The 56,911-nt window shown below is 60.1% G+C and carries 57 protein-coding genes (1 of these 57 cut by a window edge); 20 read left to right on the forward strand and 37 right to left on the reverse strand.

What is annotated here, in order from left to right:
- Nucleotides 1-183: 183 nt before the first annotated feature.
- The 3 genes from CRO06_RS17670 to mutM form a co-directional block, all read right to left on the reverse strand.
- On the reverse strand, nt 184-726 hold the full coding sequence (locus tag CRO06_RS17670) for an outer membrane beta-barrel protein (RefSeq protein WP_051414266.1): 543 nt from the start codon (nt 724-726) through the stop codon (nt 184-186).
- Between the two features lie 37 nt (nt 727-763).
- Entirely contained in the window at nt 764-1,114 is a 351-nt protein-coding gene (locus CRO06_RS17675; RefSeq protein WP_022996541.1) for a hypothetical protein, read from the reverse strand.
- Between the two features lie 308 nt (nt 1,115-1,422).
- Nucleotides 1,423-2,232, reverse strand: coding sequence for a bifunctional DNA-formamidopyrimidine glycosylase/DNA-(apurinic or apyrimidinic site) lyase (gene mutM / locus CRO06_RS17680; RefSeq protein ID WP_022996542.1), 810 nt, complete (start codon nt 2,230-2,232; stop codon nt 1,423-1,425).
- 220 nt (nt 2,233-2,452) lie between these two features.
- Here mutM and CRO06_RS17685 point away from each other — a divergent pair, with 220 nt between their 5' ends.
- Nucleotides 2,453-4,462, forward strand: coding sequence for a hydantoinase/oxoprolinase family protein (locus CRO06_RS17685; protein ID WP_179746639.1), 2,010 nt, complete (start codon nt 2,453-2,455; stop codon nt 4,460-4,462).
- Nucleotides 4,463-4,534: 72 nt separating this feature from the next.
- Nucleotides 4,535-5,737, forward strand: a complete 1,203-nt coding sequence (locus CRO06_RS17690; protein WP_097059022.1) for a DesA family fatty acid desaturase — start codon at nt 4,535-4,537, stop codon at nt 5,735-5,737.
- 137 nt (nt 5,738-5,874) lie between these two features.
- Here the strand turns inward: CRO06_RS17690 and CRO06_RS17695 are convergent, their stop codons facing one another.
- The 7 genes from CRO06_RS17695 to CRO06_RS17725 all read right to left on the reverse strand — a co-directional run bounded on the left by CRO06_RS17695 (nt 5,875) and on the right by CRO06_RS17725 (nt 11,855).
- Entirely contained in the window at nt 5,875-6,255 is a 381-nt protein-coding gene (locus CRO06_RS17695) for a type II toxin-antitoxin system VapC family toxin (RefSeq protein ID WP_022996545.1), read from the reverse strand.
- The gene (locus CRO06_RS17700) at nt 6,252-6,461 is read right to left on the reverse strand and encodes a type II toxin-antitoxin system VapB family antitoxin (RefSeq protein ID WP_022996546.1); all 210 of its coding nucleotides are present in this window, start codon (nt 6,459-6,461) and stop codon (nt 6,252-6,254) included. Before CRO06_RS17700 ends, CRO06_RS17695 begins: the two co-directional genes overlap by 4 nt.
- A gap of 74 nt (nt 6,462-6,535) precedes the next feature.
- Entirely contained in the window at nt 6,536-7,843 is a 1,308-nt protein-coding gene (locus CRO06_RS17705) for a TRAP transporter large permease (protein ID WP_097059023.1), read from the reverse strand.
- Nucleotides 7,840-8,340 carry a TRAP transporter small permease gene (locus CRO06_RS17710; RefSeq protein ID WP_051414264.1) on the reverse strand — a complete coding sequence of 167 codons (501 nt, stop codon included), beginning with the start codon at nt 8,338-8,340 and terminating at the stop codon, nt 7,840-7,842. Before CRO06_RS17710 ends, CRO06_RS17705 begins: the two co-directional genes overlap by 4 nt.
- A gap of 9 nt (nt 8,341-8,349) precedes the next feature.
- Nucleotides 8,350-9,348, reverse strand: a complete 999-nt coding sequence (locus CRO06_RS17715; RefSeq protein WP_097059024.1) for an NADPH:quinone oxidoreductase family protein — start codon at nt 9,346-9,348, stop codon at nt 8,350-8,352.
- Between the two features lie 20 nt (nt 9,349-9,368).
- Entirely contained in the window at nt 9,369-10,556 is a 1,188-nt protein-coding gene (locus CRO06_RS17720; protein ID WP_097059025.1) for a CaiB/BaiF CoA transferase family protein, read from the reverse strand.
- Nucleotides 10,557-10,733: 177 nt separating this feature from the next.
- Nucleotides 10,734-11,855: a C4-dicarboxylate TRAP transporter substrate-binding protein gene (locus tag CRO06_RS17725; protein ID WP_097059026.1), complete on the reverse strand. Its 1,122-nt coding sequence runs from the start codon at nt 11,853-11,855 to the stop codon at nt 10,734-10,736.
- A gap of 167 nt (nt 11,856-12,022) precedes the next feature.
- Here CRO06_RS17725 and CRO06_RS17730 point away from each other — a divergent pair, with 167 nt between their 5' ends.
- Nucleotides 12,023-12,805 (forward strand): IclR family transcriptional regulator domain-containing protein, encoded by a 783-nt coding sequence (locus CRO06_RS17730; RefSeq protein WP_097059027.1) that lies wholly within the window; start codon nt 12,023-12,025, stop codon nt 12,803-12,805.
- Between the two features lie 21 nt (nt 12,806-12,826).
- On the opposite strand, the gene CRO06_RS17735 is transcribed toward CRO06_RS17730, so the two are convergent.
- From CRO06_RS17735 to CRO06_RS17790, 11 genes are all read right to left on the reverse strand, one after another.
- The gene (locus CRO06_RS17735; protein WP_097059028.1) at nt 12,827-14,716 is read right to left on the reverse strand and encodes a Tad domain-containing protein; all 1,890 of its coding nucleotides are present in this window, start codon (nt 14,714-14,716) and stop codon (nt 12,827-12,829) included.
- 46 nt (nt 14,717-14,762) lie between these two features.
- The gene (locus CRO06_RS17740) at nt 14,763-16,511 is read right to left on the reverse strand and encodes a pilus assembly protein TadG-related protein (RefSeq protein WP_179746643.1); all 1,749 of its coding nucleotides are present in this window, start codon (nt 16,509-16,511) and stop codon (nt 14,763-14,765) included.
- A 290-nt stretch (nt 16,512-16,801) separates the two neighbouring features.
- Nucleotides 16,802-17,476, reverse strand: a complete 675-nt coding sequence (locus CRO06_RS17750; RefSeq protein ID WP_055099426.1) for a tetratricopeptide repeat protein — start codon at nt 17,474-17,476, stop codon at nt 16,802-16,804.
- Between the two features lie 52 nt (nt 17,477-17,528).
- The gene (locus tag CRO06_RS17755) at nt 17,529-18,401 is read right to left on the reverse strand and encodes a type II secretion system F family protein (RefSeq protein ID WP_236564071.1); all 873 of its coding nucleotides are present in this window, start codon (nt 18,399-18,401) and stop codon (nt 17,529-17,531) included.
- A complete protein-coding gene (locus tag CRO06_RS17760; RefSeq protein WP_097059031.1) occupies nt 18,394-19,314 on the reverse strand; it encodes a type II secretion system F family protein in 921 nt (306 codons plus the stop codon). The genes CRO06_RS17755 and CRO06_RS17760 overlap by 8 nt, the downstream gene beginning before the upstream one ends.
- Nucleotides 19,301-20,473, reverse strand: coding sequence for a TadA family conjugal transfer-associated ATPase (locus CRO06_RS17765; protein WP_097059032.1), 1,173 nt, complete (start codon nt 20,471-20,473; stop codon nt 19,301-19,303). The genes CRO06_RS17760 and CRO06_RS17765 overlap by 14 nt, the downstream gene beginning before the upstream one ends.
- Nucleotides 20,474-20,482: 9 nt before the next feature.
- Nucleotides 20,483-21,673, reverse strand: a complete 1,191-nt coding sequence (locus CRO06_RS17770) for a CpaE/TadZ family protein (RefSeq protein ID WP_097059033.1) — start codon at nt 21,671-21,673, stop codon at nt 20,483-20,485.
- Between the two features lie 5 nt (nt 21,674-21,678).
- Entirely contained in the window at nt 21,679-22,851 is a 1,173-nt protein-coding gene (locus CRO06_RS17775) for a type II and III secretion system protein family protein (RefSeq protein ID WP_236564070.1), read from the reverse strand.
- On the reverse strand, nt 22,841-23,752 hold the full coding sequence (gene cpaB, locus CRO06_RS17780) for a Flp pilus assembly protein CpaB (protein WP_097059034.1): 912 nt from the start codon (nt 23,750-23,752) through the stop codon (nt 22,841-22,843). Before cpaB ends, CRO06_RS17775 begins: the two co-directional genes overlap by 11 nt.
- A gap of 45 nt (nt 23,753-23,797) precedes the next feature.
- A complete protein-coding gene (locus tag CRO06_RS17785; RefSeq protein ID WP_342352133.1) occupies nt 23,798-24,241 on the reverse strand; it encodes a TadE/TadG family type IV pilus assembly protein in 444 nt (147 codons plus the stop codon).
- A 41-nt stretch (nt 24,242-24,282) separates the two neighbouring features.
- On the reverse strand, nt 24,283-24,525 hold the full coding sequence (locus tag CRO06_RS17790) for a hypothetical protein (protein WP_097059036.1): 243 nt from the start codon (nt 24,523-24,525) through the stop codon (nt 24,283-24,285).
- Nucleotides 24,526-25,157: 632 nt separating this feature from the next.
- Between CRO06_RS17790 and CRO06_RS17795 the strand changes: the two genes are divergently transcribed.
- Nucleotides 25,158-25,430 (forward strand): CopG family ribbon-helix-helix protein, encoded by a 273-nt coding sequence (locus tag CRO06_RS17795; protein WP_080530172.1) that lies wholly within the window; start codon nt 25,158-25,160, stop codon nt 25,428-25,430.
- 34 nt (nt 25,431-25,464) lie between these two features.
- Nucleotides 25,465-25,710 carry a type II toxin-antitoxin system RelE/ParE family toxin gene (locus CRO06_RS17800; RefSeq protein ID WP_218839901.1) on the forward strand — a complete coding sequence of 82 codons (246 nt, stop codon included), beginning with the start codon at nt 25,465-25,467 and terminating at the stop codon, nt 25,708-25,710.
- A gap of 297 nt (nt 25,711-26,007) precedes the next feature.
- On the opposite strand, the gene rpmG is transcribed toward CRO06_RS17800, so the two are convergent.
- The 3 genes from rpmG to radC form a co-directional block, all read right to left on the reverse strand.
- Nucleotides 26,008-26,175 (reverse strand): 50S ribosomal protein L33, encoded by a 168-nt coding sequence (gene rpmG, locus CRO06_RS17805; RefSeq protein WP_014992561.1) that lies wholly within the window; start codon nt 26,173-26,175, stop codon nt 26,008-26,010.
- A gap of 11 nt (nt 26,176-26,186) precedes the next feature.
- On the reverse strand, nt 26,187-26,423 hold the full coding sequence (gene rpmB, locus CRO06_RS17810; protein WP_014992560.1) for a 50S ribosomal protein L28: 237 nt from the start codon (nt 26,421-26,423) through the stop codon (nt 26,187-26,189).
- Nucleotides 26,424-26,647: 224 nt separating this feature from the next.
- The gene (radC, locus tag CRO06_RS17815) at nt 26,648-27,322 is read right to left on the reverse strand and encodes a RadC family protein (RefSeq protein WP_022996570.1); all 675 of its coding nucleotides are present in this window, start codon (nt 27,320-27,322) and stop codon (nt 26,648-26,650) included.
- Nucleotides 27,323-27,458: 136 nt separating this feature from the next.
- On the opposite strand from radC, the gene coaBC reads away from it, so the two are divergent.
- The 5 genes from coaBC to slmA all read left to right on the forward strand — a co-directional run bounded on the left by coaBC (nt 27,459) and on the right by slmA (nt 33,058).
- A complete protein-coding gene (gene coaBC, locus CRO06_RS17820; protein ID WP_022996571.1) occupies nt 27,459-28,658 on the forward strand; it encodes a bifunctional phosphopantothenoylcysteine decarboxylase/phosphopantothenate--cysteine ligase CoaBC in 1,200 nt (399 codons plus the stop codon).
- Nucleotides 28,659-28,686: 28 nt separating this feature from the next.
- Entirely contained in the window at nt 28,687-29,139 is a 453-nt protein-coding gene (gene dut, locus CRO06_RS17825; RefSeq protein WP_022996572.1) for a dUTP diphosphatase, read from the forward strand.
- A gap of 128 nt (nt 29,140-29,267) precedes the next feature.
- A complete protein-coding gene (locus tag CRO06_RS17830; protein WP_179746647.1) occupies nt 29,268-31,433 on the forward strand; it encodes a phosphohexomutase domain-containing protein in 2,166 nt (721 codons plus the stop codon).
- 20 nt (nt 31,434-31,453) lie between these two features.
- A complete protein-coding gene (gene argB, locus CRO06_RS17835) occupies nt 31,454-32,353 on the forward strand; it encodes an acetylglutamate kinase (RefSeq protein ID WP_022996574.1) in 900 nt (299 codons plus the stop codon).
- 102 nt (nt 32,354-32,455) lie between these two features.
- Nucleotides 32,456-33,058 (forward strand): nucleoid occlusion factor SlmA, encoded by a 603-nt coding sequence (gene slmA, locus CRO06_RS17840; protein ID WP_014992554.1) that lies wholly within the window; start codon nt 32,456-32,458, stop codon nt 33,056-33,058.
- Nucleotides 33,059-33,207: 149 nt separating this feature from the next.
- Here the strand turns inward: slmA and CRO06_RS17845 are convergent, their stop codons facing one another.
- Genes CRO06_RS17845 through rph form a run of 3 tightly spaced genes read right to left on the reverse strand, consistent with a single transcriptional unit; the run spans nt 33,208 to nt 35,228 of the window.
- Nucleotides 33,208-33,828: a hypothetical protein gene (locus tag CRO06_RS17845; protein WP_026948883.1), complete on the reverse strand. Its 621-nt coding sequence runs from the start codon at nt 33,826-33,828 to the stop codon at nt 33,208-33,210.
- Entirely contained in the window at nt 33,825-34,496 is a 672-nt protein-coding gene (pyrE, locus tag CRO06_RS17850) for an orotate phosphoribosyltransferase (protein WP_097059058.1), read from the reverse strand. The genes CRO06_RS17845 and pyrE overlap by 4 nt, the downstream gene beginning before the upstream one ends.
- Before the next feature lie 15 nt (nt 34,497-34,511).
- Nucleotides 34,512-35,228 carry a ribonuclease PH gene (gene rph / locus CRO06_RS17855; RefSeq protein WP_097059038.1) on the reverse strand — a complete coding sequence of 239 codons (717 nt, stop codon included), beginning with the start codon at nt 35,226-35,228 and terminating at the stop codon, nt 34,512-34,514.
- Nucleotides 35,229-35,531: 303 nt separating this feature from the next.
- Here rph and CRO06_RS17860 point away from each other — a divergent pair, with 303 nt between their 5' ends.
- The 5 genes from CRO06_RS17860 (at nt 35,532) to CRO06_RS17880 (ending at nt 42,519) form a co-directional block, all read left to right on the forward strand.
- Nucleotides 35,532-36,395, forward strand: a complete 864-nt coding sequence (locus CRO06_RS17860; protein ID WP_097059039.1) for a YicC/YloC family endoribonuclease — start codon at nt 35,532-35,534, stop codon at nt 36,393-36,395.
- Nucleotides 36,396-36,468: 73 nt separating this feature from the next.
- Nucleotides 36,469-36,822, forward strand: a complete 354-nt coding sequence (locus CRO06_RS19975; RefSeq protein WP_143247763.1) for a hypothetical protein — start codon at nt 36,469-36,471, stop codon at nt 36,820-36,822.
- 46 nt (nt 36,823-36,868) lie between these two features.
- Complete coding sequence (locus CRO06_RS17870) at nt 36,869-38,167, forward strand: TolC family protein (RefSeq protein WP_097059041.1); 1,299 nt, start codon at nt 36,869-36,871, stop codon at nt 38,165-38,167.
- On the forward strand, nt 38,164-39,393 hold the full coding sequence (locus tag CRO06_RS17875; protein ID WP_097059042.1) for an efflux RND transporter periplasmic adaptor subunit: 1,230 nt from the start codon (nt 38,164-38,166) through the stop codon (nt 39,391-39,393). Before CRO06_RS17870 ends, CRO06_RS17875 begins: the two co-directional genes overlap by 4 nt.
- A gap of 12 nt (nt 39,394-39,405) precedes the next feature.
- Complete coding sequence (locus CRO06_RS17880; protein ID WP_097059043.1) at nt 39,406-42,519, forward strand: efflux RND transporter permease subunit; 3,114 nt, start codon at nt 39,406-39,408, stop codon at nt 42,517-42,519.
- Nucleotides 42,520-42,606: 87 nt separating this feature from the next.
- Here the strand turns inward: CRO06_RS17880 and CRO06_RS17885 are convergent, their stop codons facing one another.
- Together CRO06_RS17885 and CRO06_RS17890 are read right to left on the reverse strand one after the other, a co-directional pair.
- A complete protein-coding gene (locus CRO06_RS17885; protein WP_097059044.1) occupies nt 42,607-43,890 on the reverse strand; it encodes a type II toxin-antitoxin system HipA family toxin in 1,284 nt (427 codons plus the stop codon).
- Nucleotides 43,880-44,167: a helix-turn-helix domain-containing protein gene (locus CRO06_RS17890; RefSeq protein ID WP_097059045.1), complete on the reverse strand. Its 288-nt coding sequence runs from the start codon at nt 44,165-44,167 to the stop codon at nt 43,880-43,882. Before CRO06_RS17890 ends, CRO06_RS17885 begins: the two co-directional genes overlap by 11 nt.
- Nucleotides 44,168-44,372: 205 nt before the next feature.
- On the opposite strand from CRO06_RS17890, the gene CRO06_RS17895 reads away from it, so the two are divergent.
- On the forward strand, nt 44,373-44,987 hold the full coding sequence (locus tag CRO06_RS17895) for a MarC family protein (protein ID WP_097059046.1): 615 nt from the start codon (nt 44,373-44,375) through the stop codon (nt 44,985-44,987).
- Between the two features lie 27 nt (nt 44,988-45,014).
- Here the strand turns inward: CRO06_RS17895 and CRO06_RS17900 are convergent, their stop codons facing one another.
- The 7 genes from CRO06_RS17900 to CRO06_RS17930 all read right to left on the reverse strand — a co-directional run bounded on the left by CRO06_RS17900 (nt 45,015) and on the right by CRO06_RS17930 (nt 51,660).
- The gene (locus CRO06_RS17900) at nt 45,015-46,322 is read right to left on the reverse strand and encodes a TRAP transporter large permease (protein WP_097059047.1); all 1,308 of its coding nucleotides are present in this window, start codon (nt 46,320-46,322) and stop codon (nt 45,015-45,017) included.
- The gene (locus CRO06_RS17905; RefSeq protein ID WP_097059048.1) at nt 46,319-46,897 is read right to left on the reverse strand and encodes a TRAP transporter small permease; all 579 of its coding nucleotides are present in this window, start codon (nt 46,895-46,897) and stop codon (nt 46,319-46,321) included. The genes CRO06_RS17900 and CRO06_RS17905 overlap by 4 nt, the downstream gene beginning before the upstream one ends.
- 49 nt (nt 46,898-46,946) lie before the next feature.
- On the reverse strand, nt 46,947-47,357 hold the full coding sequence (locus CRO06_RS17910) for a hotdog family protein (RefSeq protein WP_097059049.1): 411 nt from the start codon (nt 47,355-47,357) through the stop codon (nt 46,947-46,949).
- Nucleotides 47,358-47,362: 5 nt separating this feature from the next.
- Complete coding sequence (locus CRO06_RS17915; protein WP_097059050.1) at nt 47,363-47,818, reverse strand: FAS1-like dehydratase domain-containing protein; 456 nt, start codon at nt 47,816-47,818, stop codon at nt 47,363-47,365.
- Nucleotides 47,819-47,872: 54 nt separating this feature from the next.
- Nucleotides 47,873-49,012, reverse strand: a complete 1,140-nt coding sequence (locus CRO06_RS17920) for a C4-dicarboxylate TRAP transporter substrate-binding protein (protein WP_097059051.1) — start codon at nt 49,010-49,012, stop codon at nt 47,873-47,875.
- Between the two features lie 42 nt (nt 49,013-49,054).
- Nucleotides 49,055-50,284 (reverse strand): CaiB/BaiF CoA transferase family protein, encoded by a 1,230-nt coding sequence (locus CRO06_RS17925; RefSeq protein WP_097059052.1) that lies wholly within the window; start codon nt 50,282-50,284, stop codon nt 49,055-49,057.
- An 86-nt stretch (nt 50,285-50,370) separates the two neighbouring features.
- Nucleotides 50,371-51,660 (reverse strand): hydroxymethylglutaryl-CoA reductase, degradative, encoded by a 1,290-nt coding sequence (locus CRO06_RS17930; protein WP_097059053.1) that lies wholly within the window; start codon nt 51,658-51,660, stop codon nt 50,371-50,373.
- A 163-nt stretch (nt 51,661-51,823) separates the two neighbouring features.
- Between CRO06_RS17930 and CRO06_RS17935 the strand changes: the two genes are divergently transcribed.
- Nucleotides 51,824-53,215: an aminotransferase-like domain-containing protein gene (locus tag CRO06_RS17935; protein ID WP_218839902.1), complete on the forward strand. Its 1,392-nt coding sequence runs from the start codon at nt 51,824-51,826 to the stop codon at nt 53,213-53,215.
- A 33-nt stretch (nt 53,216-53,248) separates the two neighbouring features.
- Here the strand turns inward: CRO06_RS17935 and doeB are convergent, their stop codons facing one another.
- Nucleotides 53,249-54,265: a N(2)-acetyl-L-2,4-diaminobutanoate deacetylase DoeB gene (gene doeB / locus CRO06_RS17940; RefSeq protein WP_179746649.1), complete on the reverse strand. Its 1,017-nt coding sequence runs from the start codon at nt 54,263-54,265 to the stop codon at nt 53,249-53,251.
- 134 nt (nt 54,266-54,399) lie between these two features.
- On the opposite strand from doeB, the gene gmk reads away from it, so the two are divergent.
- From gmk to spoT, 3 genes are all read left to right on the forward strand, one after another.
- Nucleotides 54,400-55,032: a guanylate kinase gene (gene gmk, locus CRO06_RS17945; RefSeq protein WP_097059054.1), complete on the forward strand. Its 633-nt coding sequence runs from the start codon at nt 54,400-54,402 to the stop codon at nt 55,030-55,032.
- Nucleotides 55,033-55,082: 50 nt separating this feature from the next.
- Complete coding sequence (gene rpoZ / locus CRO06_RS17950; protein WP_014992535.1) at nt 55,083-55,346, forward strand: DNA-directed RNA polymerase subunit omega; 264 nt, start codon at nt 55,083-55,085, stop codon at nt 55,344-55,346.
- 252 nt (nt 55,347-55,598) lie between these two features.
- A protein-coding gene (spoT, locus tag CRO06_RS17955) for a bifunctional GTP diphosphokinase/guanosine-3',5'-bis pyrophosphate 3'-pyrophosphohydrolase (protein ID WP_097059055.1) crosses the window boundary here: on the forward strand, nt 55,599-56,911 show its 5' portion. It continues 796 nt past the right edge of the window; 1,313 of the gene's 2,109 nt are visible here — the first part of the coding sequence; it begins with the start codon at nt 55,599-55,601; its stop codon lies beyond the right edge, outside the window.

Consider the following 56,911-nt stretch of genomic DNA (forward strand, 5'->3'; position numbering starts at 1 on the left):
GGGGTCAGAAGCTGCCTAGGTCCCGCCACCCCGACAAGTCTCTCTGCCTACTATCGACTTGCCACGCCAACATACAAGCTTGCCTGCAAGCGAATGAGCTTCCGGCCCCAAGATTCGCTTGCAGGCAAGCTCCCACGGTGGCTTCGTCCTCCCTTGGCGGGAGAGCGATTACGTATTACCGATTCAGAATGTCCAGGAAGCGGACAGGGCGGGACCTTTCAGGGTGACGTTGTCCTTGTCACGATAGAACATGTATTCCACGTTGACGTCGAAGCGCTCACTGACACCGAAATCGATCCCCAGACCGTAGGACGAGTCATACCATTTGTCCGAGACCTTGCCGCCGCCGTCCACGTCCATTTCTTCCTTGCCTTCGGTATAACCGCCAATCAGATACGGCGTGGCCATGGTGGCATTGGGACCACTCAGCTTCACATAAGCGCCATAGAAATACTTCTGACGGTACTCGCCTTTCACGGAAGTTCCATTGAGACGGTCTTCGTTGCTGTTCAGCGTGGAACCGCCGCGCATCTCCACCGCGAACCAGCGGTTGATACGGCCGCCCAGTTTGGCGATCAGGTCACCGGTCTCGAAGCGGTCGTCGCCGAAAAAGCGGTCATCCTGTTCATGATATCCGTATCCCAGGGATACGTAGGCTTCGCCGTGCGCCACGGATACACCCATGCCCATGGCCACGGCGGCCAATGCAGCCACGCAACGTTGCATAGCGGACTCCTCGAAAGATCAATCGGTAGCGGCGCGATTATTGCGCCGCATTGGCTTCTCGTATTTTTTTCTCCGCCTGTTTGCGCTCATGTTGCGTCGGCGTGCAACCCAGGCAACGCAAAAAAGTGGCGCGGGCGGGATTCTTCACCAGCACTTCGGCGGCTTCGCCTTCATTATCACCGAGCACGGAGAACGGCAACATTACCGTATATACGGCCAGACCGCCCACCGTGCCGACGGCCATGACCGGCCTGACGATCACGGCGTCCCCGAACATGGCCAGCGCCGACGGCTGATCGGCGTCTTCGTCCATGGGACGGGCCTGTGTGGTTTGGGATACGGTGCAGATGATGGTGGCGGCCGCCAGCAGGCGCAGGGCTCGCTTCATTGTGAGTCCCTCTTCGACAGGTTCTCGTTGGATAGCAGGATTGGCCGGGCAGTCCCAACCGTCTTGACCCGGCCTTTTGAATAGGAGCCCCCGCGGCCGTCCCTCGACCGCGGGAGCGGCGACTCACCCCCCACAGGTTCAACCCCCACACACAAGAAGATGGTCCGGGCTCCCCCCTTTTGCTGAGTCGCCGGGGCATTGTTACCCCAATTCAGCAGTCGTGCTGACTACTGGTTCACAATCTAAATCTTTATTCGTAGAGAAACAATACGATAGCACACTGAGCCCAGAAAACGCTTGAGCCCGCCTCAACGCTGGCAGTGGGGACAATACACGGTACTGCGCTGACCGTGGCGCCCGCCCCGCAGCGGCGTTCCGCACTGCCGGCAAGGCTCCCCCGCTCGACCATAGACCCGTAATTCCTGGGCGAAGTAGCCGGGCTGACCGTCAACCCGGGTGAAGTCCCGCAACGTGGTGCCGCCAGCCTCGATGGCCCGCGCCAGAACTTCCCGGATGGCTTCCGCCAGAAGCTGATAGCGGCCCAGGCTGATGCGTCCCGCCGGCCGGGAGGGGTGAATGCCCGCCAAAAACAGGCTCTCTTGCGCGTAAATGTTGCCAACACCCACCACCGTGGCGTTATCCATGATGAACGTCTTCACCGAGGCCTTACGCCCACGGCTGCGCCGGTGCAGCCATTCTCCGGTGAAGGCCGCATCCAGCGGTTCGGGGCCGAGGCCGGTGAACAACGGGTGTTGCTCCAGGTCCGGCAGATAGAGCACCGCGCCGAACCGGCGGGGGTCGTTGAAGCGCAATAGCTGCCCGGAATCGAGCACCAGATCCACATGATCATGCTTGCGCAGCGGCGCCGCCTCCGGCACCACCCGCAGTGTTCCGGACATACCCAGATGCACCCCCAGATGCAGGCCATCCAGGTCCAGCAGCAAATACTTGGCACGCCGCCGCACCGCCAGCACCGGCCGATCCCGCAACGCCGCCACCCGCTCGTCCACGGGCCAGCGCAGCCGCGGCTCGCGCACGGTCACCGAGCGCAGACGGCGTCCGGTCAAATGCGGCTCGATCCCCCGCCGCGTGGTTTCCACTTCGGGTAATTCGGGCATTAACGGCTCCTTGGAATATGGGTCAGGACAGGATTCGCCAGCAGGCTGGCTCCCACAGACTACGCCACGAAGCCGCTGTGGGAGCTTGTAGCCCCCCTGTGGGAAGCGAGCTTGCTCGCGAATACAGCGGCAATGGGCAGCCCGCGGCCAGGACGGTTATGATACCCGCGGCACCGTCCTTGCGCAGGCGGTAAAGGGGTTAAGCACAAGCGGGGCAACGATGCAGTACTGGCTAGGCGTGGACACCGGCGGCACTTTCACCGATTTCGTTCTGCTGGGCGGCGAGCAACCGCGCATCCATAAAGTACTGTCCACGCCGGCGGCCCCGGAGCGGGCCATCCTGCGGGGCATCGAGGACATGGGACTCTCCGGGGCCTTGGCCCTGGGGGAGTTGGTCATCGTCCATGGCAGCACCGTGGCCACCAACGCGGCCCTTGAAAACAAAGGCGCCAAAACGGTAGTGATTACTAACTCCGGCATAGAGGATCTGCTGCTCATTGGCCGCCAGAACCGGCCCGAGTTATACAACCTGCGGCCGCTGCCCACCCACACCGCCCTGCACGACACTCCAGTGATCGGCGTCGATACCCGCCTGGACGCCCAGGGAGACATCCTGATCCCGCTCACCGAAGAGACGATCCGGCAAACGGTGGAAGCGGTTCGCCGCCATGACCCGGAATCCGTGGCCATAAACCTGTTGTTCAGCTACCTGGATCCCGCGGCGGAACAACGGCTCGGCAAGGCGCTCCGGCAGGCCGGCTATCCGGTCAGCCTCTCCAGCGACATCCTGCCCACCCGTGGCGAGTACGAGCGCGGCATGGCCACCTGGCTGAACGCCTGGCTCTCTCCCCGCATGGCGGATTATCTGGCGCGGCTGAAACAGCACACCACCCCGGCGCCACTGACCATCATGCAGTCCAACGGCGGCACCATCGCCGCTGACCAAGCCGCCGAAAGGGCGGTGAACCTGCTGCTGTCCGGGCCCGCCGGCGGTCTCAACGCTGCCCGCCGTCTGGGGCAGGCCCTGGGCCGCGATCATCTGATGACCTTCGATATGGGCGGTACCTCCACCGACGTGGCGCTGCTGGACGGCGACATCCGGCTGACCCGCCAGGGGCGCATCGGGCCTTATCCAGTGGCGGTTCCCATGGTTGACATGCACACCATTGGGGCCGGCGGCGGCTCCCTGGCCCAGGTGGATGACGCCGGCCTGCTGCACGTGGGACCGGAATCCGCCGGCGCCAGCCCCGGCCCCGCCTGCTACGGCCAGGGCGGCACCCAAGCCACGGTCACCGACGCCAATCTGGTGCTGGGCCGCCTGCAGCCGGAATTCGCCCTGGGCGGCAACCTGCGTCTGGACCCGGCCAAGGCCCACGACGCCGTTGCCCGCGTGGCGGAACGCCTCGGCATGCCTATTCCCCAGGCCGCGCAAGGCATCATCGATCTGGCCAATGAGCATATGAGCCAGGCGCTGCGGGTGATATCGATCCAGAAGGGCTTTGACCCGCGGGACTTCACGCTGGTGAGTTTTGGTGGCGCCGGCGGCCTGCATGTGTGCGCCCTGGCCGCCAACCTCGGCATGCACCAAGCGGTGGTGCCGGTACGTGCCGGCGTGCTGTCGGCGGAGGGGCTGGTCTACGCGCCGCGCCAGCGTGAACGCATCCAGGCGCTGCCGGCGGATGCCGAGGCCGCGCATATTCTGACTCTGGCTCGGGAACTGGAGCGCCAGGCCCGGGCGGAACTGGAAGCGGAAGGCATCGAAGCCGACCGGATCCGCACCGAAACCGGCCTGGACCTGTGCTATCAGGGCCAGTCCTCCGTGCTGACCCTGCCCTGGCAGGGAGAAGATCCCGCTCAAAGCGAAGCTGCCTTCCACGATCTGCACGAACAGCGCTATGGTCACCGGCTGTCATTGCCGGTGCGGCGGGTGAACCTGCGGGTCCGGTGCCTGGCCGAGGCGCGGCCGCCCTCGCCGGGCCAGGCGCCTCGGGGCGAGGGGTCGCCAGCCTGGGAGGCTCCGGTTTACGGTTCCGTTGGTGATAAAAGCGCCGCGCCAAACGCAGAAGGAAACAAAACCAAAATTCCTGTATACCGACGGGACGAATTAGGAGCCGATCAGGTAATCTACGGCCCCGCATTGATCTTTGAACCGGTAGGCACCATCTATATAGAAGCTGATTGGCAGGCCCGGGTGCATCCATCGGCCCATTTATTGCTTACCTCTTTATAAAGCCGTATATCAAGGAACGAATCGGCCACATTCGCTTTCTAACGGACTACTACCGCCGCAAGCCGGATTATTATGCACACCATCCTGATGTTTCTGTCCGAGGGCCTGCTGGCCCTGGGCCCCTGGAGCCTGGTGCTGATCACCCTGGCCCTGACCCATGTGACCATCGTCAGCGTCACCGTCTATCTGCACCGCTATTCCGCCCACCGCGCGCTGGAATTGAACCCGGTGCTGAAACACTTCTTCCGTTTCTGGCTGTGGTTGACCACGGGCATGAACACCCGCGCCTGGACCGCCATTCATCGCAAGCATCACGCCCACTGCGATAGCGAGGAAGACCCGCACAGCCCGCAGGTACTTGGCATCCGCAAAGTACTGCGCGAAGGCGCGGAGCTCTACCAGGCCGAAGCGCTGAACCAGGAAACCCTGGACAAGTACGGCGCCGGCTGCCCGGATGACTGGATCGAGCGCAACGTCTACAGCCGCTTCCCCATGCTCGGCATTGTGTTGATGGCACTGACCAACGTGGTTCTGTTCGGCTTCGCCGGTGTGACCATCTGGGCGGTGCAGATGATGTGGATTCCGCTGTTCGCCGCTGGCGTGATCAACGGCATCGGCCACTACTGGGGCTACCGCAACTTCGAATGCAAGGACGCCTCACGCAACATTCTGCCGTGGGGTATTCTGATTGGCGGCGAAGAGCTGCATAACAATCACCACACCTACCCCAGCTCCGCCAAGCTGTCGGTACGCCGGTTCGAGTTCGATATGGGCTGGGCCTGGATCCGCCTGTTCGAAATGCTGGGCCTGGCCAAAGTGAAAAAGCTGGCGCCGAAACCGGTGCTGGCCACCGCCCGCCCCAGCGTGGATCTGGATACCCTGCGCGCTTTGGTGCAACACCGTTTTCAGGTAATGGCCCATTACCGCCGCACGGTGATCAAGCCGGTGTTCCAGCAGGAGCAAGCCCGCGCCTGCGAGGCCACCCGTGGTTTCTATCGTCGCGCCCGGGCCCTGCTGTACCGCGATCAGCGTTTCTTCAAGCCGCGTCATCAGCAACGCCTGGAGCGGCTGACCGAACACAACCACACGCTGGCCACCATCTACGAATACCGCCTGCGCCTGCAGGAAATCTGGGGCCAGACCAGCCGCAATTCCGCGGAAATGCTGGATGCCTTGAAACAATGGTGCCGCGAAGCCGAGGAGTCCGGCATTCACGCTCTGCAGGATTTTGTCACCGCCCTGAAAGGCTACCAGCCCCAACCGGCCCGGGCCTGATCATTTCCCACAGCCGGATCCTCGGAGCCGCTGTGGGAGCCAGCCTGCTGGCGAATTGGGTCTCAAATTCGCCTGCAAGCAAGCTCCCACAGCGGCCTTGTAGAAAGAAAGCTCTAAGTTTCCGTTCGCGGTTCTGCCTAATGCATATGCGGCTGGTACGCCACGTCGAACTCATCCGCCAATCCAGCCAAGCGTTTATCCAACGTCCAAAGCCTCCCTTCGGGAGTGATGACGGTTGAAGCGAGCAACATCATATCCACCAAACCACAACCTCGCCCGTATAAGCGTTCTTGCTCAACGAACGTCATGACCTCCTTAAGGCTGGCCTGATTACTCAGCCGCAATAAACCAATGTAACCCAAAGTTCGTTGCCGAGGTTCAGGCGGAGTCCCGCAGGCAAGCTCGCCCAAGACCATGGGATGCACCATGGCGCGATCCATTTCTATCAGATTAATCAGCGCCTCATTTTTTTCTCTGAAGTGCGCCACCCATACCGAGGTATCCACCAAAACGTTCATTCCTGCAACGGCTCCTCACGCCGCCGCGGGATATCCGCCATATCAGGTGACGCTCCTCCCAAAGCGGCCAGGCGGCGCGCGGCTTGGACCCGAACATAGGTTTTGACGGCCTCCCGAAGAATATCCGCGGGTTTATCCAAGCCTGAGTCAGCCAGCTCCAATGCCTGCTCGTAGAGAGCATCGTCAATCGTAATTGTGGTACGCATACCGACCCTTCATCATCATTATTGATGCCACAATGCATCAAATACAGCATCTCGTCAATATAGCGTCATCCCAACTAGTACATCAGCGATGGCAACAGCAGGGACAACTGCGGGAACGCCATCAGCAGAATCAGCACCACCGCTTCCGCGGCCAGGAACCACACCGTGCCTCGTACCACCTGACCAAACGGCACCTTGTCCCCCACACCGGCGCTGACCACGAACAGATTCAATCCAATCGGCGGTGTCAGCAAACCGATCTCGATGAACTTCACCACCAGCACACCAAACCAGATCACGTCGATATCGAACGCGATGACGAAAGGCGCCAGCACCGGCAGGGTCACCAGCATCAGACCAATGGGATCCAGGAACATACCCAGAACGATATAGAACACCGTGACCGCCAGCAGGAACATCCACAGCGCCACCGCGTAATCTTCCACCCAGACACCGATGTTCATGGGAATCTGGCTGAGTGTCAGCATACGACTGAACAACACCGCGCCGATGGCGATCAGAAAAATCGACGCCGTGCTGGTGACGGTTTCCGATACCGCCTGCTGCATCGCCGTCCAACTGAAGGAGCCCTGAATCAGCGCGGCCGCAATCGCCACGAAAGCACCAAAGGCGCCCGCTTCGGTGGCCGTTACCGTTCCGGTATACAACCCGCCGACAACACCGGCGACGATCACCGGCAATGGCCAGGACTTGAGCAGCAACAGCCACCGGTCCCGATTGGAATAAGCCTGCGTAGTCCTCGGCGCCAGATCCGGATTCAGTTTTACCCGGGTGACGATCAGCACGGCATAAGCCAGCATGGTCAGCAGGCCGGGAATAATCCCCGCCATCAACAGCTGCCCGACGGACGCCTCCATGAACACGGCATAAAGTACAAAAGGAATACTCGGAGGAATAAACGCCCCCAGCGTCCCGGAAGCCGCCACCACCCCGGTGGCCAGACCAGGATTGTACCTGGCCCTCAGCATTTCCGGCACGGCAAGACGGGACATGGCACCGGCCATCGCCACGCTGGAACCGCTGGCGGCGGCAAAACCGGCACTGGAAACATTGGTGGCGATCGCCAACCCGCCCGGCAGAAAACCCAGCCAGGCCTTGCCCGCATCGAACAAGGTTCGCGTCAAACCGGTATGGAAGGCAATCGCGCCCATCAGGATAAACATGGGAATGGCGGTCAACGACCAATGGGCGATGAACTGAAAAGTGGTGGACCCCATCAGAGCGAACGCCGCATCCAGGCCACGGAGGGAGAGCAGCCCGGTAAAGGCACTCACCCCAAGTGACACCCCGATCGGCACGCGCAGTGCCAACAGCACCAGCAGTAAGGCGATACAAGCGAACCCGATCTGCACCGCGCTCATGACGAAACCTCCCGCCGGGACTTTCCGCGCAACAAACGGATCAGAAGATACACCGCCGCCAGGGCGGCCATGAAAACGCCCGCCCAGGCAATCCAACGGGACGGCCAGATCGACAGTTCAAAAAACACCGCGTCCACCCCTTCCCGGCGCCCCCAGCTTTTAACCGCCTGCAGGTACAAACCGTAGGAGAACAGAGCGAAGTACAGCGTCATTACCAGCAGCCCGAAGATGTCCGTGGCGGATCGCATACGCTTGCTGAAATGCTGAACCAGCACATCCACCCGGATGTGACTGTCCTCAACGACGCAGATGAAAATACCGATGAAGACCGCCGCCACCATGTAGTAGTAAGCAACGACCTCCATGGTTCCGGGAATGTGCATGCCGAACAGCAGCCTCAGCAGCACTTCGGCGGTAACGTGCACCATCATCAAAACGATCATCGCGCCGACCACATTGGTGGCCAGATTCTTTGTCTTTTTTATTAGCCGGTTCATAACCCAACCTCATCGAATACGTAACGCCACCTTGCCCACGGCACGGCGCTGAACCACCTGGTCGATGGCCTCCGTCACCTGCTCGAAACGGAACAGCTCGGGCGTGGCGAGCCTTATTTTTCCTTCCGCCGCGGACTGGAACAGCCAGCGCATCATCGACTGGATTTCATCGGAAAATTGATGACGCCGGTCTTCTTTTCCCCAACCCACGTACTCGGAAAAATTCACTCCCAGTAAACCGATGTTCTTCACCAACAACAGATTCACCGGCGCGGCGGGTATCTTGCCGCTGGCAAAACCCAGGGACAAAATGGTGCCTTCCACCGCCGTGGCCCGAATCAGCGACGCGAACACCTCGCCACCCACCGGATCGAACACCACATCGGCGCCCCGGCCTTCCGTCAGCGACTTGACCTTCTTCACCACATCCCCGGTGGAATAATCGATCCCTTCCGAGGCACCCACCTTCAAAGCCGCGCCCAGTTTCTCCGGTGAACTGGCCATGGCGATCACCCGGGCACCAAGCAGGGACGCCACCTGCACGGCGGCCTGCCCAAGAGCCCCGCCCGCGCCAGTGACCAAAACGGTTTTATCGGCCAGTTCGCCGGCCCGCTTCAGCGCCGTGGTCGCGGTGCCGAACGACAAGGGCAAGGCCACCGCCTGTTCCAACGGCACCGACTCCGGGACCGGGTAAACAGTGGCCCGGTCGATCACCACTTCTTCGGAAAAGGCGCCGCAATCGACAATGGCCGCTACCCGATCCCCTACTTTCAGATCGTTAACGCCGGGGCCGCATTCGGTAATAACACCGGAGACTTCCGTGCCGGGAACAAAAGGCGGCGTCATTTTGCGCTGATAGGTCCCCGCCACCATCAGGGAGATGGCGTAACTGACGCTGGCGAAGTGCACGGCGATACGCACGCTGCCCTCCGCCAACGCCGGACTCGGCACCTCGGATAACACCAGGTCCTGATAAGACCCGAACCGGTCACAAAGCACTGCTCGCATCACCTGCTCCTTATTCTTTGTCACGCCTGCATGCAGGCACCGGATGACAGCAAGTTGTGGATCTCCGCCTCGGCGAAGCCCGCGCCTCGCAGGGCATCCACGGTGTGTTGCCCCAAAGCCGGCGCCGGCGGCAACTCGTCCGCCGCCCTCTGCGCCCCCGGAAACGCCGGGAAAGGAAAAGCGCCGAAGTCCGGATGATCCACATCCGCCAACAAACGCAGGGCCTCCACCTGGGCATCCTCACGCAACGACGAGTAGCTGTTCACCGGCCCGCAAAGCACGCCCGCCTGATTGAGCCGGTTGATCCAGTATTCCCGGGATTGTGTCGGGAAGATGCCCGCCAGAAGATCATGCAAGGTATCCACGTTACGCTGGCGCGCCTCGTTATCGGCAAAACGCGGGTCGGTTGTCCATTCTTCATGGCCGAGCGCCTTTGCCAGGGCGTGGAACATCTCATTGCGTAAACACACCACCGAAAGCTGGCCATCGGCGGCGTCGAAGTTGCCCGAGGGCACCGTCACCGGTTTTCTTTTTTCACCACCCTGCAGAAAGGACTCCACCATGGGCATGGCCTGAAAAGCCATCGAGGCGCCAAGCAGTGACAGATCCAGATGCCGGCCGACACCGGAAGCACGTTGCTCATGGATCGCCGCGGACAACGCGTAGCCGGCGTACAAACCGGTGATCATGTCCACCGCCAGCATGCCGACCCGCCGGGGAGCACCTTCGTCAGTGCCGTTCATGGCCGCCATACCGGTGGCGGCCTGAAGAATACTGTCCGAGCCGGCCCGCAGCGCGTGGGGCCCGCTGCGCCCGAAACCGGAGATGGAACCGAGCACAATGCCTGGATTCAGGGATTTCAGCACGTCATACCCCAGCCCGAGCTTCTCCATGACACCGGGCCGGAAGCTTTCCATCACCAGGTCCGAACAACCGACCAGGCGCTTGATTACCTCCCGGCCCTGTTCGTTGCGGGCATCCACGCAAATGCCTTTCTTGCCCCAGTTGGCGATCACACTCAACGCACTGTGCCCGTTACGCGCCAATCCCATTACCCGGCCCCAATCGCCCTGGGGAGGCTCTACTTTCACTACCGTGGCACCCATCATCAGAAGCATCTGCGCCGCATAGGGCCCGGCCAGTCCCTGGCTCATATCCAGGACCCGGACCCCCTCAAACGGCTTAAACTGCGCTGTCGCTGCGTTCATCAATCAAATAACCTGTGAAGTGAAAAAAATCCGGTGCAGTTCTCATGGAACAAGCTACCAAGCCGCTGTGGCGGCCAGCCTGCTGGCGAAAGACGCCCGACAGACCCAATTCGCTTGCAGGCAAGCTCCCACAGCGGCCTTGTAGCAACCATTAGAGCCCTGAACCGGCACGGTCCATCAAAACGCCTTGTCGTAGATTTCGGTTTTCAACAACTCGGCGTACTGTTGCTCGGTGAGTTGCTTGCCTTCGAGCAGCTTTTCCCACTTCTCCAGATTCCTGATGAAACTCTCGACAATCTTTTCCGGATTCTCGACACCACGCTCGGCGGCATTTTTAGCCGATTGCTCGATCTGGGACTGCATGAATGCCTCCCGACGCTGTTTGAGCGCATCGGACACTTCAACGAAGTTGATACCCTGTTCCCGCGCCAGCTTTCGTACATCCTGTTCTTCCTGCTGATACGCGTACAAAGTACGCGCGAGCCCTACCGGCGCCGCATCGATTAATGCCCGGCGCCCTTTCTCATCCAGATCCTCCCAGACGGATTCGCGCACGTTCAGCAATGAGCCGCCAAGAAAGGCGCCCATGGGCAGCTCGACGACGCTGTTGGCCACTTCCATCAACGACAGGGACTTCAACCAGCTGGTGGCGCCGATGACACAGTCCAGTTGGCTGCGTTCCATGGCCTCGTAGGATTCGCTGTTGGGAATGTTGACCGGAATGCCCTCGATGCCCGACACCCAGCGGCCGATCTCTTCACCAGCCACGCGCATGCGTTTGCCTTCGGCCTCGAAGCCATCATCGAACCGGTCCTTGCACATGGCCTGGTAAGGCGGCGTGGCGTAACTGGCAAGAAAACGCACGCCGTGCTCCTTGTACTCCTCAAGGCATTGCGGGCAGTCGTTGAGAATGGTGTCCACCGACGCGGCGGACGCAGCCAGCGAGTCCTGATCCCAGAACGACAAATCACTGATGATCATGTTCGCCGGCACGGAAGTAGGGAAATAAACGGTCACCAGGAAACCGCCATCGATCATGCCGTCGCTCACCGCCGACAGCATCTCCTTGCCCGAGGCCGCCGCCCCGGAAGGAAAGAATTTGAAGGCGACATCGCCACCGGACTGTTCCTTCGCCGCCTCCATGAAGGCATTAATCCCTTCACTGGTGGGATGATGCGGCGGCAGATAACTTGCATAGGTAAGATCTCGCGCGGATGCCAGCGCCGGCATCAGGGACGCCACGACGGCCAGGCCGCCGAGTAACACGGATATCAATGGGTTGCTGTTGTTGTTAGCCATGAAACTCTCTCCGGGCTCTCTCGGAGCCTTCTCCGAGTTTAGGGTTGTCTTCCAACCCTATTTTGATTATTGTTCGCTATGCGCACATTGTGTTCTCTAAAAGAACGCCAACACGATAAGACCAACCTTTCGTTAATGTCAAAACGTCTTTGCACGGAGTGGTACGGATGGCGGAACACGGAGAACGGGATGGCTCCCTGCTGGTCAGCGGATTCATGCGGGGTTTGAAGGTGATCACCACCTTCGGTGAAGGGGCCGCCAGGCAGTCCTTATCCGATGTCGCCCGGCGAGCCGACATCTCCCGGGCCAGCGCCAGACGCCTGCTGCACACCCTCACCGCCCTGGGCTACGCCAACACCGACGGCAAGCAGTTCTGGCTCACCCCCCGCATGCTGAACCTGGGTTTCTCCTATCTCTCCTCAATGGAGATCTGGTCCTTCGCCCAGAGTTACATGGAAGAACTGGTGCAAACCGTTCAGGAATCCTGCTCCATCGCGGTACTGGAAGGCTATGACATCTACTATGTGATGCGGGTCCCCACCCGCAAACTGCTCAAAAGCACCCTCAACGTGGGCAGCACACTGCCCGCGCACGTAGTCTCTCTGGGGCGGATCCAACTGGCCGACTTGCCCCCCGAAGAACTCGACCACTACCTCAACAACCTGGAACTCACTCCCTACACCCGCTTCACCATCACCGACAAAGCAGAACTCAAGCGAGCGATCCAGGAAGACGGCGCCAAGGGCTGGTCCATCGTTGACCGGGAACTGGAGGAGGGTATGTTCGGCATCTCCGTGCCGATCAAGAACAGGGAAAACAAAACCATCGCCGCGATCAACCTCACTTTGGCGCCGAGTAAGGCCAATGAGGAGGGTATGATTGAGCGGTTACTGCCTGAGCTTCAGAAGACGGCGGAGAAGATTAATGGGGAGTTGCGGCACGGCGGTTGACCAGTCCGCCGCGCCTCAGTTTCAACAGCCTTCCGGACCACAGTATTGCAGCAGTTTGACTGCGGGCTGTTCCGCGGCGATGACGTGCACCGTCGCGGTTCCCAGGTTGACACCCAACGCCTCCAGCAGTGGCCCCAGAAGATAGTCCGACAGCGGCACCAGTAAACCGTCCAGCACCGGTGTAATTACATCGACAAGGCCATTCAGAAGCCCATCCAGAGGAATACAGGCAACACTGGCATGATCCACACTAATACCATCAAGCAGGTTGGTAACACTTTTTCTCAGTACCGAACCTGTGTCGCCTGACACCTCTTCGGAGGTCGCCTCAAAAGCATCAAGTGGCAAGTCATCGAAATACAACATGCTTGTCGGCACCGCCTCGCCAGTAACCGGCGTCGAGCTTATGCGGACATCCACCAACCCTTTCCCGCATGCTTTAACTGGTGGGTAGCAGCAGTCCCCGTACTTAGTTCCCAGCAGCCCAGTGTACTTGTGTGTCCAGGTCACGCCTTCCCGATATACCGGACAAAAGGCCTTGGCAATAGCCGGGAAACAGACGCCCTCGGGCTCTTCGTCCGCCACCAGGACACCCACTTCAATGCCGTCGTACTTACCATCGTGGATGGTTTCCAGGGACAGTACCGACCGCTCCACTTCGAAGTCGAAGTTTACCGTATTAACCGACCCGGCGGCACAATCCGCCCCAACCAATCGTGCCGTGGTGGCCCCCGTCCGAAGTTCCAGCGGAACAGAGAGCTTCAAGCCACTGAATTCCGCGGCGCCGATGTTCATGTATAGCACCAGACGCAAAATAATATCCGCGCCCACCAGCGACCCTATCCATTCCGTGCCGTTGTCGCCCTGGACCATTCTTGCTGGCGCGATAATGGGCTTGGGGGTGTTCTCAAGCTCGATCTCAAGCTTTACTTCCAGGTTCTCATCCAAACCCAGAGGCCCCAGAAGCCCTTCCAGATCCACCTCGATCACACCATTGAACGGAGGCCGGTTAGCCAGGTCCAGCACGATGCCGCTAAGCGCCTCAAGAAGGGGGATTTTTGCACCCGCATCCACGGCACCATTGCCAAGCACACCAACAACATCCTCTAATTTGATATTGGTATGGATACCCGGGGCGGCGATGATCTCATCCAACATGGCCAGAGTATCGGACGTAAGCCCATCAACACTTTTCAGCGCCCCAACAACAACATGGGCGGGAATATCCGATCCAAGAATCTCACCAAGCCCCAGATCACCAAGCACCGGCATTTCGGTGGTGAGATGGTGAAGCAAGCTCTCAAGATCAATGACGGTATGCGCCAGCTGTTCCAATGACAGCGCTTTCAGCGTCAACTGGCTATCACCAAGGACGTACCGGAATATCGGCTCCAGAAGCGGCGATTTGGCGGTGGAAAGTTCCGCGGTGAACGATTCCGTATAGAAAGTGGCGTACACTTCTTTCTGAGCTGCCGCTGAAGCGGTCAGAGTTACTGATCCGAGCACGGATTCAGGAAGAAGTCTGCTTATTGGCTCTACCCGTTTTATTTCAACCGCGACACCGTTCGTCATCAGAAAGTTATCGGCGGGTTCGAAGCTCAGAACTTTTCCATCCCGGGCGGTGATGATTCCCTCCTGAACAGAAATGCTCTGGGTTTTTCCATCAAGCCCTTGGGCATCAGCCTGTAACAGCATCGCTGCTCGAGCCCGGCTGACCATCTCCTCTGCGGCATCGCCCCCACACGTGTTTGCCTTACCTACCGCGGCTGTGGCGGCGAGATTCGCCTGCGCCTGAAGGTCTTTCCTCAGAGAGAACAACCTTGCGCCGTCGAGAGCCAAGGTCGATAGAATCAGAATTACGATAACCAAAAGCGGGGTAACGACGCTCAAGGCGCCGGCCTGACGTTTCATACTGCGAACTCACAACCCAAAGTAAATCAATCGATGACCAATGTGATCACTGAATTAAATCGCACGCCCCAGTGCCACAATCCAACAACGTCACGGCGCCCTGATCCGCGCTTGTTACGCTTACCGTCATGCCTCCGAGGTGAAGCCCCAGAGCATTCAGGAGCGGCTCAAGAATCATGGTCAGAATGTTACCTACCAGATCAATTACACCGGATTTAAGCAGCTCGTCCACTGCACCGGTTACGACACCAAGAATAGGCTCGAGGAGATCACTAAGAAGGCAACCCAGGCCTAAAAGGCCACAGTCCTTGGGTGGCGGCACTGTAACCTTCAAAATATCGAAGTCCCCGCTACTGAGGTGCAAGTCCGTGCCTCCCCCCACTGTCACACTGTTTGCCTGCCTCTCATAAAGGTCATAATCAAGCGTTCTGATCGAGTTGACGGCGGAACCAACTTTCAGCTCCTCAATAGTCGCCTCAATAACGATACTGGCCAAAATATCCTTCAAGGCGGGCAGCAACTCAGCGCTAATGCCTTTAACTTCCAAGCTGCCGGACGGTGTAATCACCCCTGTCGAGACGGTGGCCACTTTGGGCTGCATGTTCAACGTAAAAAGAACGTTATTACTTGCGCCGGATGCACAATCCGCATATTCAAGAAAACCAGATCCCCCTCCCGTCTCAACCGCCAGGGGAACCTCCACTTTAGCAATACCAAGAAGATCTGCCTCAACCAGAAGAGCAAGCGTTATATCGGCAGCCTCAAACTCCACCAGTGGCATGCCTTGAGCATCCGTTCGCGCCGGCCCCACCACCACCGTTGGCGGCTTATCCACTACCAGCGACAAGTCGGCACTGGCTATACCAAGCACGTTGATATTGGCATCAACAGGAATTGAAGTGACGCCATCAAGAAGATTCAGAGCCAGCGCCACAACGGTGTCATACACGGGAACAGGGGTCTGATCTGGATACTGCACATCCGTTATCAGCTTAATAACCTGATCCAGCCTCACATTGGTGTCCACGAGGCCCGCATCCGACAACATATCCTGAACGACGGCAGCCGCATCACTGGCAGGATCCAAACCTGCCAAAATCCCCTGAAGGATATCATCAGCACCGACAAGATCATCCACCGCCCTCAAACCACCGGCCACGCCGATGGACTCCAGGAAGCCACCAAGCGCAAATGTGGTTCCCGCCAGGCTCTCAATACTGGTGGCGTCCAGAGTAAAATCAGATACGCCCAGCAAGCCCCCCAGTACCGTGCCCAACAACCCGGCGTTACCGCCCGGACCACCGACAACCGCCGTTGACCCAGCGGCGCTCACCGTTGCGATAACTTCTTTCTTCGCCACCGCGACACGCTTCAGATCAACGTCACCCAGCAACCCCGGAATCAGTCGGGATATGGGTGTATCCGGGAGAGAATACTCGACTCGCACGGCATTGCTCTCGCTGACGAGGCTGTCGACCTGGCGAAAGCCCAGCGTGTTATCGGCACCTCGTTCAACAACCCCCGGCTGAACCACAAGCACGCCGCCAAGCTCGCCCATACCGTGTTCATCAGCAACTGCCTTGGCCACCGCCTCGATACTGGTTGAGCTCACTTCTCCGCCGTAGCATGCCTGAGCAGCATCAGCGGCCGCCGTGGCAGCGACGTTGGCGATGCTCTGCATTTGCGAACGTACGGAATAAAGGCGTGCGCCGTCCAACGCCAACGCGGAAAACAGAACTATCAAGATGATAATCAACGGCGTGATAACCGTGAGTGCTCCACGCTGACGTTTCATGTCAATTCTCTCCGCGAGTTTGCTCTCCAAAGCTGTCAGGGATGGGGTGCCGGAAAGACTCGGCCAACCGGCGTTGTGAATCCACATAGACCGGGGCGGCTATTTCGCTACTTTCCGCACCACCGCTACGGGCCTGTTCGTTCAACATTGAGCGCGTATACGTCCTGGAGGATTGGCCCTGGAGATCACCACTCATACCAGAAGGATAGTGTTTACCTTCAGGACTGACACCGTCCGCACCAGCTAGCGCGGGCACCAGGATCAGAGACGCCAAAATCAGTTTCATATCTTTACCTCACAAAGTGACCGGCCAGCTGTTTCGCATAGGCCAACTCGTCCGCATTGAAATCGTATTCCTTCTTCATCCAGCGCAGGCCGTCTTCGTCATCCGTCAACAGGAAAGCGACCGCCAGATTTTGCCGCACCGGGCCTTGCCCGTTCGCCAGTTCCATGGCGGTTCTCAACTCATAAGCCGCTTCTTTATAGTGCCCCACCAACATCAACACATATCCGTAATCATTACGGACCTGGGAGGATGCCGGGGCCCTCTCCCGCGCCACTTTCAGGTGATCGAGCGAAGCCAGAACATCATCTTTCTTCAGAAGCACCATGCCGAGACCATGGTGACTCTCCCCTGTGCCGCACTTATCAACCAGCACTTCAAAGATGGCTTGAGCATCATCAAGCTGCCCGGTGGCCGCCTTGAGCTGACCGTACCGGAGCCAATGCTCCACGGTACTCAGAGGCTGATCCTCGATTTTCGCCAAGGCCGCGTGATCACGGTCCCGTGACATCAGAGAGTCGATCATCTCAATCTGAACCTGTTGCTCCGGCTGCACCACTTCGTTACAGCTGATCCGATCCAAATCAACCCGGTCCGACGCCGTGACGGGTTTTGATACCGGCTTGCTGGCGCACCCCGCGGCAAGTAATGCTACCGCCGCGATCCCCACCGCTTTATGCATCCCTTCTTTCCATCTGCTGTTACACATTGCAGTTTCTCTCTTTATATTTCGGCTAGCGAGAAAGGGCGTCGGCGATGGAAATCACCGCCGGCCCGCCGATAATGATGAACAATGCTGGCAGCATGAAAACCATCATGACCACCGTGATCTTAGCGCCAATTCGATTGGTTTCTTCCTTCAGCTTGGAGCGTTCGACGTCCCTTGCTTCCTGAATAATCTGCTCCAGACTGGAGGACACCCCTGCTCCCAACTGACTGCTTTGCTTCATGAGCAAAACATAGCTTCTCAGCACTGGAATCTTGCGGTTCTCGCCCAGCTCATCCAACGCCTGGTTACGTTCCGCACCGGATTCCATCAAGCGATTAAAACGATCAATTCGGAGAATCAGCTTCGGCATTAATGGGCGGGCCTGAGCAGCTATCATCCGCATCACACGCTCCAGGGAAAGCCCGGCCTCCATCAACATCCTTGTCATGTGGCACAGCTCAACAGCTTCCCGATTCTGTTGTTTTTCCGCTGATTGGCCGATACCGCGAATAATCCTTCTCGGCAAAATAAACGCCGCGGCAGCACAAAGCATTCCTCCAAGCAACCCGAGAAAAATGAAACCCAACAGGATAACGCCGGCGGGGATCAGCCAGCAGTACAGAAGGTACATCAACTGCGCGCTGGCATTGCTTCTTCCTGTCGCTGCCATTGCCTGCTGAATTTCTATGAAGTCGTCCCGTGTCAGAGAAGAATGTGCAAAACGCCATGCCAGCCGCTCCAGAGCACTGCGGGATACAGGTTCTTCCGCGCTATCCGGCGAGGATCGCATGCGATCACTAATACGGGCTCGGCTTTCCCACTCCCGACTTTTCAGGATCACCCAACCACCGGCAACGATGGCAACCACGGCGGAAGATATAAGCCAACCGTTATACACGCCCCACCCCCTGAATCATTTTCAGAATGACGAGAATTCCCAACCCCTGAAGGACGCCTGCTACCACCAGCATGGTATGGCCCGTACTTGTTTTTAACAGCACCTCCGAGTAGCTCTCATTCATCAGGATCATGTAAGCCGCCAGCCCCATTGGAATAATGGCGAAGGCACCTGCTGTAAATCGCGTTTCGGAAGTGGCGGCCATGAACTCACGACGCAATTCCTGCTGCGATCTTAGGGAGCCAGCCACCTGCTGCATGATCGGTCGGATCGACGAGCCGAATCGAGCTGAGGTCCTAAGCGCGATGGACACCAGGATCAGAGATGGGATTTTGTACAATGAAGAAAAATCTTCAAAGAGGGACGTGTAATCCCGTCCCGCCTCCACGGCACTACGAAGCCTGAACGCCAGGGGATCGAAAACCGGATGAGCCTCACGGAATGACTCCACCAGAGACTGCTCCAGAGACCGCCCCGCATCCATATACCTCAACGCCGTTTCCATAATTCCCGGTAACTCTTCATTGATACGACGCCGCTGTTGCTCAAAACGAAACTTCCAGTAAACGAGCAACGTCATCACAACCAAAGCCATCGCAACCAGCGCTGCTACCGGCCCTTGGAGAAGGAATATTGCGACAACAAGCACGATCAGAAAGGCACCGACAACCATCACCTGGCTATCCGAGAGGCGAATGCCCGCAGGGACCAGAAGACGTTCTAACTTACCACTAAGCACTTGGTCCACAGGCGGTGCCGAACCATTTTCAGTACCAAGTGCCAGACGCCGCTCAACCGCGTCCTTGACCTGACGTTGCTGTCGAAGATTGAACCACAACCATTGCAACACCACCGTCGCGACGGCAAGGAATGCCAGGATTTGGGAGGCGACCAGCCAGTTAAGCGTATTCATGGTCTTCACTCCGATAGAGGTAGTCCATGTTGTATGGGTTGTCAGCGGTCGGCGCCAAAGCCACCACATCAGACACCCGGCGACGCCCGTCTGGCATCCGGACCAGTTGAATAATAATGTCCAGGGCGGAGCCAATCAGACGGCCAATGGCTTTCTCACTGGCATCGTAGCCATTGACCGCCAGCAAGGTTTCGATACGAACAAGGGCATCACGCGTGCTGTTGGCATGGATGGTGCTCATGGAACCTTCGTGGCCGGTGTTCATGGCCTGCAGCAGCTCGATAATTTCCCCCGACCGGACCTCGCCCAGAATGATCCGATCCGGTCGCATCCGCAGCGCGTTGATGACCAGGTCCCTTGCAGTAATCCGGCCCTTGCCTTCGGTATTGGCAGGACGGGTTTCGAGACGCACCACATGGGGATGGTGCAGAACCAGCTCGGCGGAGTCCTCAATGGTCAGCACTCGCTCCTCTCGCGGAATATACTGACTGATGAGATTGAGCATTGTGGTCTTCCCGGTACCCGTCCCTCCGCTGACAATGATATTGCGTCGGGATTCCACCGCGCGAACCAACACATCAAGACACGCTTCCGTCATTGAGCCACGTGCAATAAGGTCCTTGGCGCTAAGATGATTTCCGGTAAATTTACGAATGCTGAGTGTGGCCCCTTCCAGGGCCAGCGGAGGAATCACCGCGTTAACACGTGAACCATCCGGAAGACGCGCATCCACCATCGGGCTGGCTTCATCCAGACGCCGGCCCAAAGGGGCCAACATGCGACGGATGATCCGAAGTATATGCTCGTCGTTGATAAAACGGACTCGAGCGTGCTGCAAAACCCCTGCAATTTCGACGAAAACCTGATTGGGGCCGTTCACCAGAATATCGTTGATCCGCTCGTCCGCCAGAAGCGGCTCCAACGGCCCGAAGCCCGTCACTTCATCCAGTGTATCCCGGATCAGCTGATTCAGATCCTGAGTGGAAAGCGGCACGCGATTCTGAGAAATGTATTGAGAAACCTGCCCCCTGACGAAATCATTCAAGCGTTCTCTCGAGGCACGCCCAACCTCGATACCGGCCTCGTCAAGACGCTCCACCACCCACCGATGAGTGTGGTCCTTAAGCGTCTGATACTCCTGATCGATGCGCCCCGTCACACTCTACTCCTAACCCTTGGAGGCAATCCGGCGAAACCATCCGGCGCCTTTGCTTTGTGTTGCACCGCGCTCCCCAAGCCTGGATAACAGGCCACCGATCTGGCGGCAATAGGGGGAACGAGGGGCCTGGTCCTGCATGGTCTGGCCGGAATTAATGGCCAGAACCCGGTACTTCCACTCCATTGGCAACACGCCTGCAAGTGCCGCGCCAGCGGTATCGGCAAGTTCCTCGGAAGACGGCGGCACGCCGTTCACATAGCCATCAACAACGATCTTCATCTGTCCCTGATTGCCAATATGCGAACGCCAGTCACCAACCAATTCACGTGCCGCATGCGCATGATCAACGAGTGGATGAATCGCCACGAGGAGATGTTGTGTGTGGACGCCAAGGGCACGCACCCAGTGTTCGCTATGCAAATTGCCAATATTGACGACGATGCGGTCGAACATCTGCATCAGCCCGTTCAAGGCGATAAACAGATCCGCACTGCGATCTCCACCCAGATGGCTCTCGGCTTTACCGCCGGCCAGAAGACGCAGCCCCGGACGATACTCCTCCAATGCGGTATTGATCAGCGTCTCATCCAGGGTTTCCGGACTGGCCAACAGGTTTTCCAAGGTGTATTGGCTATGGCTGTCCAGGTAAAAACAGCCACGTTCGGATTGAGTATCAATGGCAAGGGTGCGGCCCTGCGGGTTTTGCCGGCTTAATTCGATAGCCAGGTTCTGGGTCAGAAAGCGGGTATCGACCGACGCCTCCGCGCCGGTCACCAGAATCAGATTGCCGGTGGTGGACCGGTTTTCATCGTCATAATGCCCACTGCGCACTAACTGGTGACGTCTCAGTCTATCCCTTACCTCGGTGGCATCGTGACCGGCGACAAGACAGTCCCGGGCTCCGGCCCGCATGCTTTGCAGCAACAGCTCCTGATTGGAGCGCGCGCAAACGGTAATGACGGTCAGCCAGGGGCGTGCGCTGGTCAGCGCGGTTATGATGGCCAGCGATTGATTCAATTCCTCTTCGCTGACTTCCACCAGAACCACGTGGGCGGTGGTGGCCTCCAGTAAGCGCAGGACTCTGCCTACATCGGAGCGACCAACGAATTCCATACGAAAGGAGTTATCCACCACCCGGTCCAGCCAGGTGCGCAGGCTGTCGTCATCAATAACCGAGAGAATGATTTCATTATCCGCCATAGCACTCACCAGCTCACTCCATGACGAATGGGCCGGGAACCCCGGCGCGGTTCCGTGGCCATATCGAACCAGCCCGTACTGCTTTCACGATACCCGACCCCCGGCATCACCAAGGGAGGATCCGACGGCTTGCGCGGCGTCACCAGGTGCGGGGTCACCACCATCACCAGCTCTTTATCATCACGGGAAATACGGCTGGACCGGAAGAAAGCACCCAGTACCGGAATGTTACCCAACCCGGGGATACGGTCACTGCTGTTGATGGTGCTGCGGCTGACCAGTCCGCTGATGATGAAAGTCTCCCCTGGTGCCAATGATACCGTGGTTTCGGAGCGACGGAGGCGCAAGCCCGGAACCTGAACGCCACCGGTTTGCACACCGACGGAATAATCCAGTTCACTCACTTCCGGCGCCACCTTGAGGATGATCTGCTCACCGCTGATCACCGTCGGCGTCAACGTTACACCCACCCCGAATTCCTTATACTCAATCTGCACACCAGTATTATCACTGCGTGTGGGCACAGGAAATTCCCCACCAGCCAGGAAAGAGGCACTCTGACCGCTCAGACTGGTCAGCGACGGTTCGGCCAGCGTGTACGCGAAGCCACCGGACTCGAGGGCATTGATAATGGTGAGGGAGTTGCTACCGATACGGAACAAACTGAAACCGTCGGAACTCAGCGCGTCCTGAGCGGATGATGCACTACCAAACCCTCGAAAACCCTGGCCGGGAGGCGCCACCCCAATGGCGGTATCTCCGCCATTGAACAGATTGGCGTAGTACACTCCCAGGCTGTTCAACTCAGACCGGTTCACTTCCAGAACACGGACATCGGTCTGTACCTGAGTACCGAAAGGCAGTGCCGCCCCCTGGGTGGTCGCGACCACCACCACACTGCGCAAAGGCTTGCTGTTTCCACGCAACCAGACTGTGATCTCCGCCGATCCTTCCTGTTTGGCGGTGAGCAGCAATTCCTGGGGGCCGCTCACTGTCAGCGTTGCCACCTCGGGATCGGATGTCGCCACCTTGGTAACCTGCTCCGGAAAAACCAGCACCTTCTGATCACCCGGCGCCAGCGAGGTGGATGCAGGGAGTTCTCCTTCCGCGTGTGCCAGAATAGTCACCAGCATCATCAGCCCGCCCAGCAGCAGGCGCAGCCCGTATTTAACGTACATAGGTGCTCCTCGCTTCGGATCCTTCGAATACCTGCACCCGGTGTCCCGGGGAACGGCGCACAACCGGCGCGCTCACAGGCTTCTCTTCTTTGGGGAAAAAGTCTTCCAGGTAGAAAGGCTTGGCCGGTTCCGCCGCCTCCGCGAGCACCTGCCCCTCCTCTGTCGGTGTTTCCGGCTCTTCGACCACTTCCGATTCTTCAATCACGCGAACACCGGAACCATGAACGGACAAGCGCAGAGTGCTTTGAGTCGAGGCCAACAACAGACTGGGTATTTTCTCTTCCGGCACTGCCAGGACAACGGTGTTATTGGCATTTCGGCGCCGGTCCTCGTCATCGGCCGGCACTCTGCCAGCCAGATTGCCATGTACCGCCAATACCTCAAGATCTTTCTGGACCACCATGGCGGCCGGCCCTTTCTTTCCTTCCGTCCGGGTGAACGCGGAGATCACGTCAACCCGGTCGCCCGGTTGCAGCAAACCACCAGCGCCAACGACGTTGTCCACTGGGAGAGCGATTGCCCGGAAGCCTTCCGGCACCGCATCAGGTAACGGGCGACCACCACCTTCCAGGTGGCGCTTGGTCAGCAATTCTCCGGCACGCACATCCTGTACCAACGCCTGCCCCACCAATGACTGCTCCGCCGACATACCATCCGGCAACGGGGACTCCGAGGTGACTTCCGCCAACATGTCCTGAGTCAAAGGCTCACCGGCCGGCACGCCCCGGGTTACCACCCAATAGCGGTGTGCCGCTGCTTTTGTTCTTGCCTGGTCGCCTTGCTGCACGGTGACGGGCACCGGGGCTGGTTCCGGATCACGGCTCAACCCCACCACTGCGAGGATAAGCGCCAGAGCCGCCAGCAATAGCGCCGGCAGCGCGTATAACACTCGAGTTCCCATATCCCCCTCCGGGATAGTCCTTTATTCAGGGCTACTGGCTCGCGGTCAGAATGCAGCCCTGGCTTCTACACTCAACGCATCCGGTAAGGGCGGAAACGTTCCCAACCATCCAAAGCTCAAGCCTGGCGCGATCGGATTTGTCTTAAAATTCGGATAGGTCAAAGAGCATCGAACAACCTCAATACCACTGATGCTTTCTGTAGCGCAGCCACCTTCGAGCCGTCCTCGCCAGCTTTCTGGCAAATTATTTTTCAGGCCTTCAAGAGTGGCACTCGCCCTGGCCGCCACCGCCGCCGAAATATCGGCGGCGGCGAAGGCTGAGCGATCCACATATAAACCCGATGTAACGGCTCGATCAGCTACGTCCTGAATCTGGTACTTGGCGAAAAACGTAACGCCATAGATTCCGGCCGCGTAGAGCATGGCTACAATCACGGGAAACAACATTATGAACTCCAATGTTATCGCCCCGTCTTCACGAGATCTCATGACTCAGCCTCAAGCCCTGCAACAACGAATTTACCTGAAGATCAACCTGCTGCAGGCCCGCTAACGCCAGCGGCGTCGTCAAAAAGACCCTCGAAGACCTCAATCAATTTATCTCCAGCACCACTGGCGGCTAACAAACCAACGATGATGATAATTGCGGCAGCGAGCACGATATATTCCAACGCACTAGCCCCACGCTGGCGGTTACTACGGGTTGGCATTTGGGAAAAGAGACGCGCCATCAGGAATTGAGTGGCGGTATTAATGGATTGGATCAGTTTCATTTTAAAGCGCTCCCTTGCGGCTTTTTAATTACCCCCCAGACAGGGGCACCTTTCAGTTTTAATCGTAGATGCGGTGTGACGTTCGTCACAAGTTCTACTTTGTGCATACTGCGTAAATACACGTAGCAATTTCAATCACTTACAGATCTGCTCTTAAGATAATCGGCCGGTGGCATGCGATAAGTGGTTTTGCTTAGCCCCCGATTCCCTTGGCACCTCCCCGTTGGCATTTTACATTTCTCGAATACGCACTGAGTTGTTTTGAGTGTGCAAAAACCTGATCCCGAAAGAAATAATGTCATTTTGGCATTATGAAAAAGTGCGCTCAGTCACATTTCCTATATCCAATATGTAAAATCATGCTGAGGCGCAGATCACATGAGTGCAGGCATCGTACAAAGCGTTACATAAGATTGCATAAGGGCGAATTTTAAGGACGGAAAGGCGCCGGCCGGGTTTCAGTTTTATTCCCGGACAATGAATATGCGGTGATATTTTGAGCTTCAACCTACTGATGGGAAGGTTGGGATGAGGCAGCTTGAATCGCGCCCGGCCGTGATCGGGGACTGGACATTTGATCAGGTGGAGGCCAGTTTCTCACCAGGTATTACTTATTGATACGAGGGTCCATCATGGCAACGTCCCTGAAGATCGACGACGAACTGAAAAGCCGCGTCCAGCACCTTGCCAATCAACGGCGCCGTTCGGCCCACTGGCTCATGCTGGAGGCTATTCAGCAGTATGTTGAACGGGAGGAAGCACGCGAAAGCTTTCGGCAAGAAGCGCTGGCCTCCTGGCAAGCCTATCAGGAAACAGGACAGCATCTGACGGGGCAGGAAGTTCGTGACTGGTTGAAGACCTGGGGCACTGACAATGAACAGGATACTCCCGAGTGCCACGAATAGTCGTTACTGCCCGAGCAACTCAAGGCCCGGCGAGGTGCCGCCGATCCTGTTTGACAAGGCTCCCGAGGCGGCCCGGCGCGCCGAACAGGTCATTGAGCAGCACTTTTTGCTACTGGAATCAACTCCCACCGTTGGCCGCCCGGACGAAGCGATTCCTGTATTGCGTGAGTTGGTGATTCCTTTCGGAGATTCTGGTTATATCGCGCTGTACCGCTTTGAACCCGCCGACGATACCGTCTATGTTTTGGTATTCCGGCATCAGAAGGAGGCGGGTTATTAAGCCGCTGTGGGAAGCGGCCTTGGCCGCGAATGCCTCTGGGCCATTGGCCATTCGCTTGCAGCGGCCCGCCGCCCGGAAAAGCTCCCACAGCGGCTCTGTAGTAAAGCTGTGGGAGCCAGCCTGCTGGCGAATTCAGGCCTCTGGCGTTGCCCTATTCGCTTGCAGGCAAGCTCCCACAGAAATAACGGCTTGTCGTTGGTTTTGCGGGAAAGGGCGGATTGGCGGGCACAACAAAAGGCCAGGCGGCTTGTGCCACCAGGCCTTTATTTGTTCGCCCCGTGCCAGGCTGGGGAAGCGTTACTTGATCTTCGCTTCCTTGTACATCACGTGCTTGCGTACCACCGGATCAAACTTTTTGGTTTCCATCTTTTCCGGATGGAGACGCTTGTTTTTGGTGGTGGTATAGAAGTGACCGGTGCCTTCAGAGGACACCAGACGAATCTTTTCACGAACCGGACCGGCCATGGGTCAGCTCCTTAAACTCGAATGCCGCGGGCACGGATATCGGTCAGTACTGAGTCGATACCCTTCTTATCGATGATGCGCATGCCTTTGGAGGATACGCGCAGACGCACAAAGCGCTTTTCACTTTCCACCCAGAAACGGTGGTAGTGCAAATTCGGTTCGAATCGACGCTTGGTCTTGATGTTCGAGTGGGACACGTTGTGGCCCGTTACCGGGCGCTTGCCGGTCACCTGGCAAACCTTGGACATGATCTTGCTCCCGTGATGATCACATAGGGGCGGGGCAGCCCCGGAATAAGGCCGCGTTTTATACCAGACGCCGCCCCTGGGATCAAGCGGAAAGCGTCGATGGCGGTGGACGGGGGAGGTCTGGCGGGACCGGTATTCGCCGCCAGGGCAGCTCCCACAGCGGCTTCGTAGCACATGTGGGAGCCAGCCTGCTGGGGCGAATCCTGACCCCCGGTTTCCCGCCGCTACAGCCAGCCGAGGCGGCCCAGGGATTCCCACTGGTTGTCGCCAATCACCAGGTGATCGAGTAAGCGGACATCCACCAGGTTCAGGGCGTCGCAGAGGCGGCGGGTGACATCGCGGTCCGCGCGGCTGGGTTCGGCGATGCCCGAGGGGTGATTGTGCCCAACGATGATGCTGGACGCATTATGGTCCAGCGCCCGCCGCACCACTTCCCTCGGGTAGACGGCGGCGGCGTCCACGGTGCCGCGGAACAGCTTCTCGAAGCCCAGCATGCGGTTCTTGTTGTCCATGAACAGTACCGCGAACACCTCACTGGGCTCCCCGCGCAGCTCCGACATGAACATGCGCGCGGCCGGCTCCGGTTCGCTAAGGGTGATCGCCCTTTTCTTCTCGAGAGCCATATAGCGCTTGCTGATCTCCAACGCCGCCAGCAACTGGGTAAGGCGGGTGCCTCCCAGCCCCCGCATACGCCGCATGCGCTCCGGAGGCAGCTCCAGTAAGGCTCGCAGGTCGCCGGCCTCATTCAATAGATTCCGCCCCAGGTCCACCGCGGAACAGCCCCGCACGCCGGTACGCAACAGCACCGCCAGCAGTTCCGCGTCACTCAGTGCCGCCGCCCCCCGCTGCAGCAGCTTTTCCCGCGGGCGTTCGTTTTCCGGCCAGTCCGTTATTGCCATTGGATATCCTCCGTGATGATGGTTTAGTGCCCTGCTAGCCGACGCCAATCGCCGCCCTCTGGCCCGTTTGTCACCGCCAGGCATTGGGCATACACTGCGAAAGCGTCCACCCCAAACTACTGTACGGAAATACAGTATGCAACGTTTGATTAGTAAGCGAATTCTTCTCGGCGTCACCGGCGGTATCGCCGCTTACAAGGCCGCGGATCTGGTCCGCCGCCTGCAGGACGCCGGCGCCGAGGTGCGCGTGGTGATGACCCAGGGTGCCTGTGAGTTCATCACGCCGCTGACCATGCAGGCGCTGTCCGGGCAACCGGTGCACACCGATCTTCTCGACCCCCGCGCCGAGGCGGCGATGGGACATATCGAGCTGGCGCGCTGGGCCGACCTGATCCTGATCGCCCCGGCCTCCGCCAATTTCCTCGCCCGTCTGGCCCACGGCCATGGCAACGACCTGCTGAGCACGCTGTGCCTGGCCACCGGCGCTCCGATCGCCATCGCCCCGGCCATGAACCAGCAGATGTGGGCGGATAGCGCCACGCAGAAGAATCAGCTGATCCTGCAGGAAAAGGGCATCCACATTTTCGGCCCCGGCTCCGGCAACCAGGCCTGTGGTGAAGTGGGCCCGGGCCGCATGCTGGAGCCGGAGGAGATCATCCGGCAGGCCGCGGATATCTTTAATTACGATCTGCTCACCGGCAGGCATGTGGTGATCACCGCCGGCCCCACCCGCGAGCCGATCGACCCGGTGCGTTATCTGACCAACAAAAGCTCCGGCAAGATGGGCTTCGCCCTGGCGGAAGCGGCGGCGGAAGCGGGGGCCCGGGTCACGCTGATCGCCGGCCCGGTGGCCTTGCCGACCCCGGAGCGGGTGCATCGCATCGATGTGGTGCGTGCCCAGGACATGTACGAGACCAGCATGGACGTGGTGGAGCAGGGTTGCGATGTGTTCATCGCCACCGCCGCCGTGGCGGACTACCGGCCGACGGTGACCGCGGACCACAAGATCAAGAAGTCCACCGAGGAGATTCACCTGACCCTGGTGAAGAACCCGGACATCATCGCCGCGGTGGCCAGCCACGACAAACGCCCCTTCACCGTGGGCTTCGCCGCGGAAACCCAGGATGTGATCAGCTACGCCCAGGGCAAGCTGACCAACAAGAAGCTGGATATGATCGCCACCAACGATGTGTCCGGCAGCAACGTGGGTTTCAACAGCGACAATAACGCCCTGACCGTGATCTGGCCCGGCGGCCACAAAGTGCTGCCGCTGGCGTCCAAGCGACAGATCGCCAAGCAATTGATCGAGCTGATCGCGATACGGTACAAGGACTGACAGTTTCGTCATCAACCCGGGATAACACATGAACCTGCAATATCGAGTGCTCGACCCGCGTCTGGGCGACACCATCCCCTTGCCTCATTACGCCACCGAGGGCTCCGCCGGCCTGGATCTGCGCGCCATGCTGGACGAGGCCATCACCCTGGCGCCGGGCGATTCCACTTTGCTGCCCACCGGTCTGTCGATTCATATCGCCGATCCCGGTTACGCCGGCCTGGTGCTGCCACGCTCCGGACTGGGGCACAAGCACGGCATCGTGCTGGGTAATCTGGTGGGGCTGATCGACTCCGATTACCAGGGCGAATTGATGGTGTCCTGCTGGAACCGGGGGCAAAACGCTTTCACCCTGGAGCCTGGTGAGCGAGTGGCGCAGTTGGTGATCGTGCCGGTGCAGCAGGTGGTCTGGCAGCAGGTGGAGCAGTTCACAGAAAGCCAACGGGGTAGCGGCGGTTTCGGCCACAGTGGCCGACAATAAGACCCGCACCTGCCCGTCCCGCGCATGACATCATTCCAATGCGGGCCGGGCGCGAACGCCGGCGGTGGGGGCCGCCGGCGTTGTTGCTTGAACATCGTCGTTCAAGTGTACAAAAAAGGGGGGACACCATGTTCAACAGCAAGGCCGACGGCGCCGGCGCGCGCCCATCGCGGCCCTTCGTTCTGTTCGCTTTACTGGTGGGGCTGGCGCTCGCCGCCGTCCAGGCCGTTTATTTCCATCAGCAGATCCAGCAACGGCAATGGCAAACCGCGCAAGCCGATGCGCAGGGCCTGGCCCGGGAATGGGCGCGCGACCTGTGGAACCGGGCGCAACGGCTCGAGGACAGACTGACCCGCCTGCCCGGCGAAGTCCCGGTCCAGCGCGCGCTGGCGCAAGCGCAAGTTTCCGATGCCGACTGGTTTCGCGACGGCCGCTTACGCATCGTGCCGGATATCGCCGCCACCGACGCGCTCAGTTTCACCGAACAGGATCTGCTGCAACGGCTTCATGAAGGGAGCGGGCGCGCTCCGCTGGTGATCGGACGCGGCGGCGAGTCTCCGGCACTGCTGGCGGGACGGGCGGTGTCCGGCGGCGCCCTGATCATCCAGCAGGATCTCGCGCCCTGGATGCGCCAGCTTGATCAGCGCCTGCCCCGGGGCGCCCAGGTGCGCCTGATCCAGGACGACGTCACCCTGGCCCGACGCGGCCAGCCCTCCGCCCTTCATGGCACCGCTCTTCATGGCACAAATATGGCTTCCGGAGAGGCCACCCAGGGCACCTTTACGGTACGGCTGGATAGGCCACCGCCGCCGCCTCCGCTAACCGCCTGGATTCTGCCCAGTGGTCTGGGGCTCGGCCTGGTCCTGTTGTCATTGATTCTGCCCAGGCTGATGACGCGGCGCCCGGAGCCGCCGGAACCGGTGAGGCAGGGCAGCGCTCCCAAACCGCAACGCCGCGAACCCGCCGCGCCCAAACCGGCGGCGCCAGCGGTCACTCAGCCGCCGCTGCCGGACGATGTGTTCAGCGGCGACGGCCTTGTTCTCAAGGCGGACCCCGAGCTCCTGGCGCGCCTGGGCAGCGCCTTCGCCGCTCTGGCCCGGGACAGGCACGCCCCCGCCCTGTGCCTGACCAGCGATGATTCTGAGGGCGCCGACGCCGTGCTCGACGCGCTGCGCGGCGGCATTCTGGTGGAAGGCCTGAAAACCCGGGACCATACGCCCTGCGCCGAGCCGCTGTGGCGGCACGGGCTGGAAACCGGCGCCGTCCGCGAAGGTCTGTACGTCCACAAGAACGGCGATCGCTGGCGGCTGATCCCGGTACTGGACGGACAGGAACCAGGCCAGGACGATCTCGACACCCTGCGCCGCTACAGTGCCGGCACCGTGGCCGCTTCCTCGCGGCGGGCCGATCCCGAGCCAGCGCCCTTCGACACTTACCTGCGCCAGCTTCGTGACGATATCGTTCTGGCCCGGCCTCTACGGCTGGCCCTGCACGCCCCCGCGCTACTGGCGCCGCTGGCGCACGCTCTGTTCGATGGCCTGGGCTGCGCCGTGGTGCCGGCCAAGACCGCCGATGCCCTGCGCCGCGTGGTGACGGAACAGAACGCGGATGTCGGTATCCTCCTGGATCAGCGAGGAAATACGCTGGCACTGGTGGATCATCAGGGCGGGGAAGTGGCTTCCGATCAGGTGCTGATGCTGCTGGCCCGGGACCTGTTGAGCCGTCACCCCGGCGCCGACGTTTTATTTGACGTAAAATGCAGCCGCGCTTTGCCCTCGCTGATTCGCAAACAGGGCGGGCGCCCGGTATTGTGCGCCGCCGACCCTCGCCATATCGCCGCGGAGCGCCTGCGTTTGGGGGCGCCGCTGGCGGGCGAGTGGTCCGGTCGGGTGTTTTGCGCGGATCGCTGGTTCGGTTTCGCCGACGGTTTCTATGCGGCGGCCCGGGTGCTGGAGATTCTCAGCATGCAGGAGAGCGACAGCGCCACCGTGTTCGCCGGCCTCGCCACCGGCCGCAGCACCCCGTTGCTGCGGCTGCCGGTCCCCGGTGATCAGGGGCGGGCGCTGGTCTCGGCGCTGCGCGCGGACGGCCGCTTTCCCGGTGGACGCGCCGCCACCGTGGACGGCCTGCGGGTGGAATTTCCCGATGGGTGGGGCGTGGTGAGGCTTTGCCCCTTACAATCGGTGCTGGAAATGCGCTTCGAGGGTCGCGACACGGCGGCCCTGGAACGGGTCAAGGATCTGTTCCGTGATCAGCTCCGGGCGGTGTCCCCCGACCTGGCGCTGCCCTTTTGACGTTTTGGCTGGAGAATGACATGGATACCAAGAGCGCCCAGGAAACCGCGCGCGTTCTGATCGAGGCTCTGCCCTATATTCAGCGTTTTTCCGGAACCACCGTGGTGATCAAGTACGGTGGCAACGCCATGGAAAATGATGAGCTGAAGAACAGCTTCGCCCGTGACGTGGTGATGATGAAACAGGTGGGTATCCATCCGGTGATCGTCCACGGCGGCGGCCCGCAGATCGGCGATCTGCTCAACCGTCTCGGCAAGGAAAGCAAGTTCGTCCAGGGCATGCGCGTCACCGATCAGGAGACCATGGACGTGGTGCAGATGGTGCTCGGCGGCCTGGTCAACAAGGACATCGTCAATCTGATCCAGCACAACGGCGGCCAGGCCATCGGCCTCACCGGCAAGGACGGCCGGCTGATCCGCGCCCGCAAAATGCTGCTGCGGAACGAGGACGCCGACAATCCGGAGCTGAAGGCCTCCGAAATCATCGATATCGGTCACGTTGGGGAAGTGCAGGGCATCGACACCCGCATTCTTTCGCTGCTGTCCGGCAGTGACTTCATTCCGGTGATCGCGCCCATCGGCGTGGATGACGAGGGTGTCAGCTACAACATCAACGCTGATCTGGTGGCCGGCAAGGTGGCCGAGGTGTTGCGCGCCGAGAAGCTGATCCTGCTGACCAACGTGGCCGGGCTCAAGGACAAGAACGATCGCATCCTCACCGGCCTGAACGCGGACCGGGTCAATACGCTGATCAAGGACGGAACCATTTACGGCGGCATGCTGCCGAAGATTCGCTGCGCCCTGGAAGCCGTGGAGAACGGGGTGCGCACCTCGCACATCATCGACGGCCGGGTGCCTCACGCGGTGCTGTTGGAAATTCTCACCGATCAGGGTATCGGCACGCTCATCAGCCGCGATTGATACGCCGGAACGGCGCTTTGTTATTGGCTCCAATTGGGGTGGAGCACACCGGCCCGGCGGCGGTATCGCCGGGCCGGCTCACATAAAACGGGTAACCAGGATATGACCGACAAGAAGCCTTCTCGCAAGGAGCAAATCCTGCAAACACTGGCCTACATGCTGGAAGCGGAGCCGGGGGGCCGGGTGACCACATCCGGGCTGGCCCGGGAAGTGGGGGTGTCCGAGTCCGCGCTGTATCGCCATTTTCCCAGCAAGGCACGCATGCTTGAGGCGCTGATCGAGTTCATCGAGGACTCGGTGTTCTCGCGCATTAACCGCATCATCTCCGAAGGGGACGCACTGCAACAGGTGGAGCAGATTCTGACGCTGATTCTGGCCTTCACCGAGCGCAATCCGGGCATTACCCGGCTGCTTACCGGCGACGCCCTGACCGGCGAGAATGAGCGGCTGCGTCAGCGTATTCAGCAATTCTACGACCGGGTGGAGAGCCAGCTGAAACAGGTGGTCCGTGACGCCGAATTCCGCGAAGGCAAGCGCACCCGCGCCACTCCGGGCATCACCGCCAATCTGCTGCTGTCCGTGGTGGAGGGGCGTATCGCCCAGTTCGTGCGCTCCGGCTTCCGCGCCCGTCCCGCCGAGGACTGGCATGAGCAATGGGCACTGATCGCGCCAATGATCTTTCGTGCGGACGGGGAAGCGCTTTAAAAGGCAGTGAATAGTTAACAGTTAATAGCGGAAGGACTAAAACAGCCTGATCTTTAGCCGCTGTGGGAACTTACCTGCAAGCGAATGGGCTCTGGCATCCAAAGATTCGCTTGCAGGCAAGTTCCCACAGTGGCGAAAAACAGGCGTGATTACTGCGCTTCCAGCTCGCGCAGGCGCTGGATGATGGGGGTGAATTCCTCCTTCACCCGCGCCATGTCCTCCTGGTATTCCTTGATTTTCTCGCGGTTCTCGCGAGCCTGGCGGCCGTAACGTTCAATGGCATCGCGCACGCTGTCGGGCACTTGCCGGCCTGCCCGTTCGGCCCGGGCCGCCTTGCGGATTTCCTCGTCCTGTTTGCCATTCAGTTGCTGGATAGCATTTTCAGCGTAGTCGATATTGAGCTGCAGCGCTTGCAGCTGCCGGTCGCGAGCCCGTTCGGCATCCCCCGGGCCGGCGTAAAGGCGGCGTAATTCACCGTCACGCCGTGCCTGAGCCTTGGCCTGCTCCTGGCGGGCCAGTTCCCTGCGGCGACGGGCCTGCTCCTCCGGCGGTGCCGGCGCCACCGTCTCCAGCACCCGGCCATGTTGGTCGAGCACCTGATAACCGGCGTGAATGGCCGCTTCGGTGAGGGTGGCGCTAATCGCCATGGCCCCGTCCGCGGACTGGTAACGGTACAGCCGCTGTTCCACTTGCCCGGTCTTGTTCGCCGCCATACCGGCGGCGCTCAACACACTCAACAACACACCCAGCAGCAGTACCGTTGCTCTCACGACTCGCTCACCCCATAGCGTACCCGGTAGGCGTCCATGGCGGCCCGCTCCTCTTCCCGGTCCGGCTGCTGATCAAGCCAGCCGATGATGTCTTCCATGGACACGATACTGCGCACCGGCACACCCAGGCTGTCCTGCACTTCCTGAATCGCGGATTTCGCTTTACCGTCCGCCGAGGGCTCTCCCTGCCCCCGCTCCTGGCGGTCCAGCGCCACGAACACCCCGGCGATGGAAGCATCGGTCTGGGCGAACAGCGCCGCCACTTCACGAATCGCGGTGCCGGCGGTAATGACATCATCGATGACCAGCGCCCGGCCGTTGAGGGGGGCCCCCACCAGCCAGCCGCCTTCGCCGTGATCCTTGGCTTCCTTGCGGTTGAAGGCCCAGGGGTAATCCAGACCATGATGCTCGGCGAGCGCCACCGCCACCGAGGACACCAGCGGAATGCCCTTGTAGGCCGGGCCGAACAGCATGTCGAATTCGATGCCCGACTCGACGATGGCGTCAGCGTAATGGCGCCCCAGACGCGCCAGCGCTTCTCCGGTGTGGAAAGTGCCGGCGTTAAAGAAGTAAGGACTTACGCGCCCGGATTTGAGCGTGAACTCGCCAAACTTGAGCGCCTGGCGCTGCTCGGCGAACCGCAGAAAATGCTTTTTGTAGTTTTTCATCATGTCACCAGGCGCTTACCAGCCCAGGGCCTCCTGCTGCTTGCGCACGATGTCCTGAATGCCTTTCTCCGCCAGGCCCAACAAGGTGTCGGACTGTTCACGGGTGAACGGCACCCCCTCCGCGGTCCCCTGAATCTCCACGAAGCCCCCATGCTGGGTCATCACCACGTTCATATCGGTATCGGCGTTGGAATCTTCCGGATAGTCCAGATCCAGCACCGGCTCATTGTTGTACATGCCCACGGAAACGGACGCAATCAACCCGTTCAAGGGATCTTCCTTTATGCGCTTCCTTTCCAGCAAAACCGAGAAGGCGTCCACAAGCGCGACACAGGCCCCGGAAATGGAAGCGGTGCGGGTGCCGCCATCCGCCTGCAGCACATCGCAGTCCAGATAGACGGTGTTTTCGCCCAGCTTGCGCAGATCCACGGCGGCGCGCAGGGAGCGGCCGATCAGACGCTGGATTTCCAGAGTGCGCCCGCCCTGCTTGCCGCGGGCCGCTTCCCGGCCGGAACGGGTGTGGGTGGCGCGGGGCAACATGCCGTATTCGGCGGTGATCCAGCCCTGGCCCTTGCCTTTGAGGAAGCGCGGGACGCCGTCTTCCACGGAGGCGGTGCAGAGCACCTGGGTATCACCGAACGCCACCAGGACGCTACCCTCGGCATGCTTGGTGTATTGGCGCGTAAAAGACACTTCACGCATTTGGTCGGGCGCGCGGCCGGAGGGACGCATGGTAGCTCCTTAGGTTCTGATCATGGTATGGGAGGCCCCCATTGTAACGAACCCGCCGGACCCATTGCGAGGCGCCTCTGAGCATCGGTCACAAGTTCAGGACCGGCAGCCGATTCACTTCCCACAGCCACTCCGCGGCGCTCTTGCCGTGGGAAGCTGCCTTGGCAGCGAATACGAGCGGCAATTCGTGTCCCCCATAGCAACAGACTGGCCACGGGTTCAGCGACCAAGCGCCCGAGCATTCCGAATTCGTCGAACAGCAATGGTACACTGACCGCTCAAGCAACGGCCGGGGACACCCGTATGATTCGCAGCATGACCGCTTTCGCCCGCACCGACGGGCATCTCGACGGCGTCGACCTCGCCTGGGAAATCCGCTCGGTGAACCACCGTTACCTGGAAATCTCCCCACGCCTGCCCGAAGCCGTACGGACACTGGAGGGCATCGTCCGTGAGCGCTGCCGCAGCCGCCTGGCCCGAGGCAAGCTGGATTTGACCCTGCGCTATCAGGAAGACGAAGCGGATCCCAATCTGGAGCTCAACGAAGCGCTGGTGAAACGGATCTCCGAAGCAGCTCGCCGGGTGGGCGATCTGGTGATGCACCCCGGGCAGATCGACCCCTTGGAAGTGCTGCGCTTCCCAGGTGTGCTGAAAACCACCCGGGTGGACCCGGAAGCCCTGCAAAACAAAGCCGTGGAGCTGCTCGACGAAGCACTGGACAGCCTGTTGGCCACGCGCGAACGGGAGGGGGAACAATTGGCCAAACTGGTGCTGGACCGCCTGACCCTGATCGGCGAGCAAGTCGTCATCGTCCGCGCCGCCCTGCCCCGCATTCGCGACCACCTGCGCGAACGGCTGCGGCAGCGGGTCGAGGACGTGCTGGAAACCGCTGACAACGACCGTCTGGAACAGGAAGTGGTGCTGGCCGCCCAGAAAATGGATGTGGACGAGGAACTGGATCGCCTGGAGGCCCATGTGAAGGAAGTCCGCCGGGTGGTGGAAAAGGGTGGCCAGGCGGGCCGCCGTCTGGATTTCCTGATGCAGGAACTTAATCGCGAAGCCAACACCCTGGCGTCAAAATCCATCGACGCCGAAACCACCGCCGCCGCCGTCGAACTCAAGGTCCTGATTGAGCAGATGCGGGAGCAGGTGCAGAATATCGAATAGCGTCCCCTGGCGTCGGGGAGCGGCTTGCTAGTATGCTCCTTGGTTCTTCTCCGCACCTCCCGGCTGGCAAAACATGAATTGCAGCAAGACAATACATTCGATCACCGCCCTGCTGCTCAGCTTTTTGATGCTGAGCAGCATCGTGGCAGGTGCCATTGAGGTACCCTACTCGGTGAATGTTGATGCATCATGCCTGATCCATGTTTCCGCTGGTGAACAGCGTGCTGAAACGGTAGAAATCCACACCTCGGATTGTGAGCGTCACCAGTGCTGCCTGCCCCATGGCACAAGCGCCACCCTCACCCATCCACCGTTGTCGGTCAGTCAGGGTTCCGCAGCTAAATGGCGTTTCCCTGCCCATGCACATGCTCCCTCCCTGGCCATTCGCCCTCCTGTGCCACCTCCCAACAGCAACGGTTTGATCTGATTTCAGCTCGGCGATCTTCGCCGTAATCCGTTTCTGGGAGATTGAAATGAAAAGCCGAACCCCTGGCTGGCGCCTCGCCGTGTCGGCCATGTTGTGCCTGGCTGTGCCCGGCCTGCTCATCGCCGAAACCCCGGCCGTATCGCCAGGCACCGCCCTACCCCTGCAAGCCGTACTGACCCTTGCCCTGGAACAAAACCCTGGACTCACCGCCTATCCCTACCGGCTCAGGGCCGCCGATGCGGCGGTGCTGCAGTCGGGCCTCAGGCCCCAGCCCGAATTGTCGTTGGAAGTGGAAAACATCGCCGGAAAGGCGCCTCTGAATGGCGTGGAAGGGGCCCAGATTACCGTTGCGCTCAGTCAGTTGATTGAGCTTGGCAACAAGCGCGAGTCGCGCAATGACGTGGCCAGCCGCGCACTCGACACGGAACAGCAGGGCTATGCCATCGCCCGACTCGAGGTGCTGGGCGAAGCGGTGACGCGTTACATTGCCCTGGCACGACATGAAGAAGAGCTGGCACTGGCAAAACGCACGCTTGCCCTGGCCGAAAAGGCGGAAGGCGCCGCCCGCCGCCGCGTGCGCGCCGGCGCGGCCCCGGAGGCGGATCTGACCCGAATGACACTTGCTACCCGTCATGCGGATATTGCCTTCCGCCGTGCGCAGATGGAGCGCCGTCGTGCCAGTCAGCAACTGGCTGCGCTCTGGGGTCAGCAGGGCGCCGATCAACTGCACCCAGCCACGGCGTTGCGGCCGCTACCCACCCTGGCACCACTGGACGAGATCATGAATCGGCTGGAGCACGCGCCGGACCTGCTCAGGCTGGCAAGCGAAACCCGTTTGCATGGGGCACAGAGCCGGCTCGCCAGCGCCCGGGGGAGCCGTGACGTCACCGTGTCCGTCGGTGCTCGCCACGACCGGGAGGGAGATAACAACACCCTGGTGCTGGGCGTCTCCGTTCCGCTGAATTTGAAAAACCCCAATCGCGGTAATATTGCCCGTGCTGAATCCCAGCTTGCAGCCAGCGAAGCGCGGCTGCGGGCCCGCCGGATTGAACTGATGGCCACGCTGGAATCGCTTTACCGCTCGCTGGAGCTGTTGCGTGAGGAACTTGCCCTTATCGAGGAAACCGCCCTCCCCTTGGCCAGACAGCTGTATGCCGGTATCGAAAGCGGCTACCGCACCGGTAGATACAGCCTGCTTGAACTGATCAATGCCCAGCAGGAACAGCTGACACTCGAACACCGGGCCATTGATCTGGCCGCCCAGTTTCATCTGCAACGCAACGAACTGGAACGCCTCACCGGCCTGCCATTTTCCCGGGTCGGCAACCAGGAGGACACTCCATGAGAATGCTTGCCCCCTTGTCTCTTACCTGTCTTTTGACACTCTCCCTGCCAGCGCTTGCGGGCGGAAGCCATGGTCATGAAGAAGACCAACATAGCCCCCATGAAGAAACTATCACAGGCCCTCATGGTGGCCTGTTGCTGGAAGAAGACGAGATAACCGTCGAGATACTGAAATCCGAGCAGGGCGGCCTGGCCACCATGCAGGCATGGGTCACCCGCGCCGGGAAAGCGGTTAACGAGCTGGCACTGTCAGCCACACTGACACGACTGGGCGGAGACCAGGAGACGGTCAGGTTCCGCCACGAAGGCTCACACTGGCTTGGCCAGCAGAAAATTCGACCTCCCCACTCCTTCGATATCAGCCTTGAGCTGATGCTCGGCGGGCAGCGCCATGAGTGGCAGTGGGAATCGTACGAGGGACGCGCCGAGATTTCAGAGGCCGCGGCAAAAAAAGCCGGCATCGTCAGCCAGGAAGCCAGCGGCGGCGCCATCGACACCGAGATTCAGGCCTACGGACGACTGACCATTCCACCCGAGCGGCGGGCCACTCTTCACGCGCGCTTCCCCGGCCTGGTCACCTCGGTGAAAACCTCGCTGGGCGACGCCGTCACCAAGGGCGATGTACTGGCCGTCGTCGAATCCAATGACAGCCTGCGTGCCTACAGCCTGCGCGCCCCTTTCGATGGCGTGATTCAACAGCGCCATGCCAATGCGGGCGAAGTTACCGGCCAAGAGGCATTGTTTACACTCATCAACACCGACACCCTGTGGGCGGAACTGACCCTGTTCCCGCAACAACGTGGCGCCGTACAAGCCGGCCAGCCCGTCACCCTGCAGTCTGGTGAGCGACAGTTTGAAAGCCGGATTACCAGCCTGACACCCTCCTCCCGCGATGCCCCGGTCGCCACCGTTATTGCCCGGGTGGCCGTGGACAATGGGGATGACAGCCTGGTGCCTGGCGATCTTGTGGATGCCCGTATCGTCATCGCCAGCGAGCAGGTTCCGCTCCGTGTCGATAACCGTGCCCTGCAGGAAATGAACGGCAGTACCGTGGTCTTCCTTCACGCAGGGAATGCCTATGAAAGCCGTACAGTCACGCTTGGCCGGCGGGACAACCGGTTCAGCGAAGTGCTCGACGGACTCAAGCCGGGTGATCACTACGTCGTCGAGAACAGTTACCTGATCAAGGCCGACATTCTCAAAGCGGGCGCGGCCCACCACCACTAAGGAGAACGCAAGATGATTGATGCCATCGTGCGTTTCTCCATTGAGAGACGCCTTCTGGTGCTGACCCTGGTCCTCGGACTGATTGGCCTGGGCATCTGGAGTTATCAGCGCCTTCCCATAGACGCGGTGCCGGATATCACCAATGTCCAGGTGCAGATCAATACCGAGGCACCGGGTTACTCCCCCCTGGAAGCAGAACAGCGGGTCACCTTTCCGGTGGAGACGGCCCTGTACGGGTTGCCCAGGCTGGACTACACACGCTCGATTTCCCGCTACGGGTTATCGCAGGTCACCGTGGTGTTCAAGGAAGGCACCGACATCTACTTTGCCCGTAACCTGGTCAACGAGCGGTTGAGCGCCATCAAGGGCGCCTTGCCGGATGGTCTGGAACCGGCCATGGGGCCCATGGCCACCGGACTCGGGGAGATATTTCTCTACAGCGTGGAAGCGGAACCCGGTGCCCGCCAACCGGACGGCGGCAAATACGATGCCATTGCCCTACGCGAAATCCAGGACTGGATCATCAAGCCACAACTGGCCCAGGTCCCCGGGGTCGCGGAGGTGAATGGCATTGGCGGCTACGACAAGCAATACCACGTCATGCCCTCACCCAAGCGGCTGCTGCAATTCGGCATCACCCTGGAACAGCTCTCCACCGCATTGCGCAACAACAACAGCAATCGGGGCGCGGGCTACATCGAACGCAACGGCGAGCAACTACTGGTAAGAACACCGGGGCAACTGAAAACCATCCACGACATTGAGAATGTGGTCATCACCGTTCAGGACAGCGCGCCGATCAGGGTCAAGGACGTGGCCACGGTGGCCATCGGCAAGGAGCTGCGCACTGGCGCCTCGACCCGGGATGGCCGTGAAACCATTCTGGGCACGGTCATGATGCTGATGGGGGAAAACGCCAATCAGGTAGCCCGGGATGTGGCCGAGCGGCTGGAAGCGGTGAAGTCCTCCCTGCCCGACGGCATCAAGGTGGAAGCAGTCTATGACCGTACCACTCTGGTGGAAAAGACCATCGCCACCGTTCGCACCAACCTGCTGGAAGGGGCGTTGCTCGTCATTGCCGTGCTCTTTCTACTACTGGGTAACCTGCGTGCGGCGCTGATTACCGCCGCCGTGATCCCCCTGTCCATGCTGGCGACGATCAGTGGCATGGTCAAAATCGGGGTTTCCGCCAACCTGATGAGTCTGGGCGCGCTGGACTTCGGCCTGATCGTGGATGGCGCGGTGATCATCGTTGAAAACTGTACTCGCCGGTTGTCCCTGGCCCAAAGCCGGCACCGGGCTGTTCTGCCGCTGCGTGAGCGACTTCAGCTGGTCTACGAGGCCACCACCGAAGTTATTCGGCCCAGCCTGTTTGGTGTCGCGATCATCACCATCGTGTACATCCCCATCTTCAGCCTCACGGGTGTGGAAGGGAAAATGTTCCACCCGATGGCCGCGACCGTGATCATGGCCCTGCTCGCGGCCATGCTGTTTTCCCTCACCCTGGTACCAGCAGCGGTCGCCGTTTTCATGGGCGGCAAGGTCAGCGAGAAGGAAAGCCCCATCATCCGGTCCGCCAAATCTCTCTATCGCCCGGTGCTGGAACAAGCCCTGGCCCTGCGTCATATCCTGATCGCGATCGCCCTGCTGCTGGTGCTGTTCTGTGGCTGGCTGATGACTACTCTGGGATCGGAATTCATTCCGCAACTGGATGAGGGCGACATCGCCATGCACGCCCTTCGCATTCCCGGCACCGGCATCGAACAATCCGTCGATATGCAAAAGATGCTGGACGAACGCCTGAAGGATTTCGAGGAAATCGACAAAATGGTATCCCGCATTGGTACACCGGAAGTGGCCAACGATCCCATGCCACCCAATGTGTCGGATAATTTCCTGATCCTTAAACCCCGCGAGCAATGGCCTGCCCCCTCCAAGAGCAAGGAGGAGCTGATACGGGAACTGTCCGCGGCCGTCACGGAAGTCCCAGGCAACAATTTCGAGTTTACTCAGCCTATTGAAATGCGTTTCAACGAGCTGATCTCCGGTGTGCGGGCAGACCTGGGTATCAAGGTGCTTGGTGACGACCTGGATACGCTGCTGAAAACCGCCAATGCCATCATGGCCGAGGTACAGGCCATTCCGGGCGCAGCCGATGTTCGCGTCGAGCAAGTGACCGGCCAGCCCATGCTGTCCATCGTTCCCGACCGCGGAGCACTCGGGCGTTACGGCATCACGGTGGACGACGTCCAGCACCTGGTCGCCACGGGTATTGGCGGGGAGCAAGTCGGATTGATTTATGAAGGCGACCGCCGCTTCAAGCTGATGGTGCGCCTGCCCGAGTCCCTTCGTCAGGACGTTGATCGCCTGCGGACGCTTCCCGTGTCACTGCCGACCGGCGGCTACATTCCGCTGAACGAAGTCGCTCGCCTGGAAATCAAACCGGCCCCGGCCCAGATCAGCCGGGAAAATGGCAAACGCAGGGTAGTAGTCACCGCCAACGTGCGCGACCGGGATCTGGGCGGTTTCGTGGAGGCCGCACAACAGCGCATCAACCAGCGAGTCGATCTGCCCAGCGGGTATTGGCTGGATTTCGGCGGCACCTTTGAACAGCTGGAATCCGCCAGCCAGCGGCTGATGCTGGTGGTGCCGGTAACTCTGGCCATCATTATCGGCCTGCTGATCATGGCCTTCGGCTCAGTGAAAGATTCGCTGATCATTTTCACCGGGGTGCCGCTGGCACTGACCGGCGGCGTTCTGGCCCTGTGGCTGCGGGGGATGCCTCTGTCCATTTCCGCCGGAGTCGGTTTTATTGCCCTGTCCGGCGTGGCGGTGCTCAACGGCCTGCTGATGGTGGCCTTTATCCGTGATCTCTGGCATCAGAGCGGAGATCTGCGCCATGCCGTCATCGAAGGCGCGCTGATCCGCTTGCGGCCGGTGCTCATGACCGCACTGGTTGCCAGCCTGGGCTTTGTACCCATGGCACTGAACACAGGCACCGGCGCGGAAGTCCAGCGTCCGCTGGCAACAGTGGTCATCGGTGGCATCCTTTCCTCAACCCTGTTGACACTTCTGGTATTGCCCGTGCTTTACCACTGGCTGCACAGGGGTCATGAAAAGGCGTGAATTAAACGGCATACATGTGAACACAGGACAATACGCCCTGTGTTCGCCGGCTCTCCGGGGGTTTTCTTTTTCGAGACCAACAGCGCCCTAACCGTCCATCCTGTTCTCTTCCCTCAACTCAGCAAGTTGGCGGGTAATCAATTCCCCAACACGACGGCTCACCCCGAAGTCTCCAGCAACCGAAGCGAAATCAGAAAGTACCTCCACGATTTCGGCAATATCCTGTCGTGCCTGCTCCCATTTGCCATAGCCCGCACGCTCCGCCAATGTCTGAATAGCTTTCAATGACGGACTTTTACCGAAGCCGGCATAGGCGGTAGCGTGCTCCTGGAACGGATGAGGGCTGAAGGTCACGTCATAGAAAGGCGCCGGCGCCCACTCGCCAGCATCATCCTGAAGAAAAGCCCAGTTCTTGCTGTGGTCATCCTGATTACAGGCGAACAGGTTGAACATGGCCCGGCGGAACTGAAGTTTACCCACCGCCGGCGACCGGCAAAGGTGACGGCTGGCCTTGATCAGGTCTTCGTAGTCCAGGCTCGGCGTCCGGAAATCCGCATCCAGCAGGCCGCAGGCACTGTGCATGTGAAGGCGTCCGGCCTTTTGCGGGTGACTCACCCAGTCAAACCGCTTCACCCCAAGCCAGGCACGGGCCCCGCTTTGCTCCGGCGCATCGAACAGACGCCACTGCGGCGGCTGCAGTCCCAATTTTCCGGCCAGGTGCAGATAAGCGGCTTCACAAAGCCCCTCCTCATGGCCCAGTGGCAGATTCCGCGAGGTGAACTTGACCAGCCAGGCCTCATCCCCGGGCCTTGCCATTGTGTGGCAGCGATTCGGCTCATCCGGGGAGATAAACAGCTGCGCCTTGGGCCTGGCACCGCCGGAACTTCCGGCAGCCACCAAATCCGCCAGCACATCCTCCGTCTGATCATCGAAAAAGGCCTGCGCCTCCATACCCAGAGTCGCCAGATCGATCTCCCCTGTCGATGCGACTTGATATTCAGAGGTGGGAGCAAATGACAAAGCGCCCATCCCAGAGGCACCAACAAATGCCAAACGATCCATGGCGCTGATCTGGGCAGGGAGAACCCCATGCTGGCGGAACACGCGATCCTGCAACAGAGCCCCCCAGCCGTCGGGCAGACTGTCCGCGAAAAGACCATGCAGACCCATGTGTGGTGTTCTGGGTGCCATCAGCAGTTCCGTGGTTGCCTTTAACCCAAACGGCGAAAGGTTGCCGAATCGCCCCAGATAGTCGGCATCGTACTGAAAGAACACACCCTGCCGGTTCTGCGCCAACGCCCCCACGGTTACCGCCTGTCCGGTTGCCAGCGTACGTGTCACCATCAGCTTGCGAACCGGTTTAAAGGTCATCCTTCAATACCTCATCGATACTGGAGGGCATCCCGGCTTCCCCAGGGGAATGACGGGTTAACGCATACAGGCGGCGCAGATCATCCAGGCTCTGCCAGAGAAACAGCAGCTGCCGGAACGAGATCTGCCCGGTGAGTTCGAATTTCTTGATGGTGGAGGCCGGCACTCCACTCCGCTCGGCCAGGGCATCGCGAGACAGCTTGGCCTGCTTGCGCAAACGCCGCAGGTGAGCAACAAAGGCTTGCTGTACATCGATGTCATCGAGCAAAGAGATCATCTTCCGCCAAAAATGGACATTACTGTATCCAATGATGACACAATCAGAGAATAATAGATATTATGATAGCCAAAAGATTCGCCAGCAGGGCTGGCTCCCACAGCGGCTTAGGGTCGCCCTGCTGTGGAAGAGGTTTACTTGGCTTTGTCGCGCGGGTAACACCTACGCTACCAGAAATTTAGAATATCGAGTAACCGGAGCCGCTATGGCCGAGCATGCCATCACCGTTTTCCTGGCCTTCTTCGCGATCATGAACCCGATCGCCAATACCGCGGTGTTCGCCGGTCTTGCCGGGGATAAGAGCAAGGCCGAGCAACGGCACATCGCCACCAAGGCGCTGATCATCACGTTCGTGATCATTCTGTTGTTCGCGGCGCTGGGCAAATCCATTTTCGATCTGTTCGGCATCACTCTGCCAGCGCTCAGGATCACCGGAGGAATATTGGTCTTCCTGGTTGGTTACCACATGCTTCAGGGCAGCAATTCCAAGCTCCATACGGAACCGGACGACGGCGACTCGGATATTGCCGTCTCCCCTCTGGCGGTCCCGCTGCTGGCGGGTCCAGGCACCATCGCCACGGCGATGAACTATTCCGCCTCCGGCGGCTGGGCGGCCATCATCATCACCTGCCTGGTCTTTTTGGCGCTTTGCCTGATCACCTTCATCTGTTTTTTGTTCAGCGCGCGAATCATCGCCGTCATCGGCCAGAACGGCCTGAGTATCGTGACGCGCCTGATGGGGCTGATCCTGGCGGTGATCGGCACACAAATGCTGATCGCCGGCATCCAGGGCGCGGTGCATTTCACCTCTTCCGGTTAACTACCCAGGCCGCCGCGAGCGGCACGCTCAACCAAACCTTTCCGGCAGGAACAGAATCAGATCCGGCACACCCATCAACAGCAACAACACCACGGCGTCCATCATCAGGAACCAGAACACGCCCTTGAAGATGGCGCTGGTGGATACCAGGTCACCGACCACGCTCTTTATCACGAAGATGTTCATGCCCACCGGCGGCGTCACCATGCCCACTTCCAACAGTTTGGTCAGCACCACGCCGAACCAGATCAGACTGAGGCCGGCGCTGTCGATGATCGGCAGGACGATGGGCAGGGTCAGCAGCATGGCGCCGATAGGTTCCAGAAACATGCCCAGCAAAAGATAAACGCAGACAATAATCAGCAGAATCGCCACGGTGTCGGCGCCGGCATTCAGCACCAGCGAGGAAAGATAGTCGCCGGCGCCGGATAAGGACAAGAAGCGGGTCAGCAGGCTGGCGCCCATGGCGATAATCAGCAGGGCGCCGGTGGTCAGCAGGGTTTCTTGTATCGCCGCGCGAAAGCGGCTCCAGGTCAGGGTACGTTTGCACAGCGCCACGATACAGGACAGCGCGGCGCCTACCGCACCGGCCTCCGTGGGCGTGAACAATCCGGCGAACATGCCACCGAAGATGCCCACCATGATCAGCAGGATCGGCCAGATATCCCACAGCGCCGCCACCTTTTCTTTCAGTGACACTCGCGAATCGGTACGCGGCGCCAGCGACGGATCCAGCTTCACACGTAGCATCACCACCGCGATGTAACCCGCCACGGTAATCAGGCCGGCGGCGATCCCACCCAGAAACAATTTGCTGATCGACTGCTGAGCGATGATGCCGTAGAGGATCATGATGATCGATGGCGGTAGCAAAGCACCGACGGTGCCGGCGATGGAAACCGTGCTGGTCGCCAATCCCGAATTGTATTTCTGGTCAACCATCTCCGGCACGGCAACGCGCCCCATAGCGGCGGAGCAGGCCACGGAGGAACCGCATACCGCGGCAAAGCCGGTGGTTCCGAAAATGGAGGCCACCGCCAGGCCGCCCGGCACCGAGGACAGCCACAGCCGCGCGGCCCTGAATAATCCCTGAGTCAGTTGGGCGTGGAAACAGACGTAGCCGAGCAAAAGAAACATGGGTACCGAACTGAGCACCCAGTTGGCGGAGAACTGATAGGGGATCAGCCCCAACGATCCCCAGGCGATGCCCCACCCCATCAGGTACCACAACCCACCGAAAGAGACGCCGATAAGCGCGATGCCCACCGGCATGCGCAAGGCGATCAGCGCGAACAACACCACCAGGCCACCAAGGCCAATCTGGGCTTCGGTCATGCCGATTCCCCCGTGGCGCGGTGGGTACCATTCGGCCTCCGCGCGTCATCGGCGCTCCGCTGCTGCCCGGGTCCGTCGAACCCGGATTCGCCGCCGATGACATAGATCAGGAATTTGTAGAGCAGCGTCAGCACCATAAGCCCCAGCCCGATGGGCAGAACAAAATAGCCCGGCCAAATGATGATGGAAGTGCCGCCTTCCACCAGGGCCGCTCCCATCTGATAACGGGACACCGCTTCTATTCCGGTTTTCACCGTCATGAAGCCGAGGATGATCGCCGACAGCAGGATCAGCCAATGGGCCAGATGGAACTGGAGCCGTTGTGGCAGCCGTTCGCTCACCACTTCCACGCTGATATGGGCGCCCAGCTTTTCCGCGTAAGCCAGGGGCAGAAAAGCGGCGACGATCATGTAGTAGTTGGACACATAGGTGATGGTGCCGGGAATCGGTGTTGAAAAAAGATAACGCAGCAATACGTCCAGGCTGATGTGGATCATCATCAAAGCAATGGCGAGCCCGCCCACCAGCGTCGTCATGTCCGTCACCCCGGAGAGATAACGCCCCAACCGATACATAGTCTTTCCTCGAGAACCGGGAATACGAAGTGAAAGCCGGTGATACCTTTTAACGGCTGGGTTCGATGACCACGGTGGCGTTGCCCACGGTGGTGGCCTCCCCACGTTGATTGGTGATCCTGAGATCCAGGGTAACGATGTCTCCATCAACGCCGGTCACTTCGCCGGTGGTGCTCAGCACGTCACCCACATAGGCGGCACGGCGATTGCTGTAAGCGAATGCTGTCAGGGTCCCGTTCCCGCCCAGCCACTCGTAGACCATTTGGGTCAGCCAGTCACCTTGCAGAGGACCATCGATCAACAGTTGCGGATGCCCTTCAGCTTCCTGGGTGTAGGGCAGATCATAGTGAATGCGGTGAGGGTTCCAGATGGCGGCGTTGTACAGAAAAAGCTGAACGGTATCCGCATGCCAGTTCCGCCCGGTTAATTTTTCGCCGGCCTCAATACGCTTTTTCATCATCGTTGTCACCTCGCAATCCGGGTCAGACGTTCGGTAACCACCGGTTCGCCATCACGGGTTTCAAATCGGTTTTCGAATACCAGGAAAAGCAACGGCCCCTCGGCCCCGGTCTTCTCAAACACCTCAACGAATTTCTGCCGGCAAACCAGGGTATCCCCGGCGTAAACCTTGCGGTGTATCTGGTATTCACTACCGCCGGCCATGATGCGGTTAAGCGGCAATGGCGGCATCAGGCCGCTGTCCGGTTGGCGGCCGTCCGGCAACAGCCGGTCCAGCGGTACCACTGGCATCATTGCCGCGAACAGGTAAAGCAGTGGGGCCTCGTCACCACTGAGGTAACGCTCAAGCCGCTGGCCTGTGGCCACGGCGTACTTCTTCAGGTCACCACGGGAGATTTCAAACTCAAAAGGCGGAAGCTCGGCACCGACATGGTTCTTGAGTTCCTCGGTAAGCACAGTCATGACGCACCTCGGTCAGGTTGGTGTAAACCGGGCGGCCAGGCCGCCCGTATCGGATCAGAGGCCGTGCTTGGAGACGTCCACTTTGGAGAAGATCTCATTCCAGTACAGGTCGACGAGCTGTTGCTCACTGTCCACGTCCTGGACCAGACCGGCCCACTTCTCCAATAGTTCGCGGAAATCCGCGATCATCTCCTGACCTCGACTGACGTTGTAACGTTTTTGATAGTCCGTGGCGATGAAATCCATGTCCTTCTCGATAAAAGCATTGGTCTTCGCCACCAGGTCCGGGTCGGCGTGATGAATCTTGACGCCGCGTTGTTCCGCTTCCGACAGGATACGGTCTTCATGCTGGTGGTAGATCCAGGGAATACCGGCGGTGAACGCGCTGGCGGCACGCAGCATCCGCGTTCTCTGTTGCGGAGAAAGCGACTTCCAGGTGTCGGCGTTGATATTGGTACCGGCTACCGGCATCGGGCCACCGGGCACATCCATGTTGATGTCGGTCACCACATCCGCGAGCCCGAAATTATGAATCTCCGGTGAAGCCAATACGATGCAACCCACGACGCCTTGACTCAACGCCTCATACATTTCATTGGCGGACATGGTCACCGGAGAGGCACCCACCGCCTCGGTCCAGCGTGACCAGTTAGCGGCCCCGACTCTAAGACGCATGCCACTGAGGTCCGCCGCACTTTCCACTGGCCGGTTGCATACCAATCCGTAGGAAGAGCCGCCGGTGCTCCCGGTGTACACCTGATTCTGTTTGGCGAACTCCTGGTTGCATTCCGGACAGTGGAAAAAAGTAAACTCGGAGAGCGCGCCCATGAAGACCATGCCTTCCTTGCCGCGCACCTTGTCACCCAGCAGACCCAGCAACATGGACGATTCCACCGCCACGTTGCTGTGCGGAAATTCGGCGGGGAAATAGGACGTCAGCACAAAGCCGATATCCGCCATGCCGTCCCGCAGACCACCGGACGTCTCGGCGAAATTCAGCAAGGACATGGGAAAGACACGGACCTTCAAATCACCTTCGGTCAGTTCACTGACGGATTCCGCATACTGCTTTGCCACGTCCACGACAAAAGAACTGGGAGGATGGCCAATGGCGTAACGCAGGGTTCTGGCCTCGACGGAGAGCGCGGCCACCCCACTGAGCATGGCCAGCGCCACAATCACTAAGCGTTTCATAGTGTGGTTTCCTTTGTTATTTAATAATTAATGGGAACGGCGTCAGATCACGCCGTTCCGTTTGAGGGATTCGAATTCGTCATCATCCTTGCCCAGCCAGTCCCGATAAATCCGCTCGTTGTGTTCACCTACTTCCGGTGCCGCCGCGTTCATTTCTCGGGTGCCGCCGGACAGCTTCACCGGATTGCCGAACACCTCGAAATCCACGCCCCGGTATTGCACCGGGATCACCATGTCGCGTAACCGCACATGAGGGTCCGCCACCACTTCGTCAATGCTCTTGATCGGTGACAACGGGAAACGGGCGCCGGTCATTTCTTCCAGTTCCGCCTTGGTATGACGGCCGCACCATTGTTCCACCAGCGGTTTCACCCGACGCTCATAGACGTCCTGATCAAAGCGCTTGGCCATGGTGTTGATTTCCGGGTCATCGAGGAGGTGCTCGTCACCGAAGACAATGCAGGCCTCGCGCCAGAATTTGTCGGTGTAGGCGCCAAAGAACACATAGCCGTCCTTACAGGCGTATCGGCCATAGGGCTTGACGAAAGGATGCCCATTACCTTCGGGCACCGTGATCTTGCCGGATGCGGTGTAGGTCACCAGCGCGTTCTCGGTGAGCGAGATAATGGAATCCTGCTGGGAAATATCCACGCGCTGACCGATGCCGGTTTGTTCCGCCTGACGCAGGGCCCCCAAAGTGCCGATGGCGCCGTACAGGGCCGCGCTCAGATCACCCAGCACGGTGCCCACCCGCATCGGTTCTTCCACCGTACCGTTCATGGACCACAGTCCGCCGGTGGCCTGGGCGCTGCTATCAAACGCCGGGCGCGGCGAGTTCGGACCGGTCTGCCCAAAGCCGCTGATGCAGGTGAGAATAATGGCGGGATTGGTCTCCGCCAGAACGTCGTAGCCCAATCCCAGTTTATCCAGTGTGCCGGGACGGAAGTTCTCGATGACGATGTGGGCCCTGGCCACCATTTGCAGAAAGGTCTCACGGCCTTCCGCTTTCTTCAGATCCAGACTCACCGCCATTTTGTTTCTGTTGTACTGAGCGAAGAAACCGCTGATCGCCGCGCCATCCTGATCCATCAAAGGCGGAAATTCCCTCGTCAGGTCCGGGTCCTGGGGGTGCTCGATCTTGATCACCGTCGCCCCCATGTCAGCCAGTAACATGGCGCAATAGGGACCGGCCACGACCCGGGTCAGATCGAGGATGACAATGCCCTTGAGCGGACCTTCTGATGCAACGGGAATATCGGTTTGATGGGTCATGGGACCTCCTCGTCTTGTTGTCATTCTGATGCTCGCCGGCGGCGCCGCTCATCGGCGCCACCAGCGAGCTGATCATAGACGCTGCCTCACTCGCTTTGTCGCTTCTCTCTCAGCAAGGCTTCCGCGTGATCGGCGCCCACATCCCGGGCGATGACCATCCGCTCCACCACATAAGCAACCTCCTCGCCACGTGCGCCGGCCAACAGCGCTATATTGCGAGCGTGCAGAGCCATATGGCCGCGCTGAATGCCTTCCGTCGCCAGCGCGCGCAGCGCTCCCAGGTTCTGTGCCAGCCCCACCGCCACCGCCACTTCCGCCAACTCCTGGGCACTGGATACGCCCAGAATCTTCAACGCCAGCCGTGCCAGCGGGTGCGTTTTGGTGGCGCCGCCCACCAACCCCACTGGCATTGGCATTTCAATGGTGCCCACCAGGGCGCCCTCGCGGTCTTTTTCCCAGGTGGTGAGGGAGCCGTAATGGCCATCGCGGCAGGCATAGGCATGGGCGCCCGCTTCCACCGCGCGCCAGTCGTTACCGGTGGCGACGATCAAAGGGTCGATGCCATTCATGATGCCTTTGTTGTGGGTGGCCGCCCGGTACGGATCCACGGCGGCGAACGCGTAGGCATCGATAATACGCTCGATTACGTCCTCACCTTTGTAGTCCGCGGTGTCCAGATGCTCCGGTGCAATGCGCACCTGGGCACGGGAGAGCCGCAGATCGGCGAGGTTGGAGAGAATCCGCAGCCGCACCGTGCCACCGGTGATCTCTTCCATCAGCGGCGCCACGGCCTCGGCCATGGTGTTCACGGTATTGGCTCCCATGGCGTCCCGCACATCGACCAACAGATGGGCCACCACCATCGGCCCGCGCGGACTGTCGGCGAAGGTATGGATGTCCAGATCACGGCAGCCGCCACCGAGCTGATTAAGGAGCTGATCCTTGCTGTTGGCCAGATCGAGGATGCGCTGCTTGTGACGCAGCAGGCTGAGACGGGCGTTGACCGGATCGGAAACACCGATGATCTGGATCTGTGCGCGCATCAATGGGGTACTGGAGGATGTCAGAAAGCCGCCCGCCGGACGTGCCAGCTTTGCCATGAAGGACGCCGCCGCCACCACCGAGGGCTCTTCCACGGCCATGGGCACCAGCACCTCCTTGCCGTTAACGAGAAAGTTTCCGGCAATCGCCAAGGGCAGCTCGAACTTGGCGATGACGTTCTCAATCATGCCATCGGCGATTTCCAACGGCAGAGCTCCGACGTTGCGCAGCAGATCCAGCTCATCATCGGATAGGGCCAACTGGGATTGCAGATGATCCAATCGCTCGGCGGGGGAAAGATTACGAAAACCGGGAAGCAGGGAGCTGTAGCTCACGGGTCACCTCTGTGACGTCGTTGTTGTTAGGTGGGCGGCGTTTGGTTGACGGAGTCGGATACGCCGGATTGACCGTTACGATAGCTTCACCTGTACCCATCAAAAAGGTACAGTTACGGCAAACAGTCTCCCCCAGCCCCGTACAACAACAACGGAATTTCCCGTGGCCCTTCCCCTGCACCGCCAAACGCTGGCCCAGCGGGTCGCCGCCAGCATCGCCGAGCAGATCGCCGAGGGCGCGCTGCGCCAGGGCGACAAGCTCCCCTCCCTGCGCGAGTACACTCGTCTGCATGGCCATTCCAAGAACACCGTGATCACCGCCTACGAGTACCTCGCCGCGGAAGGGCTTATCGAGGCCAGACATGGCAAGGGCTTTTTTGTCTGCGCGCCACCGGAGAACAGTGACGACACCGGCCCCGAACCACCGCCTTACGCACGCGCTCTGGACACCATCTGGATGATGCGTCAGCAGTTCGTGCGCGAGCCTGGACATTCCCATTTGGGCGAAGGGTTTCCGCCGGTGGAATGGCTGATGGATATGCGCCTGGACAAGTTCAGCCGCCAAGTGGTGCGCAGCGGCGTGGCCACACTGTTCCGTTACGGCGACCGACTGGGCAATATCAATTTGCGACAGCAACTGGTCAGAAAACTGGCCGGCTACGGCATCAGCACCACCATAGCGCAGATCGCCACGACCTTCGGCGCCAACCACGGCATGGACTTGGTGATCCGGCGGTTCGTCAAACCCGGAGATGCGGTGCTGGTGGAAAGTCCGGGTTATTACCCGCTGTTCGGCAAGTTGCAGCTTCAGGGCGCGCGCATGCTGCCGGTTACCCGCCAGGTGGACGGGCCCGACACCGAACAGCTGGCCCGGCTGCTGGCCAGAGAGAAGCCGCGCTTGTTCTTCATGCAGTCCGCCGGCCATAACCCCACCGGCACCGATCTTTCCACCGCCAAGGCGGAACGGATTCTGGCGCTGGCCAGACGCCATAATCTGATCGTGGTGGAAAACGATGCCATGGCGGATTTCAAACTCAGTTCCTGCACAAAACTGGCGGCCTTGGATCAACTCAAACGCACCCTTTATATCGGCAGCTTCTCCAAACCGGTTTCAGCGGCACTGCGGGTCGGTTTCATCGCCGGCGAGGAAGGGCTGATCAGTGAACTGGCGGACGTGAAAATGCTGTTGCACACCAGCGGTGCCGAGTATTCGGAAAGGCTGGTCAATATTATCCTGCGCGAAGGTCACTACCTGAGACATCTGGCGCGTCTGCAGAAACGGCTCAGGGAAGCCACCGAGCTAGGTTTGGCGGTACTCGATGAGCTCGGCGCGGAAGTGTTCCACCGCCCGGATCAGAGTCTCTATGTCTGGGCCCGCTTCCCCGGTATCGACGATGCCAATGAACTGACCCGGCGCTGTCTGGACAAAGGGGTGATGCTGGCACCGGGCTCGATCTTTTCCGTCGACAGAACAAAAATCGTGCCCTGGACCCGCCTCAACGTGGCTTACCTGGACGACCCGGCGTTCCGGGCCGCCCTGCTCGACGGCCTGTAGTCGCTAAAACCGCACGACGTTCCTTCACGCCGGTCAATCGAAGTTCTTCAGCGCCACCGCCAGCACCGCGAAGGTATCCCCCATGGCAACTCTGGCGGGGTGGCGGCGGCCGATCAGAATGCCGCTCACTGGCGCCCGGTATTCCACCGGCGCGGCACCGGTGCGCTCCATACTGTAGATTCTGGCGATCAGGTCACCGGCGCGGATTTCGTCTCCGAGGCCGACGCAAAACTCCAGCAATCCGGCGTTTTCGCTTTGCAGATAGTGGTCGTTATCGGGGATCTCCAGCATTCTGCTGGCGGATACCGGCGGATGCGGTTCTCCAGCCAGGACACCGGCGTAGCGAAGGACGTTCTCGACACCCCGCTCCGCCAGCGCCACGCTCTCCGGCGTGGACGTGCCGCCACCGCGCAGTTCGGTGCTGATAAAGACCTTGCCCTGATTCTCGACCACGGTGTCGAACAGCGCCGCGCCCTCCAGTTCCGACATCAACAGCGTGTTGGGCGCGCCAAAGGCAAGAGCGCCTTCCAGACAACGGCGGGCCAGATCCTGGTCCGGCAACCGGTGGGTGGCGGCGAACGGCAGCAAATCCAGGGTGCGGCCGCCGGAATGAATATCCAGCACCACGTCGCTCAAAGGCACCAGATAACGGGTGAAGTAATCGGCGATACGCTCGGTCAGCGTGCCGCACGGGTCACCGGGGAAGGCTCGATTGAGATTGCCTTTATCGATGGGTGAGGTCCGGGTGCCATTCAGCGCCGCCGGATGGTTCATCATCGGCACGATGATGACACGGCCGGCGATGTCCCTGGCTCGCAGCCGGTTGGCCAGTTTGATCAGGGCGGTGATCCCCTCGTATTCGTCGCCGTGATTACCTCCGGTGAGCAGCACCGTCGGCCCAGCGCCATTGCGCACCACGGCGATGGGGATCATCAGGCAGCCCCAGGCGGAATCATCGTGGGAGTGCGGCAGCTTGAGAAATCCATGCTGCACCCCATCGCGGTGATAGTCCACGGTAGTGCTGATCGGGCTGTCTGGCAGATGCGACATAGGTTCTCCTCGTCCCGGGCGCCCATGACGGGCCACCGGCTTTGCTCCTATAATGCCCGTTTTCGCGGCAAGTCCGGCAGGGGTACCCATTGCCTCCGATCCTACCCGCGTCCCGAGAAACAGGAATATACGTTATGGCCGACATTGGCACCCTGTACATCGTTTCCGCACCCTCCGGCGCCGGCAAGACTTCTCTGGTGGCGGCTCTGGTGGAAAAGCTGCCGCGTCTGAGGATTTCCATTTCCCACACCACCCGCGACCGCCGCGACGGCGAAACCGATGGTGTGAACTACCACTTCATCAAACGCGAATCATTCGTCAGGCTGGTGGAGCAGGGCCGGTTTCTGGAACACGCCGAGGTGTTCGGCAACCTCTATGGCACCAGCGCCGACTGGGTTTCCGACACCCTGCGCAACGGCGAAGACGTAATTCTGGAGATCGACTGGCAGGGCGCCGCCCAGGTCCGCCGGCAGATGCCGGAGGCGGTCAGCATCTTCATTCTGCCGCCATGCCTGAAGACGCTGGAGCAGCGTCTGCGCAGCCGCGCCTCCGATGACGACGAGGTGATCCGCAAGCGCCTGGCCGGGGCCCGGGAGGAGATGAGCCACTATGGCGAATTCGATTATCTGGTGGTCAACGACAACTTCGAACGCGCCCTGCATGAGCTGGCCGCCATTGTCGAGGCCCGCCGGTTGACCACCCACCGCCAGGCGGTGCGCCAGGCGGCGGTACTGGCGGACTTGTTGTCCGATAGCGAAACCCGGTAAAATCCCCGCCCTTATGTCTGGTCGATTGAGACCAACCGGAGGAGAACACCGTGGCCCGTGTAACCGTAGAAGATTGCCTGGAAAAGCTGGACAACCGCTTTGAGCTGGTACTGGTATCCAGCCGGCGCGCCCGTCAGCTGCAGACCGGCGGCAAAGAGCCGCGGGTGGCCTGGGAGAACGACAAGCCCACCGTGGTGGCCCTGCGCGAAATCGCCGATGGTCACGTGACCGGCGAAAGCCTGGATGCCGCCGCCCTGGAACACGACAGCGAGGTCGATGACCTGGCGCTGCTGACCCGTTCCTTCGGCGAATAACGCCGCTGCTCCGGCCGGGCACAGCCCCGGCCGCGCCTTTCTCTTTGCCCCCGGTCTTTGCCCGCTTTTTCATAGTCTCCGCCTATCAAGGCAAAAAGCTTTGCCTTTTCAATGACTCACGGCAATAACGTAGACAAATTGTCGCGGCAAACCTTAAGCTAGGACTGTATACCGCATACCGCGATGATCAGCGCGGATGCATGACGCGTCCTTTGCATACATGGATTCGCCCTGGCGGCGTGATGAGAGCCCTTGTCCACCATCCATAACCTGGAAAAACGTTTGCGCAGCTACCTGACGGACGAGCAGATCGCCCCGGTGGTGCGCGCCTACTATTTCGCCGAGACCGCCCACGAGGGCCAGTATCGACGGACCGGGGACCCATACATCACGCATCCGCTGGCGGTGGCCAACATTCTCACCGATATGCACATGGACCACGCCTCTCTGATGGCGGCCATGCTGCACGATGTGATCGAGGATACCGGCGTCTCCAAGGAACAGCTGGCGACGGAATTCAGCGAGGAGGTGGCGGAACTGGTCGACGGCGTCTCGAAAATCGCCCAGATCAAGTTCGAGTCCAAAGCGGAGCAGCAGGCGGAAAATCTGCGCAAGATGATTCTGGCGATGACGCGGGACATCCGCGTGATCCTGGTGAAACTCGCCGACCGTCTGCACAACATGCGCACGCTGCATGTGATGAACCCCGACAAACGCCGCCGTATCGCCACCGAAACCCTGGAGATCTACGCGCCAATCGCCTTCCGCCTGGGCATGTACAACATGCGCGTGGAGTACGAGGACCTGGCCTTCCACGCCATCCATCCGATGCGGGCCCGGCTGATCGGTCAGGCGGTGCGCTCCGCCCGGGGCAACCGCAAGGAGATCCTCTCGTCGATCAAGACCAGCATCGAACACTGCCTGCAGCAGGAAGGCATCGAGGCCCGGGTGCTGGGGCGTGAGAAGCACCTTTACAGCATCTACAACAAGATGAAAGAGCAGCACAAACCGTTCTCGGAAATCATGGACGTGTTTGGCTTCCGCATCATCGTCGACCGCGTGGACACCTGCTACCGGGTGCTCGGCGCGGTGCACAACTACTTCATTCCCATCCCGGGCCGGTTCAAGGACTACGTGGCCATTCCCAAGGCCAACGGCTACCAGTCCCTGCATACCACTCTGAAGGCCCACTCCGGGATTCCGCTGGAAATCCAGATCCGCACCGAGGAAATGGAAGCGATGGCCAACAACGGCATCGCCGCCCACTGGCTGTACAAGACCGAGGAGAAACCTGGCTCGCCGACCCACACCCGGGCACAATCCTGGATGCAGCGGCTGCTGGAGATGCAGCAGAAAGCCGGTAACTCGATGGAGTTCATCGAGAACGTCAAAGTGGACCTTTTCCCCGACGAAGCCTACGTGTTCACGCCCAAAGGCGACATCAAGGAGCTCCCCGCCGGCGCCACTCCGGTGGACTTCGCCTACGCCGTGCACACCAAGGTGGGCAACCGTTGCGTGGCGGCCCGGGTGGACGGCAAGCTGGCGGCGCTGTCCACGCCGCTGGA

Origin of the sequence: Alloalcanivorax xenomutans (assembly GCF_900217905.1) — a bacterium.
GTDB classification, from domain to species: Bacteria; Pseudomonadota; Gammaproteobacteria; order Pseudomonadales; family Alcanivoracaceae; genus Alloalcanivorax; species Alloalcanivorax xenomutans.

Bases quoted from the DNA above. Each gene is read 5' to 3' on its own strand.
- CRO06_RS17690 (WP_097059022.1), top strand. From the start codon at position 4,535: ATGCACACCATCCTGATGTTTCTGTCCGAGGGCCTGCTGGCCCTGGGC.
- doeB (WP_179746649.1), bottom strand. From the start codon at position 54,265: ATGTCGCATCTGCCAGACAGCCCGATCAGCACTACCGTGGACTATCAC.
- radC (WP_022996570.1), bottom strand. From the start codon at position 27,322: ATGGCAATAACGGACTGGCCGGAAAACGAACGCCCGCGGGAAAAGCTG.
- CRO06_RS17700 (WP_022996546.1), bottom strand. From the start codon at position 6,461: ATGCGTACCACAATTACGATTGACGATGCTCTCTACGAGCAGGCATTG.
- CRO06_RS17670 (WP_051414266.1), bottom strand. From the start codon at position 726: ATGCAACGTTGCGTGGCTGCATTGGCCGCCGTGGCCATGGGCATGGGT.
- argB (WP_022996574.1), top strand. From the start codon at position 31,454: ATGGATACCAAGAGCGCCCAGGAAACCGCGCGCGTTCTGATCGAGGCT.
- CRO06_RS17710 (WP_051414264.1), bottom strand. From the start codon at position 8,340: ATGAACCGGCTAATAAAAAAGACAAAGAATCTGGCCACCAATGTGGTC.
- slmA (WP_014992554.1), top strand. From the start codon at position 32,456: ATGACCGACAAGAAGCCTTCTCGCAAGGAGCAAATCCTGCAAACACTG.
- CRO06_RS17770 (WP_097059033.1), bottom strand. From the start codon at position 21,673: ATGGCGGATAATGAAATCATTCTCTCGGTTATTGATGACGACAGCCTG.
- CRO06_RS17920 (WP_097059051.1), bottom strand. From the start codon at position 49,012: ATGAAACGCTTAGTGATTGTGGCGCTGGCCATGCTCAGTGGGGTGGCC.
- CRO06_RS17795 (WP_080530172.1), top strand. From the start codon at position 25,158: ATGGCAACGTCCCTGAAGATCGACGACGAACTGAAAAGCCGCGTCCAG.
- CRO06_RS17870 (WP_097059041.1), top strand. From the start codon at position 36,869: ATGAAAAGCCGAACCCCTGGCTGGCGCCTCGCCGTGTCGGCCATGTTG.
- dut (WP_022996572.1), top strand. From the start codon at position 28,687: ATGAACCTGCAATATCGAGTGCTCGACCCGCGTCTGGGCGACACCATC.
- CRO06_RS17725 (WP_097059026.1), bottom strand. From the start codon at position 11,855: ATGGCTAACAACAACAGCAACCCATTGATATCCGTGTTACTCGGCGGC.
- CRO06_RS17900 (WP_097059047.1), bottom strand. From the start codon at position 46,322: ATGACCGAAGCCCAGATTGGCCTTGGTGGCCTGGTGGTGTTGTTCGCG.
- CRO06_RS17685 (WP_179746639.1), top strand. From the start codon at position 2,453: ATGCAGTACTGGCTAGGCGTGGACACCGGCGGCACTTTCACCGATTTC.
- CRO06_RS17895 (WP_097059046.1), top strand. From the start codon at position 44,373: ATGGCCGAGCATGCCATCACCGTTTTCCTGGCCTTCTTCGCGATCATG.
- pyrE (WP_097059058.1), bottom strand. From the start codon at position 34,496: ATGAAAAACTACAAAAAGCATTTTCTGCGGTTCGCCGAGCAGCGCCAG.
- CRO06_RS17775 (WP_236564070.1), bottom strand. From the start codon at position 22,851: ATGTACGTTAAATACGGGCTGCGCCTGCTGCTGGGCGGGCTGATGATG.
- CRO06_RS17730 (WP_097059027.1), top strand. From the start codon at position 12,023: ATGGCGGAACACGGAGAACGGGATGGCTCCCTGCTGGTCAGCGGATTC.
- CRO06_RS17905 (WP_097059048.1), bottom strand. From the start codon at position 46,897: ATGTATCGGTTGGGGCGTTATCTCTCCGGGGTGACGGACATGACGACG.
- CRO06_RS17715 (WP_097059024.1), bottom strand. From the start codon at position 9,348: ATGCGAGCAGTGCTTTGTGACCGGTTCGGGTCTTATCAGGACCTGGTG.
- CRO06_RS17910 (WP_097059049.1), bottom strand. From the start codon at position 47,357: ATGATGAAAAAGCGTATTGAGGCCGGCGAAAAATTAACCGGGCGGAAC.
- mutM (WP_022996542.1), bottom strand. From the start codon at position 2,232: ATGCCCGAATTACCCGAAGTGGAAACCACGCGGCGGGGGATCGAGCCG.
- coaBC (WP_022996571.1), top strand. From the start codon at position 27,459: ATGCAACGTTTGATTAGTAAGCGAATTCTTCTCGGCGTCACCGGCGGT.
- CRO06_RS19975 (WP_143247763.1), top strand. From the start codon at position 36,469: ATGAATTGCAGCAAGACAATACATTCGATCACCGCCCTGCTGCTCAGC.
- CRO06_RS17720 (WP_097059025.1), bottom strand. From the start codon at position 10,556: ATGAACGCAGCGACAGCGCAGTTTAAGCCGTTTGAGGGGGTCCGGGTC.
- CRO06_RS17830 (WP_179746647.1), top strand. From the start codon at position 29,268: ATGTTCAACAGCAAGGCCGACGGCGCCGGCGCGCGCCCATCGCGGCCC.
- CRO06_RS17915 (WP_097059050.1), bottom strand. From the start codon at position 47,818: ATGACTGTGCTTACCGAGGAACTCAAGAACCATGTCGGTGCCGAGCTT.
- rph (WP_097059038.1), bottom strand. From the start codon at position 35,228: ATGCGTCCCTCCGGCCGCGCGCCCGACCAAATGCGTGAAGTGTCTTTT.
- CRO06_RS17675 (WP_022996541.1), bottom strand. From the start codon at position 1,114: ATGAAGCGAGCCCTGCGCCTGCTGGCGGCCGCCACCATCATCTGCACC.
- CRO06_RS17760 (WP_097059031.1), bottom strand. From the start codon at position 19,314: ATGAATACGCTTAACTGGCTGGTCGCCTCCCAAATCCTGGCATTCCTT.
- CRO06_RS17890 (WP_097059045.1), bottom strand. From the start codon at position 44,167: ATGATCTCTTTGCTCGATGACATCGATGTACAGCAAGCCTTTGTTGCT.
- CRO06_RS17695 (WP_022996545.1), bottom strand. From the start codon at position 6,255: ATGAACGTTTTGGTGGATACCTCGGTATGGGTGGCGCACTTCAGAGAA.
- cpaB (WP_097059034.1), bottom strand. From the start codon at position 23,752: ATGGGAACTCGAGTGTTATACGCGCTGCCGGCGCTATTGCTGGCGGCT.
- CRO06_RS17740 (WP_179746643.1), bottom strand. From the start codon at position 16,511: ATGAAACGTCAGCGTGGAGCACTCACGGTTATCACGCCGTTGATTATC.
- gmk (WP_097059054.1), top strand. From the start codon at position 54,400: ATGGCCGACATTGGCACCCTGTACATCGTTTCCGCACCCTCCGGCGCC.
- CRO06_RS17790 (WP_097059036.1), bottom strand. From the start codon at position 24,525: ATGAAACTGATCCAATCCATTAATACCGCCACTCAATTCCTGATGGCG.
- CRO06_RS17860 (WP_097059039.1), top strand. From the start codon at position 35,532: ATGATTCGCAGCATGACCGCTTTCGCCCGCACCGACGGGCATCTCGAC.
- CRO06_RS17705 (WP_097059023.1), bottom strand. From the start codon at position 7,843: ATGAGCGCGGTGCAGATCGGGTTCGCTTGTATCGCCTTACTGCTGGTG.
- CRO06_RS17925 (WP_097059052.1), bottom strand. From the start codon at position 50,284: ATGACCCATCAAACCGATATTCCCGTTGCATCAGAAGGTCCGCTCAAG.
- CRO06_RS17880 (WP_097059043.1), top strand. From the start codon at position 39,406: ATGATTGATGCCATCGTGCGTTTCTCCATTGAGAGACGCCTTCTGGTG.
- CRO06_RS17750 (WP_055099426.1), bottom strand. From the start codon at position 17,476: ATGCATAAAGCGGTGGGGATCGCGGCGGTAGCATTACTTGCCGCGGGG.
- CRO06_RS17875 (WP_097059042.1), top strand. From the start codon at position 38,164: ATGAGAATGCTTGCCCCCTTGTCTCTTACCTGTCTTTTGACACTCTCC.
- CRO06_RS17785 (WP_342352133.1), bottom strand. From the start codon at position 24,241: ATGAGATCTCGTGAAGACGGGGCGATAACATTGGAGTTCATAATGTTG.
- CRO06_RS17885 (WP_097059044.1), bottom strand. From the start codon at position 43,890: ATGACCTTTAAACCGGTTCGCAAGCTGATGGTGACACGTACGCTGGCA.
- CRO06_RS17735 (WP_097059028.1), bottom strand. From the start codon at position 14,716: ATGAAACGTCAGGCCGGCGCCTTGAGCGTCGTTACCCCGCTTTTGGTT.
- rpmG (WP_014992561.1), bottom strand. From the start codon at position 26,175: ATGGCCGGTCCGGTTCGTGAAAAGATTCGTCTGGTGTCCTCTGAAGGC.
- rpmB (WP_014992560.1), bottom strand. From the start codon at position 26,423: ATGTCCAAGGTTTGCCAGGTGACCGGCAAGCGCCCGGTAACGGGCCAC.